Below are 57,671 nucleotides of genomic sequence, written 5' to 3'. Positions count from 1 at the left end.
ACGCAATACGTTAACTAATAACAGCATAACACACTAATACTGAACGATATTTTCATTTAATATTTTATTATCAAAACGACCATAAATATGGCAACAGTAAAGACACCCAATTATTAAACCATTGTGCCATAAAATTAAAAACAATAATTAACAAATAAAGATGGCATTAGGTAACGATATAAAAAGCACGCTTTAACATAGCGAGAATGGTTATTATCGCCATTTGAAAAACACCGATAAATATCACTAATCATTCGCTGAAAAAGTTAAAAAAATAAGAGTTAAGCAAGCTTTAAATGCTTGTGAAGTGATGTTAAAAAAGATGTTTTTTTATGCAACACAACCCGATACCCAGGCAGATAATGATACCGGGCAACATGTTAAAACCCAATCAGATTAAGGCCTGCAGAGGTGCTACGACTCACGCACGTTGCCAGGTCATGCAATGAGTGCGGTAACAAAACCTCCACAGATGATTATTTTTGTATACATTGATAAATATTATGAATAGCCCGCAACGATTTTGCTCGCGCCGTTTTTTTAGCCGTATTCCCAGGAATTTTCGCAGAAAGAACGGGTGCCAAAGGTAAATTAAAGACGCTTTTTTGCCTGCCAGGAAAAGCCAGAAAACCAAGAGCATTGCATTAATTATAAACCCCCCTGTTTTTCTGACGTAAAAACCTGGTAAGTATTGCTTATGGCGTGAAATTACATTGATAAACAAACCCAATGCGAAATATTCAGCTTTTTTATGTTTTCCGGCATCCCTGCCTGTGCAGCAGCCGCTAAGTGAGATACGTTTTGAACCAATCCAGGGTGCGTTGCCAGGCCAATTCGGCAGCGGCTTTATCGTAGCGCGGCGTCGAATCGTTGTGAAAACCGTGGTTAACGCCGGGATAAATCCACGCTTCATAAACTTTTTGCCTGGCCTTTAACGCCTGCTCATAGGCCGGCCAGCCTTCGTTGATGTTCTTGTCCAGCGCAGCGTAATGCAGCAACAGCGGCGCGTTGATTTTCGCCACGTCCGCTGCCGGAGGTTGCCGACCATAAAAAGGCACCGCGCACGCCAGCTCCGGGTAAGCCACCGCCGCCGCGTTTGACACGCCGCCGCCATAGCAAAAACCAGTGATCCCCACTTTGCCGCTCGCCTGCGGGTGTTTTTGCATAAACTCGATGGCGGCAAAAAAATCATTCATCAGCTTTGTCGGGGCAACTTTCTGCTGCAATGCGCGACCTTCATCATCGTTACCTGGATAGCCGCCCACAGAGCTTAAACCATCCGGTGCCAGCGCTATATAACCCGCTTTGGCGACGCGGCGAGCCACATCTTCGATATACGGGTTTAACCCACGGTTTTCATGTACCACCACCACTGCCGACACTTTGCCCTGCGCTTTTGTCGGTGTGACCAGGTAGCCGCGCACATCGCCGTGCCCGTTCGGCGACGGGTAAGTGATATATTCCGGGTGAATGTCCGGATCGGTGAATTCCACTTGCGTTGCCAGCGCGTAGTTCGGTTTCAACAAGTTGAACAGCGCCAGCGCCGTCATGCCGCCAACCGCATATTTGCCCGCCAGCTGTAAAAATTCACGCTTATTGATCTTGCCGTGCGCGTAGTAGTCGTAGTAATCAAGCAATTCCTGTGGAAAATCTTTCGCCGTTAAACGTGTCATCGGTTATCTCCCTCTTTTTATGTCTCTCTAAGCAAAGCATAGCGCTCCGCTTTTCGCTCAAAAAACATCCAGACACAACCTCATCTTTTGATGTGCAGAAAACAGACGTAAGATAGAAACGTTGTTTCGAATTTTCATCGATAAGATTAAAAAGAAAGGAGACATCATGCCTGGTTTCGCCAACCCGAATCGCTACGAACAGATGCAGTACCGGTACTGCGGCAAAAGCGGCCTACAACTGCCCGCGCTTTCGCTCGGTTTGTGGCACAGTTTTGGTCACGGGCACGCCCTGGACTCACAGCGCGCCTTGCTGCGCAAAGCATTTTCCCTCGGCATTACCCACTTTGATTTAGCCAATAACTACGGGCCGCCAGCAGGCAGCGCGGAGGAGAATTTTGGCCGCTTGTTACGTGAGGATTTTGCCGCATACCGCGACGAGATCATTATCTCCACCAAAGCCGGTTACGATATGTGGCCAGGGCCGTACGGTTCCGGCGGTTCACGCAAGTACCTGCTCGCCAGCCTCGATCAGAGTCTGAAGCGGATGGGCGTTGAGTACGTTGATATCTTTTATTCGCATCGGGTTGATGAAAAAACGCCCATGGAAGAGACGGCATCCGCATTGGCGCAGGCGGTGCAGAGCGGTAAGGCGCTGTATGTCGGCATCTCTTCCTATTCCACCGAGCGCACACAGCAAATGGCGGCGCTGCTGCGCGAATGGAAAATCCCGCTGCTTATCCATCAACCCTCTTACAACTTGCTGAACCGCTGGGTGGATAAAACCGGCCTGCTGGATACGCTGGAAGATAATGGCGTGGGTTGCATTGCCTTTACTCCGCTGGCGCAAGGGCTATTAACCGGCAAATACCTGAACGGTATTCCGGAAGGTTCACGCATGCAGCGTGAAGGCAAAAAAGTGCGTGGCCTGACGGAAAAGATGCTGACAGAGAGCAACCTCAACAGCTTGCGCTTGCTCAATGACATGGCACAACGCCGCGGTCAGTCGATGGCGCAAATGGCGCTGAGCTGGCTGTTAAAAGATGCGCGAGTCACGTCGGTGCTGATTGGCGCAAGCCGTCCGGAACAGATTGAAGAGAACGTTCAGGCACTGAACAACCTGAGTTTCAGCAGTGAGGAGTTAGCGCAGATCGACAAACACATTGCCGATGGTGAGCTGAATCTGTGGCAGGCTTCTTCGGATAAGTAAAAAAGGTAATGCCGGGCGGCAGAACGCGGCCCGGCAATGCACTCAGTGTTGGTGGCGAGTTAATCGGTCCAGGTAGCCCATCACAAAAGCGGAAAGTACAAACGTCAGGTGGATAATCACATACCACATTAGTTTGTTATCCGGGACGTTTTTGGCATCCATAAATACGCGCAGCAGATGAATCGACGAAATGGCGACAATCGACGCCGCCACTTTGTTTTTCAGCGATGTGGCGTCCATTTTGCCAAGCCAGTTCAACTTCTCTTTATGCTCAGCGATATCGAGCTGTGAGACAAAATTTTCATAGCCGGAAAACATCACCATCACCAGCAACCCCCCCACCAGCGTCATATCCACCAGCGACAGCAGCGTCAGGATCAGATCCGCTTCCGCCAGATTGAAGATATTGGGCAGGACGTGAAAAATCTCCTGGAAGAATTTTACCGTCAGCGCAAGCAGGGCGAGAGAGAGGCCGAAGTAAACCGGGGCGAGCAACCAGCGCGAAGCGTACATTGCGTTTTCCAGAAAGCGTTCCATGTTGCGTAAAGTCTCTTCAGATTGCTAAACCGGCGCTCAGTATATCCCAGCCGGGCAAACAATTTGCAACACTAAAGCAACACGGCACTACACCTCTTCGGGGTTGACCCACGGTCGTTGGTTCTCAGGCCACACCAGCACGACCAGCGCCGGATACGCTTCCATACTGAATTCACGAAAACACTGACGCAGGTTGAGCACATCCAGATCCGAATGCGGTACTTTTTCACCATTTACGCAGCGCTTTTTTATATTGTCGTAATACTTATACACCGCTGAATTGAGATCGCTACAGCGACGCTGCGCTTCAAATAACCCAGGCGTACTATTTAATTCAGCCATATTCATGCGCTTAATTGTCGCATGAAGAAAATCTATATATTCATGATTAACGCGCCAGTACCACACTGGAGTAATCGCATTCATTAACGCGGAGAAATGATCTTCCCCTTCCTCTTTTGACAACGGTTGCGGTGGTAAAGGCGGATTGTCAATTTCACTAAGGGGAGCTTTTTTATTGTACTCACGCATCAATAAAAGAACGCCGCCCGTCAGCAGCAATAAAGCAATAACAGAATAAAAAATACTGTTCATGAGCAGGCTCCTTTTTTTTGATTTTAAAAGTGCGCCATGATATTGTCAACGAACCTCACGCCTGAACACCCTCTTCCCTGTTGATATTAAAGGACATTGGAAATGCTTCCCGAGAATCTTGTCCCGGCACGATTTCACATTTCTGCCGTTGAAACCAAGCCTGGAGAAGAAGGAAAAGAGCCTAATTTAACTCAGGGTAAAAGAACACTCGCTGAACATGCTAACGATATATTAGCGAATGCCAGCCGTACCGGGCAGTCGAGAAATATGCTGCTGGAAGAACGCGACCGCCATATAAAAGAGCGGCTATTGCGTGTGGTAAAAATCGAGACTTTCGCGCGTTTACTTAATGATTTACAAGCGGAAGGCGAGATAGATGCCCAAACATTAAGCCAAATAATTGCGGATAAAACTCAGCAAATAAATGAAGCAGGTAATGAGATTTGGCTTAATCTCATTACCCGAGAAAAAGATACACCAATGTTTTATAAGTTCGGGGATGAATAACGTGAAAGAGGTCGATAATAATAACGTTTATTTAGCTTTAGAAGAGAAAAAAAGTGACGAATTTATCTTAAAGCAAAATAAAGAAGCCCTGATATTAAGTAAAAACGAAACTATTCAGCGAATCGCGCGTGAACTGATTTCTATTCCTGCGGCGCTGGTACGCCTGAAATGGCAGAACCGTCGCGAAATCTATCCCCTGCAGGTGAAAGAAGAGATTTATGGCGCCGTCATCGAAGCCATCATCGCGCAAAAACCGGAGCTGCGGGACAAAATCATGGGGCGCCTGGAAGCGAACTATCAGTACATTCTGAGCCGCGAAACCGCGACGTTACGCCTGAGCCGCAAACTAAGCGATGGCGAATATCGTACCTCGAATGTCACAACCGTGGCACTGGAAGAAGAAGCGGCGGCGAAGCAAGCCGCAAACACCAAATAGCCCTTTCCCTCTCCTGCGCTTGTACACCTTCGCCTCAAGATAATCCTGAATTAGTCTGCATTTTCAGCTCAGGCTTCTACCCTTAAGTACTCAACAACCGATATGGAGGGTACGTAATGGCGAATAACCAGACGAAAATGCAGGATCCCACCACGCAGTATTACACTGGCGAATACCCGAAACAGCGGCAACCAACGCCAGGCATACAGTCGAAGATGGATCCCGTTCCCGACTGCGGCGAGAACAGTTATGTCGGTAGCGGGCGGCTAAAAGATCGCAAAGCGCTGGTGACCGGCGGCGATTCCGGCATTGGCCGCGCAGCGGCTATTGCTTATGCGCGCGAAGGCGCAGATGTCGCCATCAACTATTTGCCTGCGGAAGAGGAAGACGCGCAGCAGGTGAAAGCGCAAATCGAAGCCGCCGGGCGCAAAGCGGTGTTAATTCCCGGTGACCTGACCGATGAGTCTTTTGCCCGCTCTTTGCCGCACAAGGCAAAAGAGCAGCTTGGCGGGCTGGATATTCTGGCGCTAGTGGCGGGTAAACAGACTGCCGTGGAAGAGATTGCCAACCTGACGACAGAGCAATTTACCCAAACCTACACCGTTAACGTTTTTGCGCTGTTCTGGATAACCCAGGAAGCCGTGCCGCTGCTGCCAGCGGGCGGGAGCATTATTACCACATCGTCTATTCAGGCATATCAACCGAGTACACATCTGCTGGACTACGCCTCAACCAAGGCGGCAATCCTCAATTACAGCCGGGGACTGGCGAAGCAGGTCGCGGAAAAAGGCATTCGCGTTAATATCGTCGCACCAGGACCAATCTGGACAGCGTTGCAAATTGCCGGGGGTCAGCCGCAGGAGAAACTGCCGCAGTTTGGTCAGCAAACGCCAATGAAGCGTGCCGGGCAGCCTGCGGAACTGGCACCGATTTATGTCTATCTGGCGAGCCAGGAATCAAGCTACGTCACCGCCGAAGTGCATGGCGTGACGGGCGGCGAACATCTTGGATAACAGGCATAAAAAAGCTGGCATCCGCCAGCTTTTTTATTGTGTTCGCGTTACTTCGCTTTCGCGACTTCTTCGCCCACCAGACCGATCTTCAGATATCCCGCCTGATGCAGCGTATCCATCACCTTCATCATCGTTTCGTAATCCACGGTTTTATCCGCGCGAAAGAAGATAGTAGTGTCTTTTTTACCTTCGGTTAGCGTATTCAGCGCGTTAACCATCGTTTCATCGGTAACCTGATCGTTACCAATAAACATGGTGTTATCTGCTTTTACCGACAGATAAACCGGTTTTTCCGGGCGCGGTTGCGGCTGGCTGGTCGATGCCGGCAGGTTAACTTTCACATCAACCGTGGCAAGCGGCGCGGCCACCATAAAGATAATCAGCAGCACTAACATCACGTCGATAAACGGCGTGACGTTGATTTCGTGCATTTCGCCGTTATCGTCCAGGTTTTCATTAAGACGCATTGCCATGACGAATCAACCTACTCGTAATTTTTGCGCGGTGCGAACCGGCTGAGCGTTGCTGGCAGCCAGATCCAGATCGCGGCTTTGCAGCAGCAGAACCTGCGCGGCAACATCGCCGAGGGTCGCTTTATAGCTGCCGATCATACGGGCGAAGATGTTGTAAATCACCACCGCCGGGATAGCAGCAACCAGGCCGATAGCCGTTGCCAGCAGCGCTTCCGCGATGCCCGGCGCGACAACCGCGAGGTTGGTGGTTTGCGTCTGCGCAATACCGATGAAGCTGTTCATGATGCCCCAAACGGTACCAAACAGACCAATAAATGGCGAGATCGCGCCAATCGTTGCCAGATAACCATTCCCGCGCCCCATATGGCGACCGGTGGCGGCAACGCGACGTTCCAGACGAAAACCGGTGCGCTCTTTAATACCTTCGTTATCTTCGCTGCCTGCGGATAACTCCAGTTCGTTCTGGGCTTCGTTGATCAACATTGTGCTCAGGCTACGCGCGTGGAAAGCGGAAGCAATTTCACTCGCCTGATCCAGAGTGCGGGCATCAGCCAACTGCTGCTGCTCACGCTTGAGGCGGCGCTTGTGTGAAATCATCTCAACGCTTTTGCTGAAGAAAAGCGCCCACGTGACGACAGACGCCAGAATCAGGCCGATCATCACCACCTTCACAACGATGTCGGCATGCTGGTACATGCCCCACACGGATAGATCCGTCTGCATCAAATTATTACCCACAGTGTATCTCCGAGACGCAAATCACAAAATCTGTGCGCCATGATATCAAAAAGTCGTCGAATTGATAGTAGTTCTCATTAGTATTTGCAGAGTGCCTGAATTAAAAGTCATTTTCTTTGCGCTTACGCAGTAAACAGACACCATTGAACATTTTCTGGAAAAAATTCACTCACCGGCATAACACTGCGAGGCATCCGCCAACAATCATGGTAGTCTGGACATCCAGACGTATAAAAACAGGTTGAGCGAGAATGACAGCAAAGCATCTTGATACCGCTCTGGTTAACGCAGGGCGCAGCAAAAAATACACGCAAGGGTCGGTGAATAGCGTTATCCAGCGCGCCTCTTCACTGGTATTCGACACCGTTGAAGCCAAAAAACACGCGACGCGTAACCGCGCCAACGGCGAGCTGTTTTACGGCCGTCGCGGCACGCTCACGCACTTTTCGCTGCAAGACGCGATGTGTGAACTGGAAGGCGGCGCGGGCTGCGCGCTTTTCCCCTGTGGCGCTGCGGCGGTGGCAAACACCATCCTGGCATTTGTTGAACAAGGCGATCACGTGTTGATGACCAACACCGCCTATGAACCCAGCCAGGATTTTTGCACCAAAATTCTCGCCAAACTGGGCGTCACCACCAGTTGGTTCGACCCGATGATCGGTTCCAGCATCGTGCGGTTGATTCAGCCGAACACCAAAGTGGTGTTCCTGGAATCGCCCGGCTCAATCACCATGGAAGTCCATGATGTTCCGGCGATTGTGCAGGCGGTGCGAAGCGTTGCGCCAGACGCGATCATCATGATCGACAACACCTGGGCGGCGGGCGTGCTGTTCAAGGCGCTGGAGTTCGATATTGATATCTCGATTCAGGCGGCAACCAAATACCTGATTGGCCACTCCGACGGCATGATCGGTACGGCGGTTTCCAACGCCCGCTGTTGGGAACAACTGCGCGAAAACGCCTATTTGATGGGGCAAATGGTGGATGCCGACACGGCGTATATGACCAGCCGCGGCCTGCGCACGCTGGGCGTTCGTCTGCGTCAGCACCACGAAAGCAGCCTGAAAATTGCCGAATGGCTGGCGGCACATCCGCAGGTGGCGCGCGTGAATCACCCGGCGCTTCCCGGCAGCAAAGGCCACGAGTTCTGGAAACGGGATTTTACTGGCAGCAGCGGCTTGTTCTCGTTTGTGCTGAATAAGCGCTTAAGCAATGAAGAGTTAGCCAACTACCTCGACCATTTCTCGCTGTTCAGCATGGCGTACTCGTGGGGCGGTTATGAATCGTTGATTCTTGCCAACCAGCCGGAACAACTGGCGGCGATTCGCCCGGACGGTGACGTGGATTTCACCGGCACATTAATCCGGGTGCACATTGGTTTAGAGAATGTTGACGATCTGGTTGAGGATTTAGTGGCGGGCTTTCAGCGCATCGTGTAAACCAGGCGTACGGGCGTAAGTATTCAGAAAATTCTCCGTTTCTTGCGCCCCGATCAAGGTGTTTCAGGCGAACTGGAGTACAATAGCCTCCTCTACGCGGTTCCACGGGAAAGTCCATGGCTGTTATTCAAGATATTATTGCTGCGCTCTGGCATCACGACTTTGCTGCGCTGGCAAATCCACATGTTGTGGGTGTTGTTTATTTAGTAATGTTTGCCACCCTCTTTTTAGAAAACGGCCTGCTTCCTGCTTCGTTTTTACCCGGTGACAGTTTACTGCTGCTGGCCGGTGCGCTGATTGCGCGCGGCTGCATGGATTTCGTCGCGACGTTAGCCATCCTCACTTCCGCTGCCAGTCTCGGCTGCTGGCTGAGCTATATCCAGGGCAAGTGGCTTGGGAATACGCGCGTGGTGAAAAGCTGGCTCTCGCAGTTGCCGGTGAAATATCACGAGCGGGCAACTTATATGTTTGACCGCCACGGTCTGCTGGCATTGCTGGCGGGGCGTTTCCTCGCCTTTATCCGCACCCTGCTGCCAACGATGGCGGGCATCTCCGGCCTCTCTAACCGCCGTTTCCAGATATTTAACTGGCTGAGCGGGCTACTGTGGGTCGGCGCGGTGACCTCGCTGGGCTACGCCATTAGCATGATCCCGTTTGTGAAACGCCATGAAGATCAGGTGATGACCTTTCTTATGCTGCTGCCGGTGTTCCTGCTGGTTGTCGGCCTGGTTGGCGCGGTCACGGTAGTGCTGAAGAAAAAGTACTGCAACGCGTAACGCTTTTCCCTCTTCGCCATGAAGAGGGGAAGTCTTACATTCCCTGCATCATGCGAATTCTCGCCACATCTTCTCCCGGCGTCAGACCAAAATAGCGCTTAAACTCACGGCTAAATTGCGACGGGCTTTCATAGCCAACGCGCATGGCCGCCGCCCCGGCTTTCATGCCATCGTGCACCATCAACATCCGCGCTTTGTGCAGGCGGTAGGTTTTCAGGTATTGCAGCGGCGAGGTGCTGGTCACCGATTTAAAGTTATGGTGAAACGCCGAGACGCTCATATTGGCTTCCGCCGCCAGTTGGTCAACGCTGAGATTTTCCGTGTACTGGCTTTCGATACGTTTGAGCACGCGGCTTATCAGGCTGAAGTGCGTCTGGCGGCTGACTAACGCCAGCAGCGCCCCGCCGCGCGGCCCGGTTAGCACGTGGTAAAGCATTTCGCGGATAATCTGTTTGCCGAGAATACGCGCGTCCAGCGGGCGCTCCATCACATCCAGCAAACGCTCAGCGGCACAGAGGATCTCTTCCGATAACACCGCCGAGTTAATGCCGCTTGCCGCCACATCCGGGCGAAAATGCTCATCTTCGCCGATATCCATTAGCAGCTCCTGCAATTGGAGGATATCGACATTCAAACGGATCCCCGCCAGCGGCACTTCCGGCGTGGCGAAGGTTTCACACTCAAACGGCAGCGGCACGGTCAGCAGTAAATATTCATTGGTGTCATAACGAAAGACTCTTTCATTGATATAACCAATTTTGTGCCCGGAAAAGAGAAAAACGATGCCAGGCTGGTACATCACCGGTGTACGGGTTCCCGGCTGAGTGCCGTACAGCAAGCGGATATCCGGCAGCAGTGCATTGAGCCTATTTTCATTCACTTTCAATCGCTTAATCTTTTCAGTGAGCTGCAGGCAAATCTCTTCACGCTTCATTTCTCGCCACTCCGGCAGGCTATTTCGACCCGTACAGTGTGCAAACTTTTGTGCTTTTTCTCCAGTCACAAGGAGAAACAGGCAAGACATCGGCAGGAATGTGCATTGAGAGCGCGCCAGCCCGCGCCCACAATAATTGCCATTGGGCAAATCACCGCCACACTCTTTTTTCACCTCAATAAGAAGGGAACGAGCAATGAACAATTTTAATCTGCATACCCCGACCCGCATCCTGTTCGGCAAAGGTGCCATTGCCAATCTGCGTGAGCAAATCCCGACTGGCGCACGTGTGCTGATCACCTACGGTGGCGGCAGCGTGAAGAAAAACGGCGTGCTCGACCAGGTTTACAGCGCGCTGCAAGGGCTGGATGTGCGTGAATTCAGCGGCATCGAACCGAACCCGACCTACGAAACGCTGATGAAAGCGGTACAGGTCGTTAAAGACGAAAACATCACCTTCCTGCTGGCGGTCGGCGGCGGTTCCGTGCTGGACGGCACTAAGTTTATCGCCGCGGCGGCTCATTATGCTGATGGCATTGATCCGTGGCATATCCTGCAAACGCGCGGTGGCGAAATTAAAAGCGCGCTCCCCATGGGTTCCGTGCTGACGCTGCCGGCGACCGGTTCCGAGTCCAACGCAGGCGCAGTGGTGTCACGTAAAGCGACTGGCGACAAACAAGCGTTCCACTCCCCGTTCGTTCAGCCGGTCTTCGCGGTGCTGGACCCGGTCTACACCTATACCCTGCCGCCACGCCAGGTGGCGAATGGCGTGGTTGACGCCTTTGTTCATACCGTTGAGCAGTACGTCACTTATCCGGTCGATGGCAAAATCCAGGATCGCTTTGCCGAAGGCATTCTGCTGACGCTGATTGAAGAAGGCCCGAAAGCGTTGCAGGAGCCGGAAAACTACGACGTCCGTGCCAACGTGATGTGGGCGGCGACACAAGCCCTGAATGGTCTGATTGGTGCGGGTGTGCCGCAGGATTGGGCCACGCACATGCTGGGTCATGAACTGACGGCGATGCATGGTCTTGATCACGCCCAGACGCTGGCTGTGGTTCTGCCTGCGCTGTGGAATGAGAAACGCGATACCAAACGCGAAAAACTGCTGCAATACGCAGAGCGCGTCTGGAACATCAAAGAAGGTTCTGAGAACGAGCGTATCGACGCGGCGATTGAAGCCACGCGCAACTTCTTCGAGCAGATGGGCGTTCCGACCCGCCTTTCAGGTTATGGCCTGGATGGCAGTTCTATTCCGGCGCTGCTGGCGAAACTGGAAGAGCATGGCATGACAAAACTGGGCGAACGCCAGGATATCACGCTCGATGTGAGCCGTCGTATTTACGAAGCGGCACGCTAAGGTCTCATTGCCCCGCCTTCCGTTTTTGGGTTTTTCGACCACACTTAATGCACATCACCTTACCGGGCTCGTCCCGGTAAGCTTATTCAAAGGAGAAATGCATGACACATCCAACCGTGATTAAGCTTTCTGACGGCAACCTGATGCCGCAACTGGGTCTTGGCGTGTGGAAAGCGAGCAACGAGGAAGTGATAACCGCTATCCAAAAGGCGCTGGAGGTGGGATATCGCTCCATTGATACCGCCGCCGCCTATAAGAACGAAGAGGGCGTTGGCAAAGCCTTAGCCAGCGCAGGCGTACCGCGTGAGGAGTTGTTTATCACCACCAAGCTGTGGAATGACGATCAAAAACATCCCGCCGAAGCGCTGAAAACCAGCCTGAAAAAGCTACAACTGGATTACGTCGATCTCTATCTGATGCACTGGCCGGTTCCGGCTATCGATCATTACGTTGAGGCCTGGCAAAGTATGATCGAGCTGCAAAAACAGGGGCTGGTAAAAAGTATCGGCGTGTGTAATTTCGAGATCCACCATCTGCAAAAGATCATTGATGAAACCAGCGTGATCCCGGTCATCAACCAAATCGAACTGCACCCGTTGATGCAACAACGCCAACTGCATGCCTGGAACGCGACGCATAAAATCCAGACCGAGTCCTGGAGCCCGCTGGCACAGGGAGGCGAAGGGGTGTTTGATCAGAAAATTATTCGCGATCTGGCAGATAAATACGGCAAAACGCCTGCTCAAGTGGTGATCCGCTGGCACCTTGATAGTGGCCTGGTGGTGATCCCGAAATCGGTCACCCCGGCGCGTATCGCCGAGAACTTTAACGTCTGGGATTTCCGCCTGGATAAAGACGAGCTGGCGGAGATCGCCAAACTGGATGCCGGTAAACGGCTGGGCCCGGATCCAGATCAGTTCGGGGGTTAAGTTTTAAGGCTCATGCCAGATATCTGAACCCAATCTATATGACGCATTTGAAGTATCGTTCCGTTCACTTACAGTTTTATAGTTTCAGAAAGCACACATACAGTGAACGGGATAAGGGGGGCACCGCGCCCCCCTTATCAATCCCTGCGGCCCCGCGGAAAATCGGTGCTTCGCACTACGCTCTCCTCCCGAGTATCTGACTGCGGTCGGCTCGACTCGACATCCTGCCTCGGTTCGCCTCTGGTCGCCTTCCCTGCCGTCCAGACCTGTCATTTACTCTTCGGTTCGCCGATTTCAGCGGGAACATACCCATCGCAGCACGATCAATCTCAAAAAAACAGACGTGTAAATGCGAGAAAGAACTCAATATCCAACCTCCATAAACAAAAATCCCTGCATCTCGCCGGGATTTTTATGTGCTTAACGCACGCGTGAGGCTTTTTTCTTCGCTGGCGCAGCGGCGATGTTTTTGCCGTTGCTGCGCTGATGCACAATCGGCGTGTGCTTGGTTAATGCCGGGCGCGACTGGCGATTCTGGCGACGCGCTTCGCGCATTTCATCAAGCGTCGGCGCTGGCACCAGGCATTCACGGCGTGAACCAATCAGGTGCTTTTTGCCCATCGCTTCCAGCGCCTGGCGCAGCAGCGGCCAGTTAGCCGGATCGTGATAACGCAGCAGCGCTTTATGCAGGCGGCGCTGTTTATCCCCTTTCGGCACCACCACCTCTTCGCTCTTGTAATCGATCTTCGACAGCGGGTTTTTCCCGGTGTAATACATGGTCGTCGAGTTAGCCAGCGGTGACGGGTAGAAGTTCTGCACCTGATCTAAGCGGAAACGGTGACGCTTGAGCCACAGCGCCAGGTTCACCATATCTTCATCGCGCGTACCGGGGTGCGCGGAGATAAAGTACGGGATCAGATACTGCTCTTTACCCGCCTCTTTAGAATAGGTGTCGAACAGCTGTTTAAAGCGGTCGTAGCTGCCCATTCCCGGTTTCATCATTTTCGACAGCGGCCCCTCTTCGGTATGCTCCGGGGCAATCTTCAGATAACCACCGACGTGGTGCGTCGCAAGTTCTTTCACATAGCGCGGATCTTCCACCGCCAGATCGTAACGCACGCCTGAAGCGATCAGGATCTTCTTGATACCTTTCAGATCGCGGGCGCGACGATAGAGATCGATCGTTGGCTGGTGGTTGGTGTCCATGTGCGGACAGATATCCGGATAAACACAGGAGAGACGACGACACGTCTGTTCAGCGCGCGGTGATTTACAGCGCAACATATACATGTTGGCGGTTGGGCCGCCAAGATCGGAGATAACGCCGGTAAAACCGGGCACCGTGTCACGAATCGCTTCGATCTCGTTGATGATCGAGTCTTCGGAGCGGCTCTGGATAATGCGCCCTTCATGCTCAGTGATCGAGCAGAAAGAACAGCCACCAAAGCAGCCGCGCATGATGTTAATCGAGAAGCGGATCATCTCGTAGGCCGGAATACGGCTGTTACCGTACGCCGGGTGCGGCACGCGCTTGTAAGGCAGCGCAAAAACGCTGTCCATCTCCTCGGTCGACAGCGGGATCGCCGGAGGATTAATCCAGATATAACGATCGCCATGCTTTTGCAGCAGCGCACGGGCGCAACCGGGGTTCGTTTCGTGGTGCAGAATGCGTGACGCGTGCGCGTAGAGCACTTTATCAGCTTTCACCTTCTCAAAAGAAGGCAGCAGCACGTAGGTTTTTTCCCACGGTTTCGGGCGCGGCGGCTGAACGGTAACGCGTTTTGCTTCCTGCGCTTTTGGCTCAACCGGTTTGTTATCGGCGCACGGCAGATCGTCGCCGTAAGGATGCGGAATCGGATCGATTTTGCCCGGCGTATCAAGACGCGTGGAATCCACACCGCTCCAGCCCGGCAGCGCTTCTTTGACAATGATCGCGGTGTTACGCACGTCGCGGATTTCACCGATTGGTTCACCGGCAGCGAGGCGGTGCGCCACTTCCACCAGCGGGCGCTCGCCGTTGCCGAACATTAGCATGTCAGCTTTGGCATCGATCAGCACCGATCGGCGCACCGTATCAGACCAGTAATCATAATGCGCGGTACGGCGCAGACTGGCTTCGATACCGCCGAGGATCACCGGCACATCTTTCCACGCCTCTTTACAGCGCTGGGTATAAACCAGCGTCGCGCGATCCGGGCGTTTACCGGCGACGTTATCCGGCGTGTAGGCATCGTCATGGCGCAGCTTACGATCGGCGGTGTAGCGGTTGATCATCGAGTCCATGTTGCCGGCGGTCACGCCGAAAAACAGGTTCGGTTTACCGAGACGCATAAAGTCGTCTTTGCTGTTCCAGTCCGGCTGGGCGATGATGCCAACGCGAAAGCCCTGTGCTTCCAGCATACGGCCGCAAATGGCCATGCCGAAACTCGGGTGGTCGACATAGGCATCGCCCGTCACCAGAATGATGTCGCAGCTATCCCAGCCAAGTTGATCCATCTCTTCGCGCGACATCGGCAAAAACGGCGCGGGGCCGAAGCAGGCCGCCCAGTACTGGGGCCATGAGAAAAGGTCACGATCCGGTTGGATCAGGGATATTGCGCTCATCTTGCTTCCAAAAGTGGTAAAAAAATCATCAAAGGGCGGCGATTATACGCCGTAAACTTGCACGAAATGAAGGAGGATTTTGTCAAGGCCTGATAAGCGCGTAGCCACCAGGCCAGGTCAGTTATGGCGCGGGGTTCACCAGCAGTTGCCCCACAGAACCACGATCGGCCATTTCCAGCGTCTGGCTTTGATACAGGAACGGGAAATGCGGCCACGAAGGCTGACCAAACCAAACCAGCAGCTCCACTTGACCGTCAATCCAGACCGTGTCTTTCCAGCCCCGGTCTTCCGGGAAAGGCATCGCGCCATTCACATTGCGCACCTGGAACATCACGCCTTCCATATGGAACGATTGCGGCATCTCCGCACGCACCGTCCAGCGCTCCCAGGTGCCCTGCTGGGCGGTAATATCGATACGCTGCGTATCCCACAGCTGGCCGTTAATGCCCGGATCGCTACCCAGGGTAATATCGCGGTTGCGGGTTGGCGTACCGGCCTGAATATCGGACGGTAACAGGCGCATCGGCAACGTGTCGGTGACCAGCGGCAGCAGGCCGGTCGGTCGCAGCGTCAACACCAGCGTGGAGATCAAAATGCTCGACGGTTCAAAGAAGCCGCGCAGGCGATCCATTATGCTCGCCGCTTCACCGCAGGTGATCGACACTTCATCGCCGTTGGTCATATCCACCAGCACTTCGCGCCGCTCGCCCGGTGCCAGAGAAAGCTGCTTAACCGAGACTGGCGCAGGCAAAAAACCCTGATCGCCGGCAATGACATGCAGTGCGCGACCATCGCTCATTTGCAATTGATAACGGCGGGAGTTTGAAGCGTTTAACAGACGCAGACGCACCCAGCCGCGAGAGACTTCGACATACGGACTTTGCGCACCGTTGACCATCAGCGTATCACCGACAAATCCCCCGCTGCCCGGCTCGCTGTATTCCGGCGTGCCGAAATTATCCAGCCGTTTATCCTGAATAATGACCGGGAAATCATCTACGCCGTAGTGCTTAGGGATCGGCAGCGTTTTGCTAATCTCATCTTCAACCAGCCACATCCCGGCGAGGCCGTTATACACCTGCTGCGCGGTGCGGTTCGGCGTATTGGCGTGATACCACAACGTCCCCGCGCTCTGGCGGATCGGCAGTACCGGCGCCCAGTCGTTATTGGCGGTCATCATGCGCGCCGCGCCGCCGATAAGCGGGCCTGGCACCTGCAATCCGCTCACGGTCATCGCCACGTTTTCCGCCAGCCGGTTGCTGTAAATCAGCTTAACGTCATCGCCATTCCAGACGCGGATTGTCGGTCCGAGATAGCGCCCGTTGATGCCGGAAACCTGCGCCCTTGTGCCGGTGGCAAACGACCAGTGCGCGCGTTGTAAGGTCATAAACAGCGGCTGGCCGCGCCGGGATTCCAGCAGCGGAGGAATGGGCAGCGGCGGTTGCGGCCCGGCAGCATTTGCCCTCAGCGGCACCGCGCCTGCACAAAGCGCAACCCCGGATGCCTGAAGAAACTGACGCCGACTGAGTGACATATTTGCTCCGTGTAAAACTGACTCAATGCGCCGGAGGTTTTCTCTCCTGCGGTGTTGCGAAATAAAACAGATTAAACCCGGCCGGTTGCTTCGCGTTCTGCAACTTCTTTATCGAGCTCTGCAATTTTGGCCGCCATCAGTTCGCGACAGTGCGTCGCCAGCTGGCGTACCTGATCTTTACCAAATTGCGAAACATCGACCGGCGGCAACATCTCGACAATTACCAGCCCGTTGCGCAGACGGTTGAGATTAACTTTGTTCGCGTTGTTGGAAACACAAACAGGAATGATCGGAACACCGGCGGCAATCGCCGCATGAAACGCGCCGGTTTTAAACGGCAGCAAACCGCGACCGCGGCTGCGGGTGCCCTCCGGGAACATCCAGATGGAAATATTGCGTTTCTGGATCTGTTTCACCACTTCGGCAATGGTGCCGTGAGCTTTTGCGCGGTTATCGCGATCGATGAGCAGATTGCCGGTCAGCCAGTAAAGCTGACCGAAGAATGGCACCCACAGCAGGCTTTTCTTACCGACGGTAACCGTTGGCGGCAGCACAATGCTGGAGGCGGTCACCATATCGTAGTTGCTCTGGTGGTTCGCAATATAGATAGCGTTACCGAACTTTTCCGCGCCTGGCGGCAGACGGGTTTCGACTTTCAAACCAAAGACCGGCGCAAGGCGACCGAACATATGACCGAAGGTGGCAACATGTTTAGGATTACGCGGACTGAGTAAACAATAGAGAGAGCCGAATACGCACACCAGAATGGAGTAGATGACGACAATAATGACGCGAAAAATGAATAGCATAACAAACCTCTGAAGCCCATACCTTTGAGCATTATATACACGCCAGCACCATCACGCTGAAACCGGCTGTGTCGCCGTCGACCCGCAACGGGCCTGGGCTATTTTTTTAAAGGCCGCAGTAGGGTGTGCGGCCTTTAAAAAAACGTATTGTTAATCGCAATGCACGAATTAACAACGCTTTTACGGGAAATTTTCTCAGAAAGATCTCCCCACCGGGAAGGTGGGGAGCCTGGCGGCGAAGATTACTCTTCGCTGTCGCCCGCGCCCTGGCGGGAAGGCGCGTCAATCTCGACGCGATCAATTTTTTGCAGGCCGCGCATCAGCGTACCGCGACGCCCGCGCTCACCCTGCACTTTTTGCAGCTCTTCCGGGCGCAGTTTGATTTTGCGTTTACCCACGTGGATGGTCAGCGTGCTTTGTGGCGGCAGCAAATAGAGATGCGCAAGGCTATCTGCGCCAGTCGCCGCATCAGCGGAAGGGATACCGATAATCTTGTTGCCTTTACCTTTCGACAATTGCGGCAGCTCGCTGACCGGGAACATCAACATACGGCCTGCGGCGGTGATCGCCAGCAGCATGTCGCTGTCGTTCTCGATCTCCAGCGGCGGCATTACTTTGGCGTTTTCCGGCAGGCTGATCAGGGTTTTACCGGCACGGTTACGCGCCACTAAATCATTGAAGGTACAAACGAAGCCATAACCCGCATCGGACGCCATCAGCAGTTTTTGATCCTCGTTGCTCATCATCATATGCTCAACGGTCGCCCCCGGCGGCAGTGTCAGCTTACCGGTTAACGGCTCGCCCTGACCGCGTGCGGAAGGCAGCGTAATCGGATCTATAGCGTAGCTGCGCCCGGTGCTATCAATAAACACCACCGGTTGGTTGCTTTTGCCTTTCACGGAAGACTTCCAACTATCGCCCGCTTTGTAGCTCAGCCCCTGCGCGTCAATATCGTGGCCTTTGGCGCTACGCACCCAGCCCATTTGCGACAGCACAATGGTCACCGGTTCAGACGGCTGCATATCGTGCTCGTTCATCGCTTTCGCTTCTTCACGCTCGTGCAGCGGTGAACGGCGATCATCGCCAAATGCGTCGGCATCGGCTTGCAGCTCTTTTTTCAGCAAGTTATTCATCTTGCGCTCAGAGGCCAGGATTGCCTGCAGCTGATCGCGCTCTTTTGCAAGATCGTCCTGCTCGCCGCGGATCTTCATCTCTTCCAGTTTGGCGAGATGGCGCAATTTTAACTCAAGGATCGCTTCTGCCTGCGTTTCGCTGATCCCGAAGCGCGACATCAGCGCCGGTTTCGGTTCATCTTCCGTCCGGATGATTTCGATCACTTCGTCGATATTAAGAAACGCCACCAGCAAACCTTCAAGGATATGCAGGCGTTTGAGCACTTTCTCCAGCCGGTGATTCAGGCGACGACGCACGGTATCGCGGCGAAACGCCAGCCACTCGGTGAGGATCTCCAGCAGGTTTTTCACCGCCGGGCGGCCATCCAGGCCGATCATGTTCAGGTTGATGCGGTAGCTTTTTTCCAGATCGGTAGTGGCGAACAGGTGGTTCATCACCTGCTCCATATCCACGCGATTGGAGCGCGGCACGATCACCAGACGCGTCGGGTTTTCATGATCCGACTCGTCACGCAAATCATCGACCATCGGCAGCTTTTTATTGCGCATCTGGCTGGCGATTTGCTCCAGCACGCGCGCGCCAGATACCTGGTGCGGCAGCGCGGTAATAACTACTGCGCCATCCTCTTTTTTCCACACCGCACGCATACGCACCGAACCGCGACCGTTCTGGTAGATTTTGCGGATTTCAGCGCGGGAGGTGATGATTTCCGCTTCGGTTGGATAGTCTGGCCCCTGCACGATATCCAGCAGCTCATCAAGCGTGGTTTTCGGTTGTTCAATCAGGGTAATCGCCGCGTTGGCCACTTCGCGCAGGTTATGCGGCGGAATATCTGTTGCCATACCGACTGCAATACCGGTCGTACCGTTGAGCAGGATGTTCGGCAGGCGCGCAGGCAGCATTTTCGGCTCCTGCATCGTGCCGTCGAAGTTCGGCACCCAGTCAACGGTGCCTTGGCCCAGCTCGCTCAGCAGCAGTTCGGCGTATTTGGACAGACGGGATTCGGTGTAACGCATCGCAGCGAACGATTTCGGATCGTCCGGCGCCCCCCAGTTACCCTGGCCGTCGACCAGCGGGTAACGGTAAGAGAACGGCTGCGCCATCAACACCATCGCTTCATAGCAGGCGCTGTCGCCGTGCGGATGGTATTTACCCAGCACGTCGCCCACGGTACGGGCGGATTTTTTGAACTTCGCGCTGGCGTTCAGCCCCAGTTCTGACATTGCGTAAACGATGCGACGCTGAACGGGTTTCAGGCCATCACCGATAAACGGCAACGCCCTGTCCATGATGACGTACATGGAGTAGTTCAGGTATGCGTTTTCCGTAAATTCATGCAGCGCAAGGCGCTCTGCCATATCGCTCATTAATCGTGATTCCTCAACGTATGCGCCCGCCTGTGCGGCGGCAATATTGCCGCAGATACTACCTTATCTGCGGCGAGGAGTCATAGCGATGAGCGATTTTTTCGCGCGCGTTTAGCGCTTACTGAGTGACTTTGCGGATCTCTTTGACATCGATTTCGACTGAATTCCAGTCTTTATCGACTTCGCCCTGGATCTCTACCGTATCTTGTGGCCCAACGGTCACGCCGTTCCAGCGCTTGTGGTTAATATCGACATTGATGGTGCTGGTCGAATCTTTGAACAGATAGGTATCATCAGAGATGCGCTCGACAATATTACCGCGCAGCGTCACCCAGGCGTCGTCGCGCAGTGATTTCGCGCTTTCAACGGTTGCTTTGCTGCCGTTCGGCCCGGTAAAACCGCCGCTTTGCGAGGTTACGCCCGGTCCGGTAAAGCCGCCAGGATTCGCCGCGAAAACGGGGGCGGAACAGAGTGTGAGAACAGCGACAAGTGCAGCAATCTTTTTCATGTTTTATCTCCCTTACGATGGTTAACGTCCATTTAACCCGTCACTCCTTAACGACTTCTTAACGGGAAAAAAGATTTATTTCCGCTGTACATTGTCGACCAGCAACGGTTTTACTGCCAATAACATGGAGTAAAAGGAGGCAAAATGCGCATTTTACTGGTGGAAGATGACACGCTCATCGGTGACGGTTTAAAAGCCGGGCTGGGGAAAAAAGGCTTCAGCGTCGACTGGTTTACCGATGGCAAACAAGGCAAGGCAGCCCTGTTTAGCGCGCCGTATGATGCGGTGATCCTCGACTTAACGCTGCCCGGCATCGACGGGCTGGATATTCTGCGCGACTGGCGCGAAAAAAAACGTACGGAACCAGTGTTGATCCTCACCGCGCGCGATGCCATCGACCAGCGCGTTGAGGGGTTGCGCCTCGGCGCAGATGATTATCTGTGCAAACCCTTTGCGCTGGTTGAAGTGGCGGCCAGGCTCGAAGTGCTTATTCGCCGCCGCCACGGGCAGACGCAAAGCCTGCTGCGCCACGGCAATATTACGCTCGATCCCGGCAATCGGGTCGCCACGCTTGACGGCGAAACGCTGGTGCTAAAACCGAAAGAGTTCGCCCTGCTGGAGCTGCTACTGCGCAATGCCGGGCGCGTTTTGCCGCGTAAATTAATCGAAGAGAAACTTTATACCTGGGATGACGACGTCACCAGCAACGCGGTGGAAGTGCATGTCCACCATTTACGCCGCAAGCTCGGTACAGCGTCTATCCGCACCGTTCATGGCATCGGTTATACCCTGGGAGACACATGAAACTGACCCGTCCGCTGAGTTTACGCCTGCGCCTGACGATGCTCTTTTTGCTGCTGTCGATGGTCGCCTGGCTCAGCGCCAGTCTCGCTGCCTGGCAGCAAACCCGCGATAAACTCGACAAACTGTTTGATACCCAGCAAATGCTGTTCGCCAAACGGCTCAGCGTGATGGAGTTTGAGCCGCTGAAAAACGCCGCGCCGTCGCTCGGTAAAAAGAAGATCAAACACGGTCATCTGGATGATGATGCGCTGGCTTTCGCTATCTATTCGACCGACGGCAACATGCTGCTGAACGACGGCGAAAACGGCAAAGCGATCCCTTACAACTACCGGCGGGAAGGGTTTGCTAATGGGCAGCTACGTGATGATGACGACCAATGGCGTTTTCTGTGGCTTACTGCGCCGAACGGGAAATTCCGTGTGGTAGTCGGCCAGGAGTGGGATTATCGCCACGAGATGGCGCTGGAGATTATCACCTCGCAGCTCACGCCGTGGCTTATCGCCCTGCCGCTGATGCTGGTGCTATTGATCGTGTTGCTGAGCCTTGAATTGCGACCGCTGAAAAAACTGGCGCAGGCACTACGCTCACGGGCGCCGGATCGTGCCGATCCGCTCAGTTGCGAAGGTGTTCCCAATGAAGTGCGCCCGTTAGTGGATGCGCTGAACCAGCTCTTTGATCGTACGCAGAGCATGATGCAGCGTGAACGGCGATTCACTTCCGATGCCGCCCATGAGTTACGCAGCCCGCTGGCGGCGCTGAAAGTGCAAACCGAGGTTGCGCAGCTTTCCGATGACGATCCCGCCGCACAGCAAAAGGCTCTCGCCCAGTTGCATGTCGGAATCGATCGCGCCACGCGTCTGGTGGATCAATTACTCACCCTTTCCAGGCTCGACTCTCTGAGCAACCTTGATGATGTGGAAGAGGTTTCGCTGGCTTCCCTGCTGCAATCCGCAGTGATGGAGATTTACCCTACCGCGCAGCAAGCCAGTATCGATATACGCCTGCATCTCAATGCTCCAGCGGTCAGCCGCCAGGCGCAACCGCTTTTGCTGAGTTTGCTGGTGCGTAACCTGCTGGATAATGCCATTCGCTACAGCCCGCCGGGCAGTGTGGTCGATGTGACGCTGGACGCTACTGAATTCAGCATTCGCGATAATGGCCCCGGGATTGATGATGTGGCGCTGGCGCGCATTGGCGAACGTTTTTACCGCCCGCCGGGGCAAACGCAAACTGGCAGTGGTCTGGGACTATCGATTGTGCAACGCATTGCCCGCCTGCATCACATGCGCGTCGCGTTTGGCAATCATCCGCAAGGCGGGTTTATTGCGCGGATAAGCTGGTAGCGGCGTTTATTGCAGCTTAAGCAAAAGTCTTTGCACGTTTTGCCAATTTTTCCGCACCGTTGATGCGGTTAAAATCGCCGTCAAACGCATTTAACCGAGGATTTCCCTGTGAGCAATATCTTAATTATCAACGGTGCGAAGAAATTCGCGCACTCCAATGGCCAACTGAATGACACCCTGACCGAGGTCGCGGAAAGTTTTCTGCGCGACGCCGGGCATGATGTTAAAACCGTACGTACCGACGGCGATTACGACATCAAAGCGGAAGTGGAAAACTTTCTATGGGCCGACACCATTATCTGGCAGATGCCAGGCTGGTGGATGGGTGCACCGTGGACAGTAAAAAAATATATGGACGATGTGTTTACTGAAGGCCACGGTTCACTGTACGCCAGCGACGGTCGCACGCGTTCTGACGCTTCGAAAAAATACGGTTCTGGCGGCCTGATTCAGGGCAAAACCTATATGCTGTCGCTGACCTGGAACGCACCAATGGACGCGTTTACGGATGAAGAGCAGTTCTTCCACGGCGTGGGCGTTGACGGGGTTTACCTGCCGTTCCACAAAGCGAACCAGTTCCTGGGTATGGACGCGCTGCCGACCTTTATCGTGAATGACGTGATTAAAATGCCGGATGTGCCGCGCTATATCGCAGAATATCGCAAGCATCTGAGTGAGATTTTTGCTTAACTGTGAAGCTGGACTTATAGGGAGTAGGTTAATCATGTTGACAGTAATTGCAGAAATCCGTACCCGTCCAGGACAGCATCACCGCCAGGCGGTACTCGATGAATTCGCGAAGATTGTACCGGTCGTGTTGCAGGAAGCGGGTTGCCACGGCTACGCACCGCTGGTCGATCATGCGGCTAACGTAAGTTTTCAGGCGACTGCGCCGGACTCCATCATGATGGTGGAACAGTGGGAAAGCGTCGCACATCTTGAAGCGCACCTGCAAACACCGCATATGAAAGCCTGGAGTGAAGCAGTAAAAGGCGACGTGCTTGAGACGCATATCCGCATCCTGGAAGCGGGTCTCTAAGCGTTTGTCCCTCTCCGTTTACAGAGAGGGACACTGCTTTTACCAGTAGAGTTTCCAGCTCTGCGAAAAGCGCATCAGCGCTTCCACATAGAAGTAATCCCCCCAGCTACAGCACTCATCCACGCCTTTATTGCTCGCCAGGTGATACACGGAATGTTTCAGCAACCCGGTGGTCGCTTCGTTTTTTCCCGCCAGATAGTGCTTATTAAGCGATGACATTATGCGCATTGCCCACTGCTGGTAGCGTTCTCTGTCCGGATCGGTAACGGGCAGATGTTTCACCAGCTCCAGTAACCCGCAGACGGCAATCGCCGCCGATGACGAATCGCGCAGCGCATCGGTGCCGACCAGTGCCAGATCCCAGTGGCACACCGCATCTTCCGGCAAGCGGTTGAGAAAGTAGTTCGCCAGCCGTTTCGACAGCGCCACCATCTCTTGATCGCCAGTGTAGATAAAGCTCAGCAGAAAACCGTAAATCCCCCACGCCTGCCCGCGCGACCAGCAGGAATCATCCGCGTAGCCCTGCTGCGTATTGCCGTAACGCGGCGCACCGGTGTTGATATCCATATAGTAGGTGTGAAACGTGGAGGCATCTTCGCGAATCAGGTATTTCGCCGCCTGCCGCACATGGGCTTGCGCCGCATCAGCAAAGCGCCGATCCCCGGTCTGTTCTGTCGCCCAGTAGAGCAGCGGCAGGTTCATATTGCAGTCGATGATCATCCGCCCGGCTTGTTCAGGATCGCGCAGATCGCCCCACGCCTGGATAATCTGCGCCTTGTGGTGGAAGCGCTCCAGCAGCGCTTCTGCCGCCAGCAGGGCGAAAGCGCGCGCATCACGATTGCCAGTCAGCCGCCAGCTTGCCACGCACGAAAGCGTATATAAGAAGCCGAGATCGTGAGTGTTAGTGTCGCTGCGCCCGGCAATGCGCAGGCCGAACGAGCGCACATGGCGCTCTGCCAGTGCGCGGAACTGCTCATCACCACTCATTTCCCACGCCAGCCAAAGCTGCCCGGTCCAGAAACTGGTAGTCCACTCAACATTGTCGGTTAACGGGTAATAACCCTGCACACAGGTTTCGGCGGGAAAGTGTTCTCCGAATTCCGTTAAATGACGGCGAATCAGTTCAAGGGTATGGCTACGTGAAGAATCAAGTTCATCTTTAAATACCTGCGCATCCACAGGTGCGCCGGGATAATCACGTAACGTTTCCTCAACGATTTTACTTAACATATTTCGGTTCCTTTTTGGTGCATAATTTAAAATAGCCGTTAATGCGCTAGTTATTTCCCGCGATATCCAGTGTGCTCTGCTGACGCCATTTACTTTGGCAGGCCGATAACGTAAACAGGGAAATTAATGTGAAGGTCAATGCCACGCAGCCCATAATAATATAGGTATTTTCAAAACCGATACGGTCATACAAAATACCGGCCGGGGAAGAGACCACAACGTTACCGACATATAACATGGCCTGGTAGCCTAATAAATACATGGTGGCATTAACGCGTTTATCGAAATGTTCAGCAATATATTTAAATACCGATACCAGCAGCAGACAAATCTCAAGACCGTATAACGGTTTTAATACTGAAATAAGCAGATGCGATTCGCACAGCCCGGAAATAATCAACCGCGCGCCCACCACCAGCCCGACAATCAATAATCCGCGTTTCGCGCCGATGAAATTCACAAACAGCGGGATCACCATATACATGACGAATTCCATGCCGGACTGCACCGTGCCCAGGTAACCAAACACGGCGTTGCCCTGATGAACGTCATCAAAGAAGGTGACGAAATAGCGGGAGAACTGCTGCTCGGCGATAAACATCATCCACGCCACACCGGCAACGTACAGACAAAATGCCCAGAACTTACGGTTACGCAACAGGGCGTAGACATCTGCCGGGGCGATTTTCTCCTTGGTCAGCACCTCGCTGGCGTTGGCGGCATTAACGTTCACTTTCAGGCTCAGCAGCACCGCCAGCATAATAAGCGACGCGACCGATCCCATGATGAAGTTATACGCCGGAGAGAGGTTAAACAGCAGGCCGGAGAACGAGGACGCTACCGCCCAACCGAGCGAGCCCCACATCCTGATTTGGCCAAACTCCATGCCGTTTAAACGGCTGTAGCGGTCGGTATAAGATTCGCAGGCGGCGACACCCGCATACCAGGCAAAACTTAAATAGATAGCCCCGACAATAATGCCCAGTAGAGTATTTGAAATTAATAACGGCTGGTAAACATAGATAAAAAAGGGTGCCATTAATGCCGACATCAGCACCACAAAATAGAGCAAATATTTGCTCATGCCGATTTTATCCAGAATATAACCATAAATGGGTTTTAAAATAACGGAAAAGATCCCATTAATAGCAAACACCGTACCAATAACCGTGCCGCTAAGATTGGCTTTTTGTCCTAACCAGATAGCCAGCAGACCTATACTGGCAGACCAGGTAAAAAAATAGAGAAAGATGAAGCTACTGATTTTGTAATATTCGGCTTTATTATTTATCGCGATCTTTTCCATACTATCCTCGACGAAAGCATGTAGGGTTCAGAGTTTATAGCCCGGCCGTAGCCGGGAATTAAAAGGCAATAACAATATTGTTTTTCTGCTCCGGTGTATTAATTACCAGCGCCTGTTCTTCGATGTGCAACTGCGGTAAGACGAAATCAAAAGCCTGCTCCGTAATAGCCGCCTGAACCGCACAGGCCAGCCACTGCCTGCCCGGTGCAATATTTCCACGCAGCACCGGGATTGACGCGCAAGGGGAAAACATAATGCTGCTGTTGGGCGGCGTGACCACGCTATCAGCTTCACGTGGGGCGGAGCCCGGTAATTCAAAGATGCCGCTAACGCCATTTTCCGCGCTCACCAGGCTACCGCCCTGCTCGTTGCGGTGCGGCGCTTTCAGCACTGCGAATCCACCCTCCACGCTTTGTAAATGGCGAGTGGTATCAACGCGATGCACACGCAAGTGCCAGTCGCCGCACGGTATAAGCCAGCTTGCGATATGCACGTCTGCCCATGGCGACCAGCGTGAGAAAATCGCCTGTTCTGTCACAACCACCTCGTCGCACTCACGGCGACCACGAAAATAGTTATCTCCTTCGCTGAGCAGCAACATTGAATCGCAGGCGGCGTGTTTAATTCCGTACCGCCCGCGTTCAATGGTGAAACCAAAACGGCTGGAGTAGGCAAACTTGGTATACTTCGCCTCGGTATTGACGTAGTTGTTCAGCTCCAGTTGTCCGGCGGTGAGCATCCAGACATGCCGCGAGCGATCGCTGTGGACAATGATCTGCCCGGCAGGCGCAATCGTACGCTGCGTGTTTAGCGCAGGCAGCGGCAGTTCTGATGCTTGCCAGAAATCGTCTGATGACGGCAACGCCAGAATCAGGAAAACTTTCAGCGCCCAGTATGGCGAGCCCGGCGAATTGTAGTCTTCACACATCGCAAGGTTCGGGTAGGCGAAACCAAGCGTTAAAATGCCGTCGCGATCGAAAATCGGCTGCTGTAACCACCAGCGTAAATGGCGCAGAACAACTCCTTTCACCACGCCCGGAGAAAACACTTCCAGCCCGGAAAAGGCAACTGCACTCCAGAATGCCACCATCGCAAAGCGGTAAGTCAGGCTGCGGCCAAACGGAACAGATTCGCCCTGTGCCGCTGACATATAGATAAAATCTTCGGCAAAAAGCGTTGCCCGCTCACGGAGAATTGCCGCGCGCGCTGCATCGTCTTCCCCAATCAGCGTGGCGTAAATCAGCCCGTAAAAATGAAATGCCATTGAGATGTAGTAATCTTTTGGCCGGCCCGGGCCATCGGAATACCAGCCGTCGCCAAGGTAATAGGCATCCATCATGCTAAAGCGCCGTTCAATGGCTGCGGCATCCCAGGGTAATCCGGCACGTTTAAAACCGAGCTGCACCATGATGGCGAAAAAATTCCAGTTGCTGTCAGGCATCTGCGCGTCGGTGATCTGGTTCAGCCACTGGTGCAGATTGTGGACATCAGCTTCGTCCAGCAAGGCGGTAAATTTATCGCCCAACAGCGCCAGCCCCAGACCGTAAGCCGCCATCTCCACCAGCCGCTGATCGTAGGGTTCCGTTGCCCCCCAGTAGCCCGCGCTTTGTGGATCGACGCCGCGTTTGATCGCCGCCAGATACTTGTGGCTGAAGGGTTCTGCGTCGCCGCCTGCCATTAACGGAAACAGCCCCCACAACGCACGGGACAGCCCTTCCATTTCGGCAATCGCATCGCTGTAATGCGCGCTGGTGGCTCCCAACGAGAAATGCGACGCCCCTTCAGGAAACTGTTTATCCAGCGCCGCCAGCATCTGCTTTAACGCGCCGACCACATCGTCACGGGATGACAATGGATTTGATGTTTTCACTTCCGCCGCCTGCATAGCGTTCTCTCCCTCATGGTGTGGCTGAAGGATAGTTAATGAACAACCGCTGGAAATGTTAGCTCTGTCACATCGGCACGCTTTGCCTGAACCCACTGTTGAGAAAATTTAAAACCGTGGTTTATAAATGTGCCTTGCGGGGTAAAAATTGAGATGGGTTGCACTATGACGACACCATTACAGAACGAACGTCTTGAATTGATCACCTTAAACGATGCGGTGGTGTCGTTTAGCCGCCTGTTCGCCAATACCGTGCGTTATCACCACTGGCACCAGTGTCTGGAGGTGCTGTACGTTGAAGAGGGGTTTGGCGTGGTGATGGTTGATAACCGCCAGTACACCATGCGGCCCGGGCGACTCTTTTTCTTTCCGCCTTTCACCATCCATAAAGTGATGGTGGATGAGCAAGCGCAGGCCATTTATCGACGCACCATTATTCACGTTGATCATCATGCCGTGCTGCAAAACCTGCGCGCGTTCCCGCACAATCACCAGCGTTTGCAGCATCTCGCTTTACGCGGTGGCGCGGCGGTGGTGATGGATGTCGCGGCTATTCACTCGCATATCGACCACCTGTTTAGCAGCTATGCGAGGCTTGCCGAGAACCACAGTTTGAATGGCGAACAAGTCGCCTGTTTGTTGCTTAGTCTGTTAAGTATGTTGCCAGAAGATAAGCAGAAATTGCCGGATGAACATAACGGAATTGCCACACCCGTAATGTTCTGGCTGGAGGAGAATTACCGGCAGAAATTCAGTCTTGCGCGGCTGGCGCAGGAGTTGGGAAAATCCCGTAGCTATGTCTCGCGCCGTTTCCATTTTGAGACCGGCGAACCTATTCACCAGTATCTGAACACTTTGCGCTTGCGCAAAGCGTGCGACTTACTACTGCATAGTGCGCTGGCTATTCATCATATTGCCAGCGAAGTGGGCTTCTCCGATGTCACTTACTTTATCAGCGCGTTTAAGAAAGGCATTGGCGAAACGCCGCTGCAATACCGGAAAAATCGCGCTACTTCTGCTGAGGCATAGATGCTCATGCTTAGTGCCCACCTGCATTTTTCATCGGCAACATAAAGCTATTAATCAATTCCCTGGCCGATTTTTTCCCCTGTTGAAAACGGCTTACAGAAACCGGTTCGTCATACCACGCATCGATTTGCTGCAGGCATTTATCATCGGTGATTTTTACTGCCCCCCACGCCTTCTCATAGTGGTAATGCATACCCCATAACAACTCTTCGAGTTTTTTCAGTTTATTATCCAGCGTGACATGGGAAAGATAGTGGCGCAGTAAGTGGCCATCAAAAAGATCGAGCGCGGCCTGAATATTGCCCACGACATCCTCTTTATTGTTATGTGGCACGATTTTCGCCGGGTTCCCGGCACCATAACCCGCAGCAGTAAACATATTTTGCTGGGGCAAAAGCATATTTATGACTATCGCCTTTTTCAGATCGATATGAATTTTTTCAGGTGAGATATCAGCATGCGTAAGCTGAGAAAAATCATCGCCGCAGGATTTTTTCAGCTGCGAAAATAGGACAATAGTGCCCGGAAGCGAGGGAACAAAATCTTCACAGAAAAAATATCCCCAGCTTTTAAAGCCCGGCGACAGTTCATTTAGCTTTTCAAGTACGGCAGCATATTTTTGTTTAATCGCTGCGACATCAGGATCATCAAAAATATTCATACCATTAAGAATCGATAATAAATCAGAGTTTCTTTGTGCTTCATTTCTTTTGCAGCCTTGCAAATCCGTATCAATAGCAGTTCGTATAGTATACAACGCGCGAAATAATTCAGGGTCTGCCAAAAACCAGGCATGATAATTCACATAAATTGATAAGGCACTTTTGAGTCTGGTGTGCGGATCGACATTATCCAGCGACTCAATTTGGGGCTGTTCAGAAAATGAAAATACCTCACGCGCTTTATCTTCTTTATTGATTTCATAGAACTGAGTAATAACGTTCTTTATCTCATCAATCTTCTCTTGCGCGCGAGTAATAAAGCGCGTATCGGCAAACCCCACTTCGGTTTCATAAGGGTATTTATCACATAATTGCTTAAAAAACTGCTGTTTGCCAATGCCGAGTGTTTTTCGTTGGCTCTCAAAAGCAAATGCCGCGAGGATACCTGCGCAACTTTTAAGAGTTAACGCGGTTTTTCCTTCACTCAGCGTTGTCAGACCATCTTGCTTGCCGACAACGGCCACAGCCCATTTCAACGCCTGGCGGAAAGAGGTTTTCTTGTCATCGTAATAAACAGAAATATAACCGCTCTGTTTGTCTATTTGACACGAGATACGATTACAGAACAGTAGATTATTCTTACGAATTAACTCCAGCGGACGCAGCTTTTGCAATATGTCTGCGAGTGCTTGCTCATCAAAAACCGTAAAGCCTTTTGTCAGATGGTGCACGGAAAAATAGTTTTCCAGCAGTGATTCGGCACTTAATTTATTTCTGAATGCTTCGGATAAAATATCTAATGACAGAACGAGGTTCCTATCCAACTTCATCATCCTGACATAACGCGGAATATCCGTATGCGCGGCTTTTCCTGCAAGGACAAAATAGATTTGTTGCGCCTTATACGGATGATGCTCAATCAAATATAAATTGATCGCATTCCATAAATCCGTCTTTGCGGGAATGGAACTCTGCATAACCATTTTTTCCAGGTAATCAATACCCTCAACCTGACTTTTATATTTTTGCAGCGCCGCGTGGTAATAGATGCCGGTTTCGAAGATTTTCGTAATTCTTTCCTGGATGTCGATTACCACGTCATAAGCCTCCGCAAAGGTAGCGCCGGGATCGATCAGCCAATCACCGCGCAACTAACACACTTAAAGATAAATAACAATACTGAAAAAATAATTTCCTGCGGTATGCCAGGCCCTTTTTCAGCGGGATACATTGGCAGCGCTGGCTAATTGTAGCGCCAGCGTAACCATCTATGTACATGAAAAGGAGGACTTATGCCCGATAAAGCAAAAAGCAATCTGCCGCAGATGACGGCGCAGGAAGGCGAGTGGCTGTCAGGCTCGCAAAACGCTGGAGGTGGCGGAGGAGGTTCGTATCTGGACGGGTTTAAAGACGGTTTAGCCGTCGGGGTTCAGAGCGGATTTAACGAAGCGGTGAATCAGTTCAACGACATCTTGCCGCAACTTATTCAGCAAGAGTTGATGAAACTGCCACAGTTGAAAAGCGCCCTGTCAGACGGGTTGCGCCACGGCAGTCCGAACTGCGGCCGCGCACTGGTCAATATCTATCGCTACGAGAAGAGCAACTATCCCAAACTGAACTGATGGTGAAAGTGGCTGCGTTGCGCACTCTGCTTACTTACCCGGCCCGCGCATTCGCTAGCCGGGTAAGCCTTTCGGACTGTATCAGGCTTCAATATCCGCCATGTCGCCTTTTTCTTGTAGCCAGTTGCGGCGATCTTCTGAACGCTTCTTCGCCAACAACATATCCATCATCGCGTTGGTCTGCTGCTCGTCTTCATCGCTGATCACCAGTTGCACAAGGCGGCGGGTATTCGGATCAAGCGTGGTTTCGCGCAACTGCATCGGGTTCATTTCGCCCAGCCCTTTAAAGCGCTGCACGTTCGGTTTGCCTTTTTTGCGTTTTAACTGCTCCAGCACACCGGTTTTTTCCTCTTCCGTGAGCGCGTAATAAACCTCTTTACCGAGGTCGATACGGTACAGCGGCGGCAGCGCCACATGAACGTGGCCGTTTTTCACCAGCGCGCGGAAGTGCTTCACAAACAATGCGCACAGCAATGTGGCGATGTGCAAGCCATCGGAATCCGCATCCGCGAGAATACAGATCTTGCCGTAACGCAGTTGGCTCAGATCGTCACTGTCTGGATCGATACCGATCGCCACCGAAATATCGTGCACTTCCTGCGAGGCCAGCACTTCATCGGAAGAGACTTCCCAGGTGTTCAGGATCTTGCCTTTTAGCGGCATGATCGCCTGGTATTCACGATCGCGCGCCTGTTTCGCGGAGCCGCCCGCAGAGTCACCTTCCACGAGGAACAGTTCGGTGCGGCTCAGATCCTGCGCGGTACAATCCGCCAGTTTGCCAGGCAGCGCCGGGCCGCTGGTCAGTTTTTTGCGCACCACTTTTTTGGCGGCCCGCATACGCCGCTGGGCGCTGGAGATGGCCATCTCCGCCAGCAGTTCCGCCGTTTGAATATTTTGGTTCAGCCACAGGCTGAATGCGTCTTTCACCACGCCAGAAACAAATGCGGCGCACTGACGAGAAGATAATCGCTCTTTGGTCTGCCCGGCGAACTGCGGATCCTGCATCTTCACCGACAGTACATAAGCGCAACGATCCCAGATATCTTCCGCCGACAGCTTCACGCCGCGCGGCAGAATATTGCGGTATTCGCAGAATTCGCGCATCGCGTCCAGCAACCCCTGACGCAGGCCGTTAACGTGCGTGCCGCCTTGCATGGTGGGGATCAGGTTGACATAGCTTTCCGTCAGCAGCTCACCGCCTTCCGGCAGCCACAGCAGGGCCCAATCTACCGCTTCCGTTTCAGCAGAGAAATTGCCGATAAACGGCTTCTCCGGCAGCGTCGGCAGGCCATTTACCGCTTCGCACAAATAATCGTTCAGGCCGTCCTGGTAGCACCAGCGCTGCTCGGCGTTGTTCACCTCATCTTTAAAGGTGATCTCAACGCCCGGGCAAAGCACGGCTTTGGCTTTCAGCAGATGCGTCAAACGGGAAACGGAAAAACGCGGGCTATCAAAGAAGGATTCATCCGGCCAGAAATGCACGCTGGTGCCGGTATTGCGTTTACCGCAGGTGCCGATCACTTGCAGGTCCTGCACTTTTTCACCGTTTTCAAACGCGATGCTATAGACCTGGCCGTCACGCTTGACGGTCACTTCCACGCGGCGGGACAAGGCGTTAACCACCGAGATACCAACGCCGTGCAAACCACCAGAGAACTGGTAGTTTTTATTGGAGAATTTACCGCCCGCGTGCAGGCGACAGAGGATCAGCTCAACGGCCGGAACACCCTCTTCCGGGTGGATATCCACCGGCATACCGCGCCCGTCATCGATAACTTCCAGCGACTGATCGGCGTGCAGGATCACGTCCACGCGCTTAGCGTGGCCGGCCAGCGCTTCATCGACGCTGTTATCAATAACTTCCTGGCCCAGGTGGTTAGGGCGCGTGGTATCGGTGTACATCCCCGGACGGCGGCGAACCGGCTCAAGCCCGGTGAGTACCTCTATGGCATCAGCGTTATAGGATTGCGTCATGGTTTGTTCGTAGATAGTGACCGCATCGTTTCCCTGATGGCTCAATGCAGCCCAAGGAAATCGATAATCTGTGTGAAATGATTCTCAAAGCCCACAAAGGCATGGTTTCCGCCCTCTTCCACTGTCTGACGGCAGGCATCGTAATATGCCACCGCCTGGCGGTAATCCAGCACTTCGTCCCCGGTTTGTTGTAGCAGCCAGATTAAATCCGGCGCTTCGAGCGGGTCAACTTGCATCACTTTGAGCTCGTAAATATGGCGAGACTCTAGCACATATTGCTGCCCTGTGTAGGGGTTCTCGTTATGCCCGAGATAATCTGCCAGCAATTCAAATGGTCGCACCGCAGGATTCACCACCACCGCAGGTAACATGAAACATTGCGAAAGCCAGGTGGCGTAATAGCCCCCGAGCGAAGAACCGACAATACCGAGCTGTTTTCCGCCCTGCGCCAGCACCAGTGACTCCAGCAATTCTGCCGCCGCAGCGGGGTAAGGCGGTAGTTGCGGCACAATCACGTTGATCTCCGGGTGATGCTGCGCCAGCCACTGCGAAAGCAGCGTCGCCTTAGCGGAACGCGGCGAACTGTTAAACCCGTGCAGATAAAGAAGCGTGGACATCAGTAACCTTCTGAAGCGGTATCCGGCCTGAACTGGGTGCTTTCCAGACGGCAAACTTCTGTGTGCAACGTTCCGTCCGGGTAGAGATCCAGCCAGCGCCAGCCGGGCGCGATGGTATCAAGCGTGAAGTTGGCGCAGTGCGGTTTAAACTGGACGCAGGTTGATGGCGTCGCCAGCAGACGGCGGCCGTTCCAGTCGAGATCCAGCTCCTGGTGAATATGCCCGCACAACAGATACCGCACCTGCGGAAAACGCTGTAACACGTTATCCAGCTCACCAGCGTTACGCAGGCTGTGTTGATCGAGCCAACTGCAGCCGGAAGGGAGTGGATGGTGATGGAGCAGCAATAAGGTGTGGCGCTGCGGGCTGTCGGTGAGTTTCTTCTCCAGCCAGTCGAGCTGGAACTCGCTCAATTCACCGTGCGGTACGCCAAAGACCTGGCTGTCCAGCAACAGAATTTGCCAATGATCGCCAATAAAAACGCGTTTCGCCGGCGAGATCCCCGCATCCTGTAGCGCGCTGTACATGGCGGGCTGGAAATCGTGGTTACCCGGCAGCCAAACGCAAGGCGCGTCAAAGCTTGCGATACCATCAGCGAAAAGCTGATAAGCCGCAGCGGTATGGTCCTGTGCCAGGTCGCCGGTGGCGACAATAAGATCGCATTCACGCTGCTGAGAGCGGATAGCTTCCAGTACCGCCTGATAGCTTTCCCAGGTATTCACCCCTAACAACGTTTCATGCTTTTCGGCAAACAGGTGAGAATCAGTTATTTGTAATACCCTCACTCTGGGCTCACCCGCCAGAGAGAGGTTTAACAGGCTTTCCAAATGGTGTCCTTAGGTTTCACGACGCTAACAAACCGGAATCGCCATTGCTCCATGTGCTAAACAGTAACGCAGCCAATCGGCCAGAAACTGGTTAATTTGATGCTTTTCGTCGCGTTGATGCAACTTTTTATTCGGATAATCATAACGCGCTTTGAAACGAAAGATCTGCTGACTCGAACACACTTCAGCCACCATCGCGTCGTGATAAAGGCGCACCGTCATTGACGGCAAGCTCCAGTAACTAATCGATGGCGCGGTCTGCTCAATTTCCACAAGCGTGGTGTAGCGGGTGGACTCGACTATCGTTAACCGGTACTGCGCGTTGGTCACCTGATAGCTCACCGTTTCGCCCGCTACGTCATTACGCGGCAGCAAGCGGCGCAACTGGGCGAAATTGGTTTCGCACAGGCGCATCATTTCTGGGAAGTCAGGTGTATAACGCTTCATTTTTTCCACTCGTTTCGTAAGCTCTCATGATGCAGTTGCAGCCATTGCAGGGCAATGACAGACGCTGCGTTGTCGATTTTCCCCTCTTCTACCCACTGGTAAGCCTGTTCCCGGCTCACCACATGAACACGAATATCTTCGTTTTCATCCACCAGACCATGAATACCCGAGGCCTGCGTGGCATCCACTTCGCCCACCAACACGGCGGAACGCTCACTGGTGCCGCCGGGGCTTGCCAAATAACTCAACATTCTTTTCACACGACCAACGTGCAGACCGGCCTCTTCGATGGCTTCGCGACGCACAACATCTTCATCGCTTTCGCCCTCTTCAATCATGCCGGCCACCATTTCGAGTAACCATGGGGTTTCACTGGTATCAAACGCCGCGATGCGGATCTGTTCGATCAACACAACTTCGTCGCGCACTGGGTCAAAGGGTAGCAAGACTGCGGCATGACCGCGTTCAAAAATTTCACGGCGAACTTCACCGCTCATTTCGCCATTGAATAAACGGTGGCGGAAGCGGTATAGATCGAGCGAAAAAAAACCGCTATAGAGTGTTTCCCGTGCAATAATTTCTACATCGTTTTTTGTGAAAGTCACTGCGGATGTTACTGGCTTACTCATGAGCGGCATCTCTTTTGAAATAATGACAAAACAGTAGATTTCAAGCCTGTATAGCTATCGTTTCAAGTGCTATGTGATAGATTGATGCATATTTACGCCGATGGCACGTTACGCCAAGCTTAAGCGGTGCCACTATCTGGTAGAATCGGCGATTATTTTTTCTAATTTAGACCAGCGCTAATACTGCTTCACAACAAGGAATGCAAATGAAGAAATTGCTCCCCCTCCTTATCGGCCTGAGCCTGACCGGCTTCAGCGCCATGAGCCAGGCAGAAAACCTGTTACAGGTTTATCAGCAGGCGCGTTTAAGCAACCCGGATCTGCGTAAATCCGCCGCTGACCGCGATGCTGCTTTTGAAAAGATTAACGAAGCGCGTAGCCCGTTACTGCCTCAGCTTGGTTTGGGTGCAGATTATGACTATTCCAATGGCTACCGTGACAGCAAAGGCGTCAATTCGAATGTCACCAGCGCATCCTTGCAGTTAACGCAAACCATTTTTGATATGTCGAAATGGCGCGCCCTGACGCTGCAGGAAAAAACCGCAGGCATTCAGGACGTCACCTGGCAGACCGATCAGCAAACGTTGATTTTGAATACGGCCACCGCCTATTTCAACGTGCTGAGCGCCATTGATACGCTTTCCTACACCGAGGCACAGAAACAGTCGATCTACCGCCAGTTGGATCAAACGACCCAACGCTTTAACGTTGGCCTGGTCGCCATCACCGACGTGCAAAACGCCCGCTCGCAGTACGACACCGTACTGGCGAACGAAGTGACCGCGCGCAACAACCTCGACAACATGGTGGAAGCGCTGCGTCAGGTCACCGGTAATTACTACCCGCAACTGGCCTCGCTGAACGTCGACAACTTCAAGACTGATAAACCGCAAGCCGTTAATGCGCTGCTGAAGGAAGCGGAAAACCGTAACCTGACGCTGCTGCAGGCGCGTCTGAGCCAGGATCTGGCGCGCGAGCAAATTCGCCAGGCGCAAGATGGTCATTTGCCAACACTGAATTTAACCGCCTCAACAGGTGTCTCTAACACCTCTTACAGCGGTTCCAAAAGCGCGCAAAACCCGGATGTTGACGCCGGTCAGAACAAAGTGGGTCTGAGCTTCTCCCTGCCGTTGTATCAGGGTGGCCAGGTGAGTTCGCAGGTGAAACAGGCGCAGTACAATTTTGTTGGCGCAAGCGAGCAACTGGAAAGTGCGCACCGCAACGTGGTGCAGACCGTGCGCTCCTCTTTTAACAACGTGAACGCCTCCATCAGCAGCATCAACGCCTACAAACAGGCGGTGGTTTCTGCCCAGAGTTCTCTGGATGCGATGGAAGCGGGTTACTCCGTGGGTACGCGTACTATCGTCGATGTGCTGGATGCGACCACCACGCTGTATAACGCCAAGCAGCAGCTCTCCAGCGCGCGTTACAATTATCTGATCAACCAGTTGAATATCAAATCCGCGCTGGGTTCGTTGAACGAGCAGGATCTGCTGGCGCTGAACAGTACGCTGGGTAAACCGGTCGATACCGCACCGGAAAGCGTCGCGCCGGAAAATGCACAGCAGGCAGCCAGCGTTGATAACTTCAACGGCAACGCACAACCTGCCGCAGCACGCACCAGCGTAAAACGTTAAGCAGTACTTTTTGACAACGGGGGCATCAAGCCCCCGTTTTTACGTAAGGCAACGTAAAGGCCTCCCCTCCTTGCTTTAACTTCCCCCCCGCATCCTCTATCCTGACCGTTTACTTATACCTTTGGGGTCCAGGAATATTACAATGAAACGGACAAAAAACATCCAACACGCGACGTTCCGCAAAAGCTGGAGCGCACGCCATCTGACGCCTGTCGCGCTGGCGGTTACCGCCGTTTTTATGCTGGCGGGTTGTGAAAAAAGTGACGAGACAGTTTCCCTGTATCAAAACGCGGATGATTGCTCATCAGCAAACCCGGGGAAAAGCGCCGAATGTACCACCGCGTACAACAACGCGCTGAAAGAAGCCGAGCGTACCGCACCGAAATATGCCACGCGTGAAGATTGCGTCGCCGAGTTCGGTGAAGGTCAGTGCCAGGCAGCACCGGTGCAGGCGGGCGTAGCGCCGGAAAACCAAGCTCAGGCGCAGTCCAGCGGCAGCTTCTGGATGCCGCTAATGGCCGGTTACATGATGGGCCGGATGATGGGCGGCGGCGCGGGTTTTGCGCAGCAGCCGCTATTCAGTTCGCGTAACCCGGCAAGCCCGGCTTATGGTCAATACACCGATGCTTCCGGTAAAGGCTACGGCGCAGCGCAGCCGGGCCGTACCATCAACGTGCCGAAAACGGCGATGGCACCGAAACCGGCGACCACCACCACGGTAACGCGCGGCGGCTTTGGTGAGTCTGTGGCGAAGCAGAGCACCATGCAGCGTAGCGCCAGCGGTACAACCACCCGTTCAATGGGCGGCTAAGCGCCATGGAAAGAATCAGTATTACCGAGCGCCCGGACTGGCGCGAAAAAGCCACCGAGTACGGCTTCAATTTTCACACCATGTACGGCGAGCCCTACTGGTGTGAGGACGCCTATTACAAGCTGACGCTTGCGCAGGTCGAGAAGCTGGAAGACGTGACCGCAGAATTGCATCAGATGTGCCTGAAGGTGGTGGAGAAAGTTGTCGCCAGCGATGAGCTGATGGCGAAGTTTCGCATTCCTAAGCACACCTGGAGTTTTGTGCGCCAGTCATGGGCCACGCATCAGCCCTCTTTGTATTCGCGCCTCGATCTCGCCTGGGATGGCGTGGGCGAACCCAAGCTGCTGGAAAACAATGCTGATACGCCGACTTCACTGTATGAAGCAGCGTTCTTCCAGTGGATTTGGCTGGAAGATCAGCTCAATGCCGGCAACCTGCCGCAAGGCAGCGATCAGTTTAATAGCCTGCAAGAGAAGCTGATTGAGCGCTTTGCCGAGTTGCGTGAGCAGCACGGTTTTCAGCTGCTGCATTTCACCTGCTGTCGCGATACGGTCGAAGATCGCGGTACGGTGCAGTATTTGCAGGATTGTGCGGCAGAAGCGGAACTGGCGTCCGAATTTCTTTATATCGAAGATATCGGTCTCGGGGAAAAAGGCCAGTTCACAGATTTGCAAGACCAGGTGATTGGTAACCTGTTTAAGCTCTATCCGTGGGAATACATGTTGCGCGAAGTGTTCTCTACCAAGCTGGAAGACGCAGGCGTACGCTGGCTGGAACCCGCCTGGAAAAGCATTATTTCCAACAAAGCACTGTTGCCGATGTTGTGGGAAATGTTCCCGGATCACCCGAACTTGCTGCCGGCTTATTTTGCCGAAGACGGGCACCCGGAGATGGAAAAATACGTTGTTAAACCTATTTTCTCCCGCGAAGGTGCCAATGTGTCGATCATTGAAAACGGCAAAACGGTCGAAGCCGTCGAAGGGCCGTACGGCGAAGAAGGCATGATCGTGCAGCAGTTCTGCCCGCTACCCAAATTCGGCGACAGCTATACACTGATTGGCAGTTGGCTTATCAACGATCAACCCGCCGGGATCGGCATTCGCGAAGATCGCGCATTGATAACGCAGGATCTCTCCCGCTTCTATCCGCACGTCTTTGTGGAATAAGAGAAAACCCGGCCCGTTGAGCCGGGTTTTTTATTGTTTACAACACGCCAAACAGTTTCGGCAGGAATAGCGAGATCGCCGGAATATAGGTCACCAGCATCAGTACTAAAAACAGGATCAGGTAGAACGGCAGCATCGCTTTTACTACCTGTTCGATCTTCTGTTTGCTGACCGCACTGGCGACAAACAGCACCGAACCGACAGGCGGGGTGATCAATCCAATTCCCAGGTTCACCAGCATGATCATGCCGAAATGAACCGGATCGATGCCCAGTGCATTGGTTACCGGCAGCAGCACCGGCGTCAGGATCAAAATGAGCGGCGCCATATCCATCAGCGTGCCAAGCAACAGCAGCATGATGTTAATGCACATCAAAATAACGTATTTGTTATCCGAGATTTGGGTGAAGGCTTCCGTAATGCGGGCGGGCAATTGCATGTAGGTCATTACCGCCCCGAACGCGGCGGCAAAGCCAATCAGGATCATCACGATCGTCACCGTTTTCACCGTGCGGTACATCAGCTTCGGCAGTTCCGACCATTTATAATCGCGGTAAATAAACATGGTGACGAAAAAGGCCCACAGGCAGGCGATTGCCGCCGATTCCGTTGCAGTGAAGATCCCGGACAAGATGCCGCCCATGATGATCACCACGGTCATCAACCCCCACAGCGTATCCACAAAGATCTTCAACGCCTGGCGAAACGGCACGCGCTCTCCTTTTGGATAACCGCGTTTATGGGCGAATGCCACGCACATTACCATCAGTGTAAAACTGAGCAACAAACCCGGCAGGATCCCGGCAATAAACAGCGCGGCAATAGACACCGTACCGCCCGTTGCCAGCGAGTAGATCACCGAGTTGTGACTTGGCGGCGTTAAGATTGCCTGCACCGATCCGCTGGCGGTGACCGCAGCAGCAAAATCACGCGGGTACCCTTTTTTGTCCATTTCCGGGATCATCACCGAACCGATCGAGGCGGTATCAGCCACGGACGATCCGGAGATCGCACCGAAAAACGTGGAAGCGACAATATTGACTAACGACAGTCCGCCGCGAATAAAGCCGACAAAAATATAGGCGAAATTCACCAAGCGACGGGCAATTCCCCCTTCTGCCATGATCGCGCCTGCGAGAATAAAAAACGGGATCGCCAGCAGCGAGAACTTGTTCACGCCGTTCGTCAGCTGGATCATCACCGCTTCCAGCGGAATATCGATATACCACGCACCCAGCACCGCGCTAATGCCCACGGCGTAAGCCACCGGTACACCCACCGCCAGCATAATGGCCAGCGTAAAGACCAGAATAAATGCATCCATAAACGTTCCTTACGGGATGTGATCGGGGATTAGCTCGACGAACCCAGCATCACCACCGGGCGGTGATATTGCGCGCCAAAAAGCATTTTTTCGATAATAAACAAGATGGTAATGGCAGAGCCGACAGGCAGTGGCAAATAGCTTTCCCCTGCGGTAAAGAACGGGAATTCGGCGACCGGTTGCTCCCATAATTCCGCGCATAGCGCAGTGCTATACCAGAGAATAAAAACGCTGATCGCCAGCAGCATCAAATCCGCAAACACAAAACAGACTTTACGCAGCGGTTCGCTTAAACGATCGGTAACCATGCTAACCGCAATATGCGAACCCGCGCGGTAACTCACGGCGGCGCCAATAAAGGTAAAGGTCACCATGCAAATAATGGCGATCGGCTCCGGCCACGATAACGCGCTGTTCATGACATAGCGGGCGAAAATGCCCACCGGAATAATCGCCACCATAATTAACAGCGCCAGACCTGCAATCCACATCGATATCCGGTACAGAATATCCATCAACAACGAATAGCGTTCAGCCATAGCAGTTTTCCCGGTGAAAGTTGCAAGTGGGCAGGACACAAAGCACGCCTGCCCGGCAAAAGTTATTGCACTTGTTGGATACGGGTAATCAGCTCCTGATGCTCTTTACCGTATTTATCGCGAACCGGTTGTGTGGCTTCATAAAACGCTTTGGTATCGATGTCGTGGAATTGCACACCACCCGTTTTCATGGCTTCCAGCGATTTTTCGTTATAGGTTTTCCACAATTCGCGCTGTTCGGCTTGTGCCTCTTTAGCCAGTTTCAGAATTAATTCCTGATCCTCTTTTTTCAGCTTGTCCCATTTGGCTTTTGAGAACAAAAACAGCTCGGGAATAATAAAGTGCTTACTCCAGGTATAATTTTTGACGACCGGTAAATAGTTGTGCGCGACAAAAGTTGGCGGGTTATTTTCCGTGCCATCAATCACCCCGGTTTGCATTCCGCTGAATACTTCGCTGACCCCCATCGCCACCGAGTTAGCGCCCATCGCTTTCAGGGTATCGAGTGCAATTGGGCTGCCCTGCACGCGGATTTTCATACCTTTAAGATCTTCCGGCTTAGTGACTGGCGCTTTGGTGATCAGATTACGCGTACCGGCATCCATCCAGCCAAGGAAGATCAGGCGCGATTTGCTACTTTCTGACAGGCGGTTACCAATTTCCTGGCCAATCATGCCATCAAGCACTTTATGCATATGGTCTTCATCGCGAAAAATATAAGGCAGTGTAAAAACGTTTATCTCCGGTAATATCGCCGCCACTGGCGTCATAGAGACACGAATAATATCAATGGCGCCAATTTGCGCCTGCTCAATGACTTGTTTCTCGTCGCCTAATACGCCGCCTGGAAAGGTCTTAATATCCAGTCGACCGTCAGTCGCCTTACTGAGCTTCTCCCCCATATGTTTTACCGCCACCACATTCGGGTAGTCGGCAGGGTGCACATCGGCAGCGCGAAAGGTTTGGGCGACAGAGGCGTGGGAGATAAACAGCAGAGCGGAACTAATACAGACTTTCAGTAAGGTTTTCGCTGAGTTCATATTTCCGTGTCTCCAGAGGGTTTAATTTTTAGGCACAAAAGACCGACCGCGAACAGAATGTTCGTGGCATTACACCGGATTGTTTTTATGGGTATGTCTAAAAAGTAGACACTCTGAAGCGTAGACACTCAGGTGGGTTATTGCGACGATGGTGTTCACAAAAAGAGCCAAAATTCAGCACGGCGTTTCATTTTTGTAGCGAAGCTCTTTTTATTTTCAAAAAAACCGTATTTCAGGTGCTTTTTTTTGCGATCCTCCTCGAAGTTTTCTATTTTCAGGCAAAAAAATGGCGCATAACGCGCCATTCATTTAGCCAACCTGGACCGAGAGCATACTGAGCGATCCCATCTCGATACCATCAACCGGTATCGACACAGGTTCCTTGCCATCCCATGCGCCAAGCACATACAGCAAAGGCAGGAAGTGATCCGGCGTCGGGTTGGAGAGCGAACCACCTTCATGGTCAAGATAATTGACCAACGGATGCTGCTCGCTGGGCCCCTGCCAGGTCAGGTTCTCTTTCACATAATCATTGAATGCAATGGCCCACGGATACGGGGTATTTTCGCCATGCCAGCGCGCAGTACGTAGGTTATGCACCACGTTACCGCTGGCCACCAGCATAATGCCTTCATCGCGAAGCGCCGCCAGCTTGCGGCCCATTTCGAAGTGCCATGCTGCCGGTTTGGTGCTGTCGATACTGAGCTGTACCATCGGAATATCCGCATTCGGGTACATTTTGATCAACACGCCCCATGAACCGTGATCAAACCCCCAGGCTTCTTTATCCAGCGTTACCGGCACAGGCGCGAGCAATTCAACTAAGCGTTGCGCCAGCTCCGGCGAGCCAGGAGCTGGGTAATGCGTATCGTATAACGCCTGCGGGAAACCGCCGAAATCATGGATAGTTTTCGGCGCTTCCATGGCGGTGACGCCGGTTCCGCGAGTAAACCAGTGCGCGGATACCACCACAATCGCTTTCGGGCGTGGCAGCGTCTCGCCCAAAGCGCCCCAGGCGCGGGTATAAACGTTATCTTCCAGCACATTCATTGGGCTGCCGTGGCCCAAAAACAGTGCAGGCATGCGAGGTGCTGACATGGTGATATCCTTACTGAGTGTGTCTATTTGATAAACGTAGATTACGCTTTTTCGGCGGGTGAAGAACTCAGATAACCATGATGAAGATCATCAGTAATTTTGAATGTAAGGAATGCGTAAAGCCAGCTAACCCGTCTCGCTTTTCTTGCAACAAAAACGTAGATTAATGAGAATGATTATCATAAAGGAGTAACCTATGTCAGTACCTTTGATTCTGACCATCCTGGCAGGCGCGGCGACATTTATTGGCGCGCTTCTTGGTGTTATCGGCCAGAAGCCCTCAAACCGCGTACTGGCGTTTTCGCTCGGTTTTGCCGCCGGGATCATGCTGCTTATCTCGCTGATGGAGATGTTGCCCGCCGCGCTGGCAACGGAAAATATGTCGCCCATGCTCGGCTATGGCATGTTTGTCGTCGGCTTGCTGGGCTATTTCGCGCTGGATCGCATGTTACCGCACGCCCATCCGCAAGATTTAATGCAGGGCACACAGCAAACTTTTCCGCGCGGTATTCGCCGTACCGCCATTTTGCTGACGCTCGGTATCAGCCTGCATAACTTTCCGGAAGGGATCGCCACTTACGTTACCGCCAGCAACGATCTGGAGCTCGGCTTTGGCATTGCCTTCGCGGTCGCGTTACACAATATTCCTGAAGGGCTGGCGGTCGCCGGGCCGGTGTATGCGGCAACCGGGTCAAAACGCAGTGCGGTATTCTGGGCGGGCATCTCGGGTATGGCGGAAATTCTTGGCGGCGTGCTGGCGTGGCTGATTCTGGGAAGCCTGGTCTCACCGGTAGTGATGGCGGCGATTATGGCGGCTGTCGCCGGGATCATGGTGGCGTTATCGGTTGATGAATTAATGCCGCTGGCAAAAGAGATCGATCCGAATAACAACCCGAGCTATGGCGTACTGTGCGGCATGTCGGTGATGGGTTTAAGCCTGGTGGCGCTACAAGCAATGGGCTTTGGCGGCTAAGTAAGGTGATGGCGGGCAGCGGTGTTTTAATCGCCCTGCCCAACGCGCCGCAGTTTTTTCACCTCATCAAGCACGCGTAAATAACCTTTATAAATCGCTTCGCGATCGTGACGGCAGGCTTTGCAATTACGTTTAAGCACGTGGATATAACCAACAACCAGCACAACAATAGCCACAATCCAATACCAGGAAATAAACACATTGCCTCCGTCATATATTCGGCAAAAATTGCTTCACAAATTAATCACAAAGCTACTTAATTTGAACGAGTTAGAAAAATCTCAAGTCCGTTTTAATACTCGCCGCAGCGCTTACCACTTTATAAGTAGAACAATTGATTTTCAATGTATGACGATGAGAAGCGCGCCAAACTTTGATGCAGAACAGGCAAAAAAAATCCGCAGCTAAAAGCTGCGGATTTTTATGGATAAGTTTGAATATTAGCTGGCTTTGCGCTCATGCTCCTGGCGATAAGCCACCAGGTCTTCAATCGTCACTACTGCCATATTGTGCTGTTTCGCAAAAGCGATGCATTCCGGGGCGCGCGCCATTGAGCCATCGTCATTGGTTAATTCACACAGCACACCCGCCGGTTTGAAGCCCGCCAGCGTCACTAAATCGATAGTCGCTTCTGTGTGACCACCACGAGTCAGCACGCCACCCGGCTGCGCGCGCAGCGGGAACACGTGGCCTGGGCGGTTCAGATCGGACGGTTTCGCGCCATCAGCAATTGCCGCACGAACGGTGGTAAGACGGTCAGCCGCCGAAACGCCGGTGGTTACGCCGTGCGCCGCTTCAATGGTCACAGTAAAACCGGTGCCAAATGCGCTGGTGTTGTTCTCAACCATCATTGGCAGATCGAGTTGTTTACGGCGTTCGTCGGTCAGGCAGAGGCAAACAATGCCGCTACCGTGGCGAATGGTCAGCGCCATCTGCTCAACGGTCATGGTTTCGGCGGCGAAAATCATGTCGCCTTCATTTTCGCGGTTCTCGTCATCGAGCACCATCACACCACGGCCTTCGCGCAGCGCGGCAAGAGCGTGTTCAATACGTTGGAAAGGCGTGCCAAAAGAAGAAAGCAGCGTCTGATTCATGGTAAAAGACCTCAATAAAGTTATGGTTACCAGAATCAGGGCAGTCTTAGGAGTGTCGCAATGCGGCAAAAAAATAACGCGAGCGGGCGTCATTGCCCGACAGATTCGTTACTCTCTCCCATCCGGACTTTAACCGTCGGCCCCGGAATTACACCGGATCTGCTGACCTTCAGGCGTTAACCTGAAGCGCTCGCGGGCTTTCAGCATGCGCTGATTTACCGCCGGTGGGGAATTTCGCCCGCCCTGAGAATAAGCGCGATAACTATAACGCCATTGATAATCTTCGGCAATGCATAAGCTTCAAACAATTCTGGTTTATCACCTGGGGTTATCACACTACAATAACTCAATGAACCTATCCGAACAGGGACCCCAACATGATTGATCCGAAAAAAATTGAACAGATTGCGCGACAGGTTCACGAATCCATGCCGAAAGGGATCCGTGAGTTTGGGGAAGACGTTGAGAAGAAAATCCGCCAGACACTGCAATCGCAGTTAACCCGCCTCGATCTGGTCAGCCGCGAAGAATTTGACGTACAGACGCAAGTTCTGCTGCGCACCCGCGAAAAGCTGGCGTTGCTGGAACAGCGCCTCAACGAGCTGGAAAGCCGCAGCAGCGGCAGCGTCACCGAAGTGAAACCGGCCCCCGCCATTCCTCCGGTTGATGAACAATAGTAAAAAGCCCTCATAAAGAGGGCTTTTTCTTTTTCATCCTTCACCAGCCGCGCCGTTATTGGCTATCTTTCTGGATCTTTTTGATGATGTTGGTGGTGGAGCAACCGTCTTCAAAGTTGAGCACCAGCACTTCGCCGCCGTTGGCCCACACCTCTTCACTGCCCGCGATCTGTTCGGGTTTGTAATCACCGCCTTTCACCAGCAGATCCGGCAGGATCCCGGCAATCAGGCGTTGCGGCGTATCCTCTTCAAAGGACACCACCCAATCCACGGCTTCCAGCGCGCTCAGCACAATCATGCGCTGCTCAAGCGGGTTAACCGGGCGGGTTTCCCCTTTCAGGCGTTTGGTGGACGCGTCGCTGTTAACCGCAACAATCAGGCGATCGCCCAGTTTGCGCGCATTCGCCAGATAAGAGACATGCCCGGCATGCAGAATGTCGAACACGCCGTTGGTCATCACCACTTTCTCGCCGCGCTTACGCGCCGCCGCGACAGCGACTTTCAGTTCATCTTCCGTCATCACACCGAAGCCAGTTTCCGCACGGCCACGCACCGCGTTTTCAAGCTCGATTGGCGACACGGTTGAGGTCCCGAGTTTACCGACCACCACGCCCGCAGCCGCGTTGGCGAAATAGCATGCTTCTTCCAGCGAATTCCCGGCCGCCAGCGTCGCCGCCAGCACGCCAATCACCGTATCGCCCGCGCCAGTGACGTCATACACTTCCTGCGCCTGGGTCGGCATATGCAGTGGTGCTTTGCCCGGCTGCAGCAGCGTCATTCCCTGCTCGGAACGAGTAACTAACAGTGCAGAAAGTTCATAATCGGCAATCACTTTCATACCGCGTTCAACAATCTCGTCTTCGCTTTTGCACTTCCCGGCCACCGCTTCAAACTCCGACAGGTTAGGAGTCAGCAGCGTGGCACCGCGATAGCGTTCAAAATCAGTGCCTTTCGGATCGATAAGCACCGGCACACCAGCTTTGCGTGCCAGTGCGATCATCTGCTGAACACTTGCCAGCGCACCTTTAGCGTAATCCGACAACACCAGCGCGCCAATGTTGCCAAGCGCCTGGCTGATGCGTTCATGCAGCGGTTGCGGATCAACCCCTTCAAAACCCTCTTCAAAGTCCAGGCGAATCAGTTGCTGGTTACGCGACAGCACGCGCAGCTTAGTGATGGTTGGATGCGTCGGAACAGAAACGAAGTCACATTTAACGTTAACATCCGCCAGCGCTTTACTCAGCGCGCGCGCCGCATCGTCAATGCCAGTCAGGCCAACCAGACGCGCCGTTGCGCCCAGCGAGGCAATGTTCATCGCCACGTTTGCCGCACCGCCCGGTCGCTCTTCAATGGTATCGACTTTAACAACCGGGACTGGCGCTTCCGGAGAGATACGGCTGGTTGGGCCGTACCAGTAACGATCCAGCATTACATCACCCACCACCATTACACCGGCTTGCTTAAACTCTGGCAGCGTCACTTTCATTCCTGTCTCCTGAGAGATACAAAATTTGCGCGCGATGATACCACACTTACGCCGGGGCGCACGGTTCCACCAGCCACTTGTCCCAGCTGGTTTTGATTAGCGCACGCTCGGCGACAAAACAGGAGAGCGGCACATGTCCCGGCAGCTCTTGCAGCGCCAGGTGGTGTAGCTCATCACGCAATGTGGTGTACGCCAGCGTCAATGCCTGCGCTTCCTGCTCATCCATGATGCCATTTTGCGCAAGCCCTTCGAGAATGCGCACATTATCCGACCAGCGCGTCAGTTTCGGTTTGTCATGGGCAAAGCGCAGCACCAGATATTGGGCGATAAACTCGATGTCGGTGATACCGCCTTCATCGGCTTTCAGATCGAAGCGGTCTTTATGCTTGTTGCCAAGATGGGCGCGCATTTTCTCGCGCATTTCGCGCACTTCCGTTTGCAGCGTCGCACCGTCGCGAGGCGTCATCAGAATATCGCGGCGAATGGCGTCAAATTCCGCAGTCAATTGCGGATCGCCGTACACCACGCGCGCGCGCGCCAGCGCCTGATGTTCCCACGTCCAGGCTTCGTTTTGCTGGTAATCGGCGAACGATTCCGTGGTGGTGACCAGCATCCCCGCAGCGCCAGATGGGCGCAGACGCGCGTCAACTTCATAAAGAATGCCGGATGACGTGCGCGTGCTGAACAGGTGCATGATGCGCTGCGCGAGGCGCAAATAGAACTGGCGGCCATCGATTTCACGCTCGCCATCGGTCATCACATCCATTGGGCAGTCGTGCAGGAACACCAGATCCAGATCGGAGCTGTAACCTAATTCCCAGCCGCCAAGTTTGCCATAACCGACCACGGCGAAACCGCGCCCTTCGCGATCGTGCAGATGCGTCGGCTGGCCGTAACGCGCCACCATTTGCCCCCAGGCTTGCTGCACCACCGCATCAATAATCGCTTCCGCCAGCCAGGTTAAGTGATCGCTCACTTTCATTACTGGCAACGTACCGGCGATATCTGCCGCCGCCACGCGCAGCAACTGCGCCTGCTTAAACTGCCGCAGCGCCTCAAGCTGTTGCTCTTCATCATCTTCCGGTACGCGCAGCAGGTATTGGCGCAGCTCATCGCGATAGGCGTTCATCGCCGTCGGTTGATAGAGCGTATTCGGGTCGAGCAATTCATCAAGCAGGATCGGGTAGCGCGCCAGTTGGCTGGCAACCATCGGCGACGCAGCACACAGGGAAATGAGGTGTTTCAGTGCGCCGGGAAATTCACTTAGCAGCTCAAGGTAAGTGGTGCGCGTAATAATACCGGTGAGCAGCGGCGTCAGGCGCGACAGCGGCACTGGCGCATCGTCACGCGAGCATACATCGCTGAGCAGATGCGGCATTAAGTGATCGAGTACCTGCCGCCCGCGCGGGCCAATAGTGCGTTTATCCAGTTCTTTGCGAAAATCGGCAATCAACGCCACCACGCGGCGGCGATCGTCCTCTGAGAGATGCGCCAGCACGGGTGTGGAGTCCTCCTCCTGCAACGCATCCTGCCACAGTTCGCGCCAGCTCTCAGAAAGTGCATCTTCCGGCGAATCCGTTTCATCATCGCCAATCAGATCGTTGAAAATCTGACGCACTGCCGACATATGCGCTTCCAGCGTTTCGCAGAGCGCTTGCCAGCTCTCTTTGCCCATTCCCCAGGCAAGACGCGCGCGATTCAGTTCATCGCCCGGCAGCGTTTGTGTCTGTTCGTCATTGATGCTTTGCAGCAGGTTTTCCAGCCGTCGAAGCCACAAATACGCCTCGCGCAGCCGTGTCGCGTCGCCATCCGGTAGCAGATGCAGTTGATCAATCGCAACAAGCGTTGGTAACAATGAACGCGATTGCAGCGCAGGCTCGCGACCGCCGCGAATCAGCTGGAAAACCTGCACGATAAACTCTATTTCACGAATACCGCCCGCGCCGAGTTTTATGTTGTCCTTCAGACCACGGCGACGCACTTCGCGGGCAATCATGCCTTTCATGTTACGCAGGGACTGGATCACGCTGAAGTCGATATAGCGGCGGAAAACAAACGGGCGCAGCATGGCGCGTAACTCTCGCGCATGGTCGCCGTCGTTATCGCCCATAATGCGCGCTTTCACCATCGCGTAACGTTCCCAGTCGCGCCCCTGCTCCTGGTAGTAATCTTCCAGCGCGGCAAAGCTCAGCACCAGCGGGCCGCTGTCGCCAAACGGGCGCAAGCGCATATCGACGCGGTAGACAAAGCCATCTTGCGTGGGCTGGTCGAGGACTTTAATCAGCCGTTGACCAAGGCGGGTGAAAAATTGCGCGTTATCCAGTTCACGGCGTCCGCCGCGCGTGGCGCCATTTTCCGGCCAGGCGAAAATCAAATCGATATCGGATGAGAAATTGAGTTCGCCGCCACCCAGTTTGCCCATGCCGAGTACCAGCATCGGCTGCGCCACGCCTTGCGGATTGCACGGCGTTCCCCACTCACGGCAGCAGGCGTCATAAAGCCAGTCGCGCGCGGCGACGATCAGGGTTTCCGCCAGCACGCTAAGCTGTTGCAGAATATCCTCTTCCGCCACCAACTGTAACGCCTGGCTCCAGGCGATGCGCACCATGATGCGACGGCGAAACAGCCGCAGCACGCGCATCAGCGAGGCTTCATCAGTAACGCCATCCAGCGCCGTTTGTAGCCATTGCGCATAGTGTTGCCACTCGTTTGCAGGCGGTGGCGCGTTTTCAAGCTCTGCCAGCCACTCAGGATGCGCGATGATGCTGTCCTGAACAAAATCACTAAAAGTGAGCACTGACTGCGCCTGCGCGCTCAGTGGCTGCGCGGTGAGCGCTTCTGGCAGACGAGAAAAAACCGTTTGCCAATGCTGCGACAATCCTGCGTGGTGCGGCATGCGAAATATCCTTTCGTTAACGTTTTCCGCTGTGCAACCAGAACGGCTCCTGGGTAATCGCGGTATTACGGAAATGTTCGATTTCGACTCTCTGGCGCGTTTCAATGACGTGCTGAAGCCCCTGCCAGTTTTCCAGCCACTCCACGGCGCGTGCGCGATCGTAATGCCCGGCCAACAGTAACGCGCTGTCGATATCACGCGCCAAGCGCGGTAACTGGTCGCGATAGCTGTCGCCCAGCGGCTGGGCAAAGGCTTTTTTCAGCTCGGCGGCGCAGCGTGACAGATGGACATCAGCAAAGCGTTTAAAGGAGTCGGCGAATTTGGCCTGCGCTTTTTCATCAAGGAAGGTTCGCCAGCCCTGCGTCACTAACCACTCGGTGAGCACCAGTTTCGCCAGGGCCGATTGCGCGCTCCACACCGCCGTATTCGCTGAAACGGCAGACGTAATGGTCGCTTCAGACTGTGTTAGCAGATCACGTAAGTGAGCGCTCGCTTTGCGCGGGACAATACCGCCAAACAGCGCCAGTGTGTGGCGCAGCAAGGCAATGGCGCTCAGCACATCGGCTTTCGCTTTCTCATTCCCACGCACCCACAGCTCTTCATGGTATTGCCATTGCGACAACGCCAGTTCCAGCGCGGCGGCAAAAGCCTGTTCAATGCTGGCCTTCGCGGGGGTTTGCAGAATCGCCGTTGGGCGGCGTTCGCGCACGGCATTGCCCTGTGCCAGGTGATAACCACGCGCCGCTTTACTCAGGCTGCCCTGACGCAACCCGGAGACATTTATCAGTTGGCGCGCCAACTTGAGGATATCCGCCGGAGAACCGCTCAGCAGTTCCAGTTCCAGTTCACAAATCGGCTCAACAAATTCACCCGCTTTGACTTCGCCTAAATCAAGGCCAATCTCAATGCGGCTCTCCCCAACGTTAACCAGCCATTTTTCACGGTAGAAATCCGTGCTAAATAGCGGCTGAGCTCGCGCCTGTAAATCTTGCGGAAGTACACCATCAGGCCACACTTCCGCCGGGAAGCGCGCCAGATCGAGTTCCGGCTGAGTAAGCGGGATATTGTATTCAGGCCGCTGATGCAAACCGCCAATCACCCGCCCGGCGATTTTCATCGTCATCTCGTACTGGCCATCAAAACCACGGATGCGCAGCCCCATATCGTGACCGCGCAGCCAGTTATCCGGCGTCTCGTAATAGATGTTGAGTAACTGGCTGGACGCGATATGTTCTTCGGTCAGCGTATGCAGATGTTGACGAAGCGTTTCCACGCTGTCGCTCTTCACGATAAACTTTAATTCGATTTCCTGAGCCATGGCCTTGCACTTATGGTTATGTCACATCAGTGAAAATTTCGGCGAACTAACGCGCCCGATGTTTGTCAGTAGATAGTATTTTGCGTCAAATTGCCATGCAATGCGCAATCTGACGGGTGCAAAAGTTCGCGTAAGTGCGCAGTTTGACCTGGAAGATTCCGATTGATGCCAGCAGCCAGGTATCGTCAGACTGTTGCCACTGTTTATCACTCACATTTAATGAAAAAAATGACTGCCTGATGCCAAAATTACGCCTGATTGGATTGACCCTTTTTGCACTTAGCGTGTCCGTTGGTACCCACGCCGAAGAAAAACGTTACGTTTCCGATGAACTGAATACCTGGGTGCGTAGCGGCCCGGGCGATAATTATCGCCTTGTCGGCACGGTGAATGCCGGTGAGGAAGTCACGCTGTTGCAGGAAAACAGTGATTACGGCCAGGTGCGTGACAGCACCGGGCGTACCGCGTGGATCCCCCTGAAAGAGCTGAACAGCCAGCCAAGTCTGCGCACCCGCGTGCCAGAGCTGGAAAACCAGGTGAAAACGCTGACCGATAAACTGAGCAATATCGACAATACCTGGAACCAGAAAACCGCCGAAATGCAGCAGAAAGTCGCCCAGAGCGATAGCGTGATTAGCGGTCTGAAAGATGAAAATCAAAAGCTCAAAAATGAGTTAATCGTGGCGCAGAAGAAAGTGAGCGCCGCGAATCTGCAACTGGATGACAAACAGCGCACCATCATTATGCAGTGGTTTATGTATGGCGGCGGTGTGCTGGGCGCGGGCCTGATCCTCGGTCTGCTGTTACCGCATATGATCCCTACCCGTAAACGCAAAGATCGCTGGATGAACTAAGCAGATTCGCCATCTTCTCTACACTTACGTATTATCTGTCGGCAAATGTGTAGAGGAGAATGGCGGCGTGAAGAGTTATCTGGTCGGTGGTGCAGTACGTGATACGTTGTTGGGCCTGCCGGTCAAAGACAAAGATTGGGTTGTTGTTGGCGCAACGCCGCAAGAGATGCTCGACGCGGGTTACCAGCAGGTAGGCCGTGATTTTCCTGTATTCCTCCACCCGCAAAGCCACGAAGAGTATGCGCTGGCGCGTACCGAGCGCAAATCTGGCTCCGGCTATACCGGTTTCACCTGTTATGCCGCGCCAGACGTCACACTGGAGCAGGATCTGCTGCGCCGTGATTTAACCGTGAACGCGCTGGCACAAGATAGCCAGGGTGAGATTATCGATCCCTATGGCGGTCAGCAGGATTTGCGTAACCGCATTCTGCGCCACGTCTCGCCGGCGTTTGGTGAAGATCCGCTGCGCGTGTTACGCGTTGCGCGCTTTGCTGCCCGTTACGCGCACCTCAGCTTTCGTATCGCCGATGAAACACTGGCGCTAATGCGCTCGATGACCGATGCGGGCGAACTTGAGCACCTGACCCCCGAACGGGTGTGGAAAGAGACCGAGAGCGCGCTGCAAACCCGTAATCCTCAGGTTTATTTCCAGGTGCTACGCGATTGCGGCGCGCTGAAAGTGCTGTTCCCGGAAATCGACGCGCTGTTTGGCGTACCGGCACCGGCGAAATGGCACCCGGAAATCGACACCGGCATACATACGCTAATGACGCTCTCGATGGCGGCAATGCTCAGCCCGCAGGTGGATGTGCGCTTCGCCACGTTGTGCCATGATTTAGGCAAAGCGCTAACGCCAAAAGCGCTCTGGCCGCGCCATCACGGGCACGGCCCGGCGGGCGTCAAACTGGTCGAGGGGTTGTGCCAGCGACTGCGCGTACCAAACGAGATCCGCGATTTAGCCAAACTGGTGGCCGAGTTCCACGACCTGATCCACACCTTTCCTATTTTGCAGCCGAAAACCATCGTCAAATTGTTCGATTCCATCGACGCCTGGCGTAAACCGCAGCGTGTTGAGCAAATCGCGCTGACCAGCGAAGCGGACGTGCGTGGGCGCACCGGTTTTGAAGCCTGCGACTATTCGCAGGGGCGTTTACTGCGCGAAGCCTGGGAAGTGGCGCGCGCCGTGCCGACGAAAGCCGTCATAGAGGCAGGGTTTAAGGGAGCGGAAGTGCGTGAGGAGCTGACGCGTCGGCGGATTGCCGCGCTGGCGGTCTGGAAGGAACATCGTTGCCCTCAGCCAAAAGACTGAGGGCGCAAGTCTTAGAAGAAGACCAGATAAACCGCTGCCGCGACCACAAAACGGTAAATCGCGAACGGAATAAAAGAGATGTGTTTAATCAGCTCCAGGAAGGTTTTGATGGCAATCAGCGCAACGATAAATGCGGTGATAAAACCGACGGCGAACATTGGGATATCACTCACGGTGAGAAAGCCCATGCTCTTGTAGAGATCCAGTACCGTCGCGCCCATCATCATCGGCACCGCCAGCAGGAAAGAGAACTCGGACGCCGCATAGCGGCTAACGCCCATCAGCATCCCGCCTGAGATCGTCGCCCCGGAACGGGAAAAACCCGGCCACAGTGCCAGACACTGGAAGCAACCAATCATAAAAGCCTGGCGATAAGTCATATCATCCACGCCCTGCGCGCGCGGGACTTTCGGCTTCAGCACTTCAGCGGCAATCAGCAAGAAACCACCCACCACCAGTGCATAGGTCACGTTTAGCGGGTTAAACAGCGATTTGATGGTATCGTGGAATACCAGCCCCAGCACCACCGCCGGGATCATGCCTAACAGGATATGAATCAGCGTCAGGCGGCCGGTGCCAGTGCCTTCATGCGGCTGCTTGCCGAAATGAATGCCAATCAGGCCAAACAAACGCCGCCAGAACATCACCACTACCGCGAGGATCGAACCTAACTGGATCACCACCTCGAACGTTTTTGCCGTATCACCTTCAAAGCCTAATAAATGCCCAACGATTATCATGTGACCGGTACTGGATACGGGCAGAAATTCTGTGAGACCTTCAACGACACCCAGAATGGCTGCTACCAGCAATGAATGCATATCGCCCATCAAATAAACCCCTAAAAAGATATAAAAAACGGCTTATCCCGCGGAGAAGCCGTGAAAGACCGAGATCTATGACCTGAATACTAGCGCTTGGTTTAACTATTATGAATTTAAATACTTTCTTTCGGATTTAAGCCACGCTCAATGATTACGCCCACATTCAGCGCCCGCGCAACCGCACCTGGTTTGCTCAATTTGATACGCACCCAGGGCGAATTAAAGCGCGCCAGCAACAGCTCAGCCACCTCCTCCGCAACGCGTTCAACAAGCGCAAAACGCCCGCCTTCGACGTGGCCGATAATGGCATCTGCGATATCCGCATAGCTCAGACAATCGTTCACATTGTCGCTTTTCGCCGCAACGCGGTTATCCCAGGCCATTTCGATATCGAACACCAGCTTCTGCTCAATGGTCTGTTCCCAGTCGTAAACACCAATGGTGGTGATAACCGAAAGCTGCTCTATAAATACAATGTCCATCTCACCTCGCCTGCTATTTGCCACACCATTGCCGCCGCCAGGCCGCATCTTTAGTGGCTACCTGTCAGATTTTGCGCAAAACCTGGATACCACTTTCCATCATTTATGCGTATTATCCATGGATGCAGAGAATAAAACGACATTTTCACAACGGAACAGCGTTATGAGTGCAATCGCGCCTGGGATGATTCTCCTTGCATACCTTTGTGGCTCTATTTCCAGCGCCATTCTGGTCTGCCGCATCGCCGGTCTGCCCGATCCGCGCGAGAGTGGCTCCGGCAACCCCGGAGCGACCAACGTATTACGCATTGGCGGCAAAGGTGCAGCGCTAACGGTACTGATTTTTGACGTCTTAAAAGGCATGCTGCCGGTGTGGGGCGCGTACGCACTTGGCGTAACGCCGTTCTGGCTCGGCCTTATTGCGATTGCCGCCTGTCTTGGTCATATCTGGCCGGTTTTCTTTAAGTTTCAAGGCGGTAAAGGGGTGGCAACGGCATTTGGCGCTATTGCACCTATCGGCTGGGATTTAACAGGCGTGATGGCGGGAACCTGGCTGTTAACGGTACTGCTGAGCGGCTATTCATCGCTGGGGGCGATTGTCAGCGCGTTGATCGCGCCCTTTTATGTCTGGTGGTTCAAACCGCAGTTCACTTTCCCGGTCGCGATGCTGTCCTGCCTGATCCTGCTACGCCATCACGACAATATTCAGCGCCTGTGGCGACACCAGGAAGGCAAAATCTGGTCGAAGCTGAAGAAGAAAAAAGAAGAGAAAGAAAAAGCGTCGTAACAGTGCCCGGCGCACCTTGTGCTACCGGGCCATCACGGTTTACGCCGCAGGCAACTCCGCCAGTGGCCAGCGCGGACGCACCGTCACACCCAGCCCTGCATCATTACCCGCTTTCAGACGCACCATTCCCGCATAGGCGATCATCGCGCCGTTATCGGTGCAAAACTCCGGGCGCGCATAGAACACTTCGCCACGACGTTTGTGCATCATTTCCGCCAGTTTCGCACGCAGCGTACGGTTGGCGCTCACACCGCCCGCCATCACCAGACGCGTAAAACCGGTTTGATCCAGCGCACGCTTGCATTTGATCATTAGCGTATCAACCACGGCATCTTCAAACGCACGCGCAATATCGGCGCGGGTTTGCTCGTCAGAACCGTTGTTACGAATGGTATTCGCCGCGAAAGTTTTCAGACCGGAGAAGCTAAAATCCAGCCCCGGACGATCGGTCATCGGACGCGGGAAGACAAAACGGCCTTCCGTGCCCTGAGCCGCCAGTTTTGAGAGCATCGGCCCACCCGGATAATCAAGCCCCAGCAGCTTAGCCGTTTTATCAAAAGCTTCCCCGGCGGCATCATCAATCGACTCACCAAGCAGCTCGTAATGTCCGATGCCGGTTACGCTGATAAGCTGCGTGTGGCCGCCGGAAACCAGTAGCGCAACGAATGGAAACGCTGGTGGATTTTCTTCCAGCATTGGCGCCAGCAAGTGTCCTTCCATATGGTGAACCGGGATGGCGGGAACGTCCCAGGCGAAAGCGAGCGAACGGCCAACCGTCGCGCCAACCAGCAGCGCGCCGACAAGGCCAGGCCCTGCGGTGTAAGCCACTGCATCAATATCTTTCGCGGTTAATCCGGACTCTTTCAACGCGGCCTGAATCAGCGGCACGGTTTTACGCACGTGATCGCGCGAAGCCAGCTCCGGCACGACGCCGCCGTAATCAGCGTGGAGTTTTACCTGACTATACAGCTGGTTGGCCAGAAGCCCTTGTTGATCGTCATAAATTGCGATGCCGGTTTCATCGCAGGATGTTTCAATGCCCAGTATGCGCATGACTCTGTTTACCTCTTTGCAATAGCGCGCAGTGTAGGGCGAATGCGGGTCGAAGTAAAACTTTGCTCACTCATGCAGCGGAGTTCGTGTATACTCCTCACCCTTACAAAAGTCCCCTTTCAAAAAGGGCGGCGGTGCTTTACAAAGCAGCAGCACTTGCAGTAAAATTCCGCACCATTTTGAAATAAGCTGGCGTGAACGCCAGCGGCAAACCGAATTAATCAAAGGTGAGAGGCACATGCCGGTAATTAAAGTACGTGAAAACGAGCCGTTCGACGTAGCTCTGCGTCGCTTCAAACGTTCCTGCGAGAAAGCAG

Annotated in this window: 56 protein-coding genes and 1 riboswitch (1 of these 57 only partly in view); of the genes, 23 read left to right on the top strand and 33 right to left on the bottom strand. The window is 53.7% G+C overall.

Annotated elements, in window-relative coordinates:
• Positions 1-785: 785 nt before the first annotated feature.
• Positions 786-1,673, bottom strand: coding sequence for a YghX family hydrolase (gene yghX, locus C813_RS26310; protein WP_017457488.1), 888 nt, complete (start codon positions 1,671-1,673; stop codon positions 786-788).
• Positions 1,674-1,839: 166 nt separating this feature from the next.
• On the opposite strand from yghX, the gene C813_RS26305 reads away from it, so the two are divergent.
• Positions 1,840-2,880, top strand: coding sequence for an aldo/keto reductase (locus tag C813_RS26305; RefSeq protein ID WP_017457487.1), 1,041 nt, complete (start codon positions 1,840-1,842; stop codon positions 2,878-2,880).
• Positions 2,881-2,922: 42 nt separating this feature from the next.
• On the opposite strand, the gene C813_RS26300 is transcribed toward C813_RS26305, so the two are convergent.
• Both C813_RS26300 and C813_RS26295 read right to left on the bottom strand, forming a co-directional pair.
• Positions 2,923-3,417, bottom strand: coding sequence for a TIGR00645 family protein (locus C813_RS26300; RefSeq protein WP_017457486.1), 495 nt, complete (start codon positions 3,415-3,417; stop codon positions 2,923-2,925).
• Between the two features lie 87 nt (positions 3,418-3,504).
• A complete protein-coding gene (locus C813_RS26295; protein WP_017457485.1) occupies positions 3,505-4,011 on the bottom strand; it encodes an ESA_00282 family adhesion-associated protein in 507 nt (168 codons plus the stop codon).
• Positions 4,012-4,113: 102 nt separating this feature from the next.
• On the opposite strand from C813_RS26295, the gene C813_RS26290 reads away from it, so the two are divergent.
• From C813_RS26290 to C813_RS26280, 3 genes are all read left to right on the top strand, one after another.
• Positions 4,114-4,518 (top strand): hypothetical protein, encoded by a 405-nt coding sequence (locus C813_RS26290; protein ID WP_017457484.1) that lies wholly within the window; start codon positions 4,114-4,116, stop codon positions 4,516-4,518.
• Positions 4,511-4,954, top strand: a complete 444-nt coding sequence (locus tag C813_RS26285) for a hypothetical protein (protein WP_017457483.1) — start codon at positions 4,511-4,513, stop codon at positions 4,952-4,954. The genes C813_RS26290 and C813_RS26285 overlap by 8 nt, the downstream gene beginning before the upstream one ends.
• Before the next feature lie 116 nt (positions 4,955-5,070).
• Entirely contained in the window at positions 5,071-5,967 is an 897-nt protein-coding gene (locus tag C813_RS26280; RefSeq protein WP_017457482.1) for an SDR family oxidoreductase, read from the top strand.
• 47 nt (positions 5,968-6,014) lie between these two features.
• On the opposite strand, the gene exbD is transcribed toward C813_RS26280, so the two are convergent.
• Positions 6,015-6,440, bottom strand: coding sequence for a TonB system transport protein ExbD (gene exbD / locus C813_RS26275; RefSeq protein ID WP_017457481.1), 426 nt, complete (start codon positions 6,438-6,440; stop codon positions 6,015-6,017).
• A gap of 6 nt (positions 6,441-6,446) precedes the next feature.
• Positions 6,447-7,178: a tol-pal system-associated acyl-CoA thioesterase gene (gene exbB / locus C813_RS26270; RefSeq protein ID WP_017457480.1), complete on the bottom strand. Its 732-nt coding sequence runs from the start codon at positions 7,176-7,178 to the stop codon at positions 6,447-6,449.
• Positions 7,179-7,429: 251 nt separating this feature from the next.
• On the opposite strand from exbB, the gene metC reads away from it, so the two are divergent.
• Both metC and C813_RS26260 read left to right on the top strand, forming a co-directional pair.
• Positions 7,430-8,617, top strand: a complete 1,188-nt coding sequence (gene metC, locus C813_RS26265; RefSeq protein WP_017457479.1) for a cystathionine beta-lyase — start codon at positions 7,430-7,432, stop codon at positions 8,615-8,617.
• 116 nt (positions 8,618-8,733) lie between these two features.
• The gene (locus tag C813_RS26260) at positions 8,734-9,393 is read left to right on the top strand and encodes a DedA family protein (protein WP_017457478.1); all 660 of its coding nucleotides are present in this window, start codon (positions 8,734-8,736) and stop codon (positions 9,391-9,393) included.
• 34 nt (positions 9,394-9,427) lie between these two features.
• Here the strand turns inward: C813_RS26260 and C813_RS26255 are convergent, their stop codons facing one another.
• On the bottom strand, positions 9,428-10,327 hold the full coding sequence (locus tag C813_RS26255; RefSeq protein WP_017457477.1) for an AraC family transcriptional regulator: 900 nt from the start codon (positions 10,325-10,327) through the stop codon (positions 9,428-9,430).
• Positions 10,328-10,523: 196 nt separating this feature from the next.
• Between C813_RS26255 and yqhD the strand changes: the two genes are divergently transcribed.
• Positions 10,524-11,687, top strand: a complete 1,164-nt coding sequence (gene yqhD / locus C813_RS26250; protein ID WP_017457476.1) for an alcohol dehydrogenase — start codon at positions 10,524-10,526, stop codon at positions 11,685-11,687.
• Positions 11,688-11,788: 101 nt separating this feature from the next.
• Entirely contained in the window at positions 11,789-12,616 is an 828-nt protein-coding gene (dkgA, locus tag C813_RS26245; RefSeq protein ID WP_017457475.1) for a 2,5-didehydrogluconate reductase DkgA, read from the top strand.
• 420 nt (positions 12,617-13,036) lie between these two features.
• Here dkgA and C813_RS26240 read toward each other — a convergent pair whose 3' ends face one another.
• From C813_RS26240 to C813_RS26220, 5 genes are all read right to left on the bottom strand, one after another.
• Positions 13,037-15,220 carry a YgiQ family radical SAM protein gene (locus tag C813_RS26240; RefSeq protein ID WP_017457474.1) on the bottom strand — a complete coding sequence of 728 codons (2,184 nt, stop codon included), beginning with the start codon at positions 15,218-15,220 and terminating at the stop codon, positions 13,037-13,039.
• Between the two features lie 121 nt (positions 15,221-15,341).
• A complete protein-coding gene (ftsP, locus tag C813_RS26235; RefSeq protein WP_017457473.1) occupies positions 15,342-16,754 on the bottom strand; it encodes a cell division protein FtsP in 1,413 nt (470 codons plus the stop codon).
• A gap of 71 nt (positions 16,755-16,825) precedes the next feature.
• Entirely contained in the window at positions 16,826-17,563 is a 738-nt protein-coding gene (gene plsC / locus C813_RS26230; protein ID WP_017457472.1) for a 1-acylglycerol-3-phosphate O-acyltransferase, read from the bottom strand.
• 242 nt (positions 17,564-17,805) lie between these two features.
• Entirely contained in the window at positions 17,806-20,064 is a 2,259-nt protein-coding gene (gene parC, locus C813_RS26225) for a DNA topoisomerase IV subunit A (RefSeq protein ID WP_017457471.1), read from the bottom strand.
• Between the two features lie 118 nt (positions 20,065-20,182).
• Positions 20,183-20,572, bottom strand: coding sequence for a YgiW/YdeI family stress tolerance OB fold protein (locus C813_RS26220; RefSeq protein ID WP_017457470.1), 390 nt, complete (start codon positions 20,570-20,572; stop codon positions 20,183-20,185).
• A gap of 144 nt (positions 20,573-20,716) precedes the next feature.
• Between C813_RS26220 and qseB the strand changes: the two genes are divergently transcribed.
• From qseB to C813_RS26200, 4 genes are all read left to right on the top strand, one after another.
• Positions 20,717-21,376 (top strand): quorum sensing response regulator transcription factor QseB, encoded by a 660-nt coding sequence (qseB, locus tag C813_RS26215; protein WP_017457469.1) that lies wholly within the window; start codon positions 20,717-20,719, stop codon positions 21,374-21,376.
• A complete protein-coding gene (gene qseC / locus C813_RS26210; protein WP_017457468.1) occupies positions 21,373-22,719 on the top strand; it encodes a quorum sensing histidine kinase QseC in 1,347 nt (448 codons plus the stop codon). The genes qseB and qseC overlap by 4 nt, the downstream gene beginning before the upstream one ends.
• A gap of 108 nt (positions 22,720-22,827) precedes the next feature.
• Entirely contained in the window at positions 22,828-23,409 is a 582-nt protein-coding gene (locus C813_RS26205; protein WP_017457467.1) for an NAD(P)H-dependent oxidoreductase, read from the top strand.
• A gap of 34 nt (positions 23,410-23,443) precedes the next feature.
• Positions 23,444-23,758 carry a putative quinol monooxygenase gene (locus C813_RS26200; RefSeq protein ID WP_017457466.1) on the top strand — a complete coding sequence of 105 codons (315 nt, stop codon included), beginning with the start codon at positions 23,444-23,446 and terminating at the stop codon, positions 23,756-23,758.
• Positions 23,759-23,797: 39 nt separating this feature from the next.
• Here the strand turns inward: C813_RS26200 and C813_RS26195 are convergent, their stop codons facing one another.
• From C813_RS26195 to C813_RS26185, 3 genes are read right to left on the bottom strand one after another with little or no spacing between them, the layout of a single operon-like run.
• Complete coding sequence (locus C813_RS26195) at positions 23,798-24,988, bottom strand: glycoside hydrolase family 88 protein (RefSeq protein WP_017457465.1); 1,191 nt, start codon at positions 24,986-24,988, stop codon at positions 23,798-23,800.
• A 46-nt stretch (positions 24,989-25,034) separates the two neighbouring features.
• A complete protein-coding gene (locus C813_RS26190) occupies positions 25,035-26,294 on the bottom strand; it encodes an oligosaccharide MFS transporter (RefSeq protein WP_017457464.1) in 1,260 nt (419 codons plus the stop codon).
• Positions 26,295-26,352: 58 nt separating this feature from the next.
• On the bottom strand, positions 26,353-28,179 hold the full coding sequence (locus C813_RS26185) for a DUF2264 domain-containing protein (protein WP_017457463.1): 1,827 nt from the start codon (positions 28,177-28,179) through the stop codon (positions 26,353-26,355).
• Positions 28,180-28,344: 165 nt separating this feature from the next.
• Between C813_RS26185 and C813_RS26180 the strand changes: the two genes are divergently transcribed.
• Positions 28,345-29,208: a helix-turn-helix transcriptional regulator gene (locus C813_RS26180; RefSeq protein WP_017457462.1), complete on the top strand. Its 864-nt coding sequence runs from the start codon at positions 28,345-28,347 to the stop codon at positions 29,206-29,208.
• A gap of 10 nt (positions 29,209-29,218) precedes the next feature.
• Here the strand turns inward: C813_RS26180 and C813_RS26175 are convergent, their stop codons facing one another.
• Positions 29,219-31,021, bottom strand: a complete 1,803-nt coding sequence (locus C813_RS26175) for a hypothetical protein (RefSeq protein WP_017457461.1) — start codon at positions 31,019-31,021, stop codon at positions 29,219-29,221.
• A gap of 141 nt (positions 31,022-31,162) precedes the next feature.
• On the opposite strand from C813_RS26175, the gene C813_RS26170 reads away from it, so the two are divergent.
• Complete coding sequence (locus C813_RS26170; protein ID WP_017457460.1) at positions 31,163-31,492, top strand: hypothetical protein; 330 nt, start codon at positions 31,163-31,165, stop codon at positions 31,490-31,492.
• An 81-nt stretch (positions 31,493-31,573) separates the two neighbouring features.
• Here the strand turns inward: C813_RS26170 and parE are convergent, their stop codons facing one another.
• Genes parE through nudF form a run of 5 tightly spaced genes read right to left on the bottom strand, consistent with a single transcriptional unit; the run spans position 31,574 to position 35,986 of the window.
• Complete coding sequence (gene parE, locus C813_RS26165) at positions 31,574-33,466, bottom strand: DNA topoisomerase IV subunit B (RefSeq protein WP_017457459.1); 1,893 nt, start codon at positions 33,464-33,466, stop codon at positions 31,574-31,576.
• 41 nt (positions 33,467-33,507) lie between these two features.
• A complete protein-coding gene (gene yqiA / locus C813_RS26160; RefSeq protein ID WP_017457458.1) occupies positions 33,508-34,083 on the bottom strand; it encodes an esterase YqiA in 576 nt (191 codons plus the stop codon).
• Entirely contained in the window at positions 34,083-34,910 is an 828-nt protein-coding gene (cpdA, locus tag C813_RS26155; protein WP_017457457.1) for a 3',5'-cyclic-AMP phosphodiesterase, read from the bottom strand. The genes yqiA and cpdA overlap by 1 nt, the downstream gene beginning before the upstream one ends.
• Positions 34,911-34,934: 24 nt before the next feature.
• A complete protein-coding gene (locus C813_RS26150; protein WP_017457456.1) occupies positions 34,935-35,357 on the bottom strand; it encodes a DUF1249 family protein in 423 nt (140 codons plus the stop codon).
• Entirely contained in the window at positions 35,354-35,986 is a 633-nt protein-coding gene (gene nudF / locus C813_RS26145) for an ADP-ribose diphosphatase (protein WP_020455286.1), read from the bottom strand. Before nudF ends, C813_RS26150 begins: the two co-directional genes overlap by 4 nt.
• A gap of 206 nt (positions 35,987-36,192) precedes the next feature.
• On the opposite strand from nudF, the gene tolC reads away from it, so the two are divergent.
• The 3 genes from tolC (at position 36,193) to C813_RS26130 (ending at position 39,600) form a co-directional block, all read left to right on the top strand.
• Positions 36,193-37,623 (top strand): outer membrane channel protein TolC, encoded by a 1,431-nt coding sequence (gene tolC, locus C813_RS26140; protein ID WP_017457454.1) that lies wholly within the window; start codon positions 36,193-36,195, stop codon positions 37,621-37,623.
• Between the two features lie 142 nt (positions 37,624-37,765).
• A complete protein-coding gene (locus tag C813_RS26135) occupies positions 37,766-38,434 on the top strand; it encodes a DUF1190 family protein (RefSeq protein WP_017457453.1) in 669 nt (222 codons plus the stop codon).
• Positions 38,435-38,439: 5 nt separating this feature from the next.
• Positions 38,440-39,600, top strand: a complete 1,161-nt coding sequence (locus tag C813_RS26130) for a glutathionylspermidine synthase family protein (RefSeq protein WP_017457452.1) — start codon at positions 38,440-38,442, stop codon at positions 39,598-39,600.
• Between the two features lie 37 nt (positions 39,601-39,637).
• Here the strand turns inward: C813_RS26130 and C813_RS26125 are convergent, their stop codons facing one another.
• The 5 genes from C813_RS26125 to ygiD all read right to left on the bottom strand — a co-directional run bounded on the left by C813_RS26125 (position 39,638) and on the right by ygiD (position 43,601).
• A complete protein-coding gene (locus C813_RS26125) occupies positions 39,638-40,924 on the bottom strand; it encodes a TRAP transporter large permease (RefSeq protein ID WP_017457451.1) in 1,287 nt (428 codons plus the stop codon).
• A 29-nt stretch (positions 40,925-40,953) separates the two neighbouring features.
• Positions 40,954-41,463: a TRAP transporter small permease gene (locus tag C813_RS26120; protein ID WP_017457450.1), complete on the bottom strand. Its 510-nt coding sequence runs from the start codon at positions 41,461-41,463 to the stop codon at positions 40,954-40,956.
• Positions 41,464-41,525: 62 nt separating this feature from the next.
• Positions 41,526-42,503 carry a TRAP transporter substrate-binding protein gene (locus C813_RS26115; protein WP_017457449.1) on the bottom strand — a complete coding sequence of 326 codons (978 nt, stop codon included), beginning with the start codon at positions 42,501-42,503 and terminating at the stop codon, positions 41,526-41,528.
• A 155-nt stretch (positions 42,504-42,658) separates the two neighbouring features.
• Positions 42,659-42,808, bottom strand: coding sequence for a hypothetical protein (locus tag C813_RS47340; protein ID WP_017457448.1), 150 nt, complete (start codon positions 42,806-42,808; stop codon positions 42,659-42,661).
• Between the two features lie 4 nt (positions 42,809-42,812).
• Positions 42,813-43,601, bottom strand: coding sequence for a 4,5-DOPA-extradiol-dioxygenase (gene ygiD, locus C813_RS26110; protein ID WP_017457447.1), 789 nt, complete (start codon positions 43,599-43,601; stop codon positions 42,813-42,815).
• Positions 43,602-43,797: 196 nt separating this feature from the next.
• Here ygiD and zupT point away from each other — a divergent pair, with 196 nt between their 5' ends.
• Entirely contained in the window at positions 43,798-44,574 is a 777-nt protein-coding gene (gene zupT, locus C813_RS26105) for a zinc transporter ZupT (protein WP_017457446.1), read from the top strand.
• A gap of 26 nt (positions 44,575-44,600) precedes the next feature.
• Here zupT and C813_RS47300 read toward each other — a convergent pair whose 3' ends face one another.
• A complete protein-coding gene (locus C813_RS47300; protein ID WP_017457445.1) occupies positions 44,601-44,774 on the bottom strand; it encodes a hypothetical protein in 174 nt (57 codons plus the stop codon).
• Between the two features lie 240 nt (positions 44,775-45,014).
• A complete protein-coding gene (gene ribB, locus C813_RS26100) occupies positions 45,015-45,668 on the bottom strand; it encodes a 3,4-dihydroxy-2-butanone-4-phosphate synthase (protein WP_017457444.1) in 654 nt (217 codons plus the stop codon).
• 106 nt (positions 45,669-45,774) lie between these two features.
• Positions 45,775-45,923: riboswitch (FMN riboswitch) on the bottom strand.
• A gap of 122 nt (positions 45,924-46,045) precedes the next feature.
• On the opposite strand from ribB, the gene ubiK reads away from it, so the two are divergent.
• Positions 46,046-46,345: a ubiquinone biosynthesis accessory factor UbiK gene (gene ubiK, locus C813_RS26095; RefSeq protein WP_017457443.1), complete on the top strand. Its 300-nt coding sequence runs from the start codon at positions 46,046-46,048 to the stop codon at positions 46,343-46,345.
• Between the two features lie 55 nt (positions 46,346-46,400).
• Here the strand turns inward: ubiK and hldE are convergent, their stop codons facing one another.
• From hldE to C813_RS26080, 3 genes are read right to left on the bottom strand one after another with little or no spacing between them, the layout of a single operon-like run.
• Positions 46,401-47,831 carry a bifunctional D-glycero-beta-D-manno-heptose-7-phosphate kinase/D-glycero-beta-D-manno-heptose 1-phosphate adenylyltransferase HldE gene (gene hldE, locus C813_RS26090; RefSeq protein ID WP_017457442.1) on the bottom strand — a complete coding sequence of 477 codons (1,431 nt, stop codon included), beginning with the start codon at positions 47,829-47,831 and terminating at the stop codon, positions 46,401-46,403.
• Positions 47,832-47,877: 46 nt separating this feature from the next.
• Positions 47,878-50,727, bottom strand: a complete 2,850-nt coding sequence (gene glnE / locus C813_RS26085; RefSeq protein WP_017457441.1) for a bifunctional [glutamate--ammonia ligase]-adenylyl-L-tyrosine phosphorylase/[glutamate--ammonia-ligase] adenylyltransferase — start codon at positions 50,725-50,727, stop codon at positions 47,878-47,880.
• Between the two features lie 16 nt (positions 50,728-50,743).
• Positions 50,744-52,045, bottom strand: coding sequence for a CYTH domain-containing protein (locus tag C813_RS26080; protein WP_017457440.1), 1,302 nt, complete (start codon positions 52,043-52,045; stop codon positions 50,744-50,746).
• A 239-nt stretch (positions 52,046-52,284) separates the two neighbouring features.
• Between C813_RS26080 and C813_RS26075 the strand changes: the two genes are divergently transcribed.
• Both C813_RS26075 and C813_RS26070 read left to right on the top strand, forming a co-directional pair.
• Positions 52,285-52,899, top strand: coding sequence for a TIGR04211 family SH3 domain-containing protein (locus C813_RS26075; RefSeq protein ID WP_017457438.1), 615 nt, complete (start codon positions 52,285-52,287; stop codon positions 52,897-52,899).
• Between the two features lie 67 nt (positions 52,900-52,966).
• A complete protein-coding gene (locus tag C813_RS26070; protein ID WP_017457437.1) occupies positions 52,967-54,208 on the top strand; it encodes a multifunctional CCA addition/repair protein in 1,242 nt (413 codons plus the stop codon).
• A gap of 11 nt (positions 54,209-54,219) precedes the next feature.
• Here the strand turns inward: C813_RS26070 and bacA are convergent, their stop codons facing one another.
• Both bacA and folB read right to left on the bottom strand, forming a co-directional pair.
• Entirely contained in the window at positions 54,220-55,038 is an 819-nt protein-coding gene (gene bacA / locus C813_RS26065; protein WP_017457436.1) for an undecaprenyl-diphosphate phosphatase, read from the bottom strand.
• A 107-nt stretch (positions 55,039-55,145) separates the two neighbouring features.
• Positions 55,146-55,514, bottom strand: coding sequence for a bifunctional dihydroneopterin aldolase/7,8-dihydroneopterin epimerase (gene folB / locus C813_RS26060; protein WP_017457435.1), 369 nt, complete (start codon positions 55,512-55,514; stop codon positions 55,146-55,148).
• Positions 55,515-55,677: 163 nt separating this feature from the next.
• On the opposite strand from folB, the gene plsY reads away from it, so the two are divergent.
• Entirely contained in the window at positions 55,678-56,301 is a 624-nt protein-coding gene (gene plsY, locus C813_RS26055) for a glycerol-3-phosphate 1-O-acyltransferase PlsY (protein ID WP_017457434.1), read from the top strand.
• 39 nt (positions 56,302-56,340) lie between these two features.
• Here plsY and tsaD read toward each other — a convergent pair whose 3' ends face one another.
• Entirely contained in the window at positions 56,341-57,354 is a 1,014-nt protein-coding gene (gene tsaD / locus C813_RS26050) for a tRNA (adenosine(37)-N6)-threonylcarbamoyltransferase complex transferase subunit TsaD (RefSeq protein ID WP_017457433.1), read from the bottom strand.
• A gap of 238 nt (positions 57,355-57,592) precedes the next feature.
• On the opposite strand from tsaD, the gene rpsU reads away from it, so the two are divergent.
• Positions 57,593-57,671 carry the 5' portion of a 30S ribosomal protein S21 gene (rpsU, locus tag C813_RS26045; RefSeq protein ID WP_001144069.1) on the top strand. 137 nt of this gene lie beyond the right edge of the window, so the window shows 79 of its 216 coding nt (coding positions 1-79); its start codon is at positions 57,593-57,595; its stop codon lies off the right edge, out of view.

The organism is Kosakonia sacchari SP1, from assembly GCF_000300455.3.
Taxonomy (GTDB): Bacteria; Pseudomonadota; Gammaproteobacteria; order Enterobacterales; family Enterobacteriaceae; genus Kosakonia; species Kosakonia sacchari.
This window is presented reverse-complemented; position numbering and strand designations above follow the sequence as displayed.

Bases quoted from the DNA above. Each gene is read 5' to 3' on its own strand.
- yghX (WP_017457488.1), bottom strand. From the start codon at position 1,673: ATGACACGTTTAACGGCGAAAGATTTTCCACAGGAATTGCTTGATTAC.
- C813_RS26305 (WP_017457487.1), top strand. From the start codon at position 1,840: ATGCCTGGTTTCGCCAACCCGAATCGCTACGAACAGATGCAGTACCGG.
- C813_RS26300 (WP_017457486.1), bottom strand. From the start codon at position 3,417: ATGGAACGCTTTCTGGAAAACGCAATGTACGCTTCGCGCTGGTTGCTC.
- C813_RS26295 (WP_017457485.1), bottom strand. From the start codon at position 4,011: ATGAACAGTATTTTTTATTCTGTTATTGCTTTATTGCTGCTGACGGGC.
- C813_RS26290 (WP_017457484.1), top strand. From the start codon at position 4,114: ATGCTTCCCGAGAATCTTGTCCCGGCACGATTTCACATTTCTGCCGTT.
- C813_RS26285 (WP_017457483.1), top strand. From the start codon at position 4,511: ATGAATAACGTGAAAGAGGTCGATAATAATAACGTTTATTTAGCTTTA.
- C813_RS26280 (WP_017457482.1), top strand. From the start codon at position 5,071: ATGGCGAATAACCAGACGAAAATGCAGGATCCCACCACGCAGTATTAC.
- exbD (WP_017457481.1), bottom strand. From the start codon at position 6,440: ATGGCAATGCGTCTTAATGAAAACCTGGACGATAACGGCGAAATGCAC.
- metC (WP_017457479.1), top strand. From the start codon at position 7,430: ATGACAGCAAAGCATCTTGATACCGCTCTGGTTAACGCAGGGCGCAGC.
- C813_RS26260 (WP_017457478.1), top strand. From the start codon at position 8,734: ATGGCTGTTATTCAAGATATTATTGCTGCGCTCTGGCATCACGACTTT.
- C813_RS26255 (WP_017457477.1), bottom strand. From the start codon at position 10,327: ATGAAGCGTGAAGAGATTTGCCTGCAGCTCACTGAAAAGATTAAGCGA.
- yqhD (WP_017457476.1), top strand. From the start codon at position 10,524: ATGAACAATTTTAATCTGCATACCCCGACCCGCATCCTGTTCGGCAAA.
- dkgA (WP_017457475.1), top strand. From the start codon at position 11,789: ATGACACATCCAACCGTGATTAAGCTTTCTGACGGCAACCTGATGCCG.
- C813_RS26240 (WP_017457474.1), bottom strand. From the start codon at position 15,220: ATGAGCGCAATATCCCTGATCCAACCGGATCGTGACCTTTTCTCATGG.
- ftsP (WP_017457473.1), bottom strand. From the start codon at position 16,754: ATGTCACTCAGTCGGCGTCAGTTTCTTCAGGCATCCGGGGTTGCGCTT.
- plsC (WP_017457472.1), bottom strand. From the start codon at position 17,563: ATGCTATTCATTTTTCGCGTCATTATTGTCGTCATCTACTCCATTCTG.
- parC (WP_017457471.1), bottom strand. From the start codon at position 20,064: ATGAGCGATATGGCAGAGCGCCTTGCGCTGCATGAATTTACGGAAAAC.
- C813_RS26220 (WP_017457470.1), bottom strand. From the start codon at position 20,572: ATGAAAAAGATTGCTGCACTTGTCGCTGTTCTCACACTCTGTTCCGCC.
- qseB (WP_017457469.1), top strand. From the start codon at position 20,717: ATGCGCATTTTACTGGTGGAAGATGACACGCTCATCGGTGACGGTTTA.
- qseC (WP_017457468.1), top strand. From the start codon at position 21,373: ATGAAACTGACCCGTCCGCTGAGTTTACGCCTGCGCCTGACGATGCTC.
- C813_RS26200 (WP_017457466.1), top strand. From the start codon at position 23,444: ATGTTGACAGTAATTGCAGAAATCCGTACCCGTCCAGGACAGCATCAC.
- C813_RS26195 (WP_017457465.1), bottom strand. From the start codon at position 24,988: ATGTTAAGTAAAATCGTTGAGGAAACGTTACGTGATTATCCCGGCGCA.
- C813_RS26190 (WP_017457464.1), bottom strand. From the start codon at position 26,294: ATGGAAAAGATCGCGATAAATAATAAAGCCGAATATTACAAAATCAGT.
- C813_RS26185 (WP_017457463.1), bottom strand. From the start codon at position 28,179: ATGCAGGCGGCGGAAGTGAAAACATCAAATCCATTGTCATCCCGTGAC.
- C813_RS26180 (WP_017457462.1), top strand. From the start codon at position 28,345: ATGACGACACCATTACAGAACGAACGTCTTGAATTGATCACCTTAAAC.
- C813_RS26170 (WP_017457460.1), top strand. From the start codon at position 31,163: ATGCCCGATAAAGCAAAAAGCAATCTGCCGCAGATGACGGCGCAGGAA.
- parE (WP_017457459.1), bottom strand. From the start codon at position 33,466: ATGACGCAATCCTATAACGCTGATGCCATAGAGGTACTCACCGGGCTT.
- yqiA (WP_017457458.1), bottom strand. From the start codon at position 34,083: ATGTCCACGCTTCTTTATCTGCACGGGTTTAACAGTTCGCCGCGTTCC.
- C813_RS26150 (WP_017457456.1), bottom strand. From the start codon at position 35,357: ATGAAGCGTTATACACCTGACTTCCCAGAAATGATGCGCCTGTGCGAA.
- nudF (WP_020455286.1), bottom strand. From the start codon at position 35,986: ATGAGTAAGCCAGTAACATCCGCAGTGACTTTCACAAAAAACGATGTA.
- tolC (WP_017457454.1), top strand. From the start codon at position 36,193: ATGAAGAAATTGCTCCCCCTCCTTATCGGCCTGAGCCTGACCGGCTTC.
- C813_RS26135 (WP_017457453.1), top strand. From the start codon at position 37,766: ATGAAACGGACAAAAAACATCCAACACGCGACGTTCCGCAAAAGCTGG.
- C813_RS26130 (WP_017457452.1), top strand. From the start codon at position 38,440: ATGGAAAGAATCAGTATTACCGAGCGCCCGGACTGGCGCGAAAAAGCC.
- C813_RS26125 (WP_017457451.1), bottom strand. From the start codon at position 40,924: ATGGATGCATTTATTCTGGTCTTTACGCTGGCCATTATGCTGGCGGTG.
- C813_RS26120 (WP_017457450.1), bottom strand. From the start codon at position 41,463: ATGGCTGAACGCTATTCGTTGTTGATGGATATTCTGTACCGGATATCG.
- C813_RS26115 (WP_017457449.1), bottom strand. From the start codon at position 42,503: ATGAACTCAGCGAAAACCTTACTGAAAGTCTGTATTAGTTCCGCTCTG.
- C813_RS47340 (WP_017457448.1), bottom strand. From the start codon at position 42,808: ATGGCGCGTTATGCGCCATTTTTTTGCCTGAAAATAGAAAACTTCGAG.
- ygiD (WP_017457447.1), bottom strand. From the start codon at position 43,601: ATGTCAGCACCTCGCATGCCTGCACTGTTTTTGGGCCACGGCAGCCCA.
- zupT (WP_017457446.1), top strand. From the start codon at position 43,798: ATGTCAGTACCTTTGATTCTGACCATCCTGGCAGGCGCGGCGACATTT.
- ribB (WP_017457444.1), bottom strand. From the start codon at position 45,668: ATGAATCAGACGCTGCTTTCTTCTTTTGGCACGCCTTTCCAACGTATT.
- ubiK (WP_017457443.1), top strand. From the start codon at position 46,046: ATGATTGATCCGAAAAAAATTGAACAGATTGCGCGACAGGTTCACGAA.
- hldE (WP_017457442.1), bottom strand. From the start codon at position 47,831: ATGAAAGTGACGCTGCCAGAGTTTAAGCAAGCCGGTGTAATGGTGGTG.
- glnE (WP_017457441.1), bottom strand. From the start codon at position 50,727: ATGCCGCACCACGCAGGATTGTCGCAGCATTGGCAAACGGTTTTTTCT.
- C813_RS26080 (WP_017457440.1), bottom strand. From the start codon at position 52,045: ATGGCTCAGGAAATCGAATTAAAGTTTATCGTGAAGAGCGACAGCGTG.
- C813_RS26075 (WP_017457438.1), top strand. From the start codon at position 52,285: ATGCCAAAATTACGCCTGATTGGATTGACCCTTTTTGCACTTAGCGTG.
- bacA (WP_017457436.1), bottom strand. From the start codon at position 55,038: ATGGGCGATATGCATTCATTGCTGGTAGCAGCCATTCTGGGTGTCGTT.
- folB (WP_017457435.1), bottom strand. From the start codon at position 55,514: ATGGACATTGTATTTATAGAGCAGCTTTCGGTTATCACCACCATTGGT.
- plsY (WP_017457434.1), top strand. From the start codon at position 55,678: ATGAGTGCAATCGCGCCTGGGATGATTCTCCTTGCATACCTTTGTGGC.
- tsaD (WP_017457433.1), bottom strand. From the start codon at position 57,354: ATGCGCATACTGGGCATTGAAACATCCTGCGATGAAACCGGCATCGCA.